32 protein-coding genes and 1 tRNA gene (1 of these 33 cut by a window edge) are annotated in these 44,730 nt (G+C 46.9%); 20 read left to right on the plus strand and 13 right to left on the minus strand.

The annotated features are described in order from the left end of the window. Both JT717_RS24820 and JT717_RS24825 read right to left on the minus strand, forming a co-directional pair. On the minus strand, positions 1-599 hold the beginning of the coding sequence (locus tag JT717_RS24820; protein WP_205513759.1) for a flavin monoamine oxidase family protein. It extends 670 nt beyond the left edge of the window; only the first 599 of its 1,269 coding nucleotides appear in the window; its start codon is at positions 597-599; its stop codon lies off the left edge, out of view. A 156-nt stretch (positions 600-755) separates the two neighbouring features. After that, positions 756-2,012, minus strand: a complete 1,257-nt coding sequence (locus tag JT717_RS24825) for an alkaline phosphatase family protein (RefSeq protein WP_205513761.1) — start codon at positions 2,010-2,012, stop codon at positions 756-758. 332 nt (positions 2,013-2,344) lie between these two features. Here JT717_RS24825 and JT717_RS24830 point away from each other — a divergent pair, with 332 nt between their 5' ends. From JT717_RS24830 to JT717_RS24855, 6 genes are all read left to right on the plus strand, one after another. Next, a complete protein-coding gene (locus JT717_RS24830) occupies positions 2,345-4,933 on the plus strand; it encodes a rhamnogalacturonan lyase family protein (RefSeq protein ID WP_205513762.1) in 2,589 nt (862 codons plus the stop codon). A gap of 133 nt (positions 4,934-5,066) precedes the next feature. Further along, the gene (locus tag JT717_RS24835; protein ID WP_205513764.1) at positions 5,067-5,582 is read left to right on the plus strand and encodes a YdeI/OmpD-associated family protein; all 516 of its coding nucleotides are present in this window, start codon (positions 5,067-5,069) and stop codon (positions 5,580-5,582) included. A 701-nt stretch (positions 5,583-6,283) separates the two neighbouring features. Continuing rightward, a complete protein-coding gene (locus JT717_RS24840; protein ID WP_205513766.1) occupies positions 6,284-7,252 on the plus strand; it encodes a hypothetical protein in 969 nt (322 codons plus the stop codon). Positions 7,253-7,537: 285 nt separating this feature from the next. Further along, positions 7,538-8,539: a PhoH family protein gene (locus JT717_RS24845; protein ID WP_205513768.1), complete on the plus strand. Its 1,002-nt coding sequence runs from the start codon at positions 7,538-7,540 to the stop codon at positions 8,537-8,539. Between the two features lie 330 nt (positions 8,540-8,869). Then, a complete protein-coding gene (locus JT717_RS24850; protein WP_205513771.1) occupies positions 8,870-9,274 on the plus strand; it encodes a hypothetical protein in 405 nt (134 codons plus the stop codon). A gap of 359 nt (positions 9,275-9,633) precedes the next feature. Next, positions 9,634-10,176, plus strand: a complete 543-nt coding sequence (locus JT717_RS24855) for an inorganic diphosphatase (protein ID WP_205513773.1) — start codon at positions 9,634-9,636, stop codon at positions 10,174-10,176. Between the two features lie 118 nt (positions 10,177-10,294). On the opposite strand, the gene JT717_RS24860 is transcribed toward JT717_RS24855, so the two are convergent. Beyond that, positions 10,295-11,065 (minus strand): C40 family peptidase, encoded by a 771-nt coding sequence (locus tag JT717_RS24860; protein ID WP_205513775.1) that lies wholly within the window; start codon positions 11,063-11,065, stop codon positions 10,295-10,297. A 204-nt stretch (positions 11,066-11,269) separates the two neighbouring features. Between JT717_RS24860 and JT717_RS24865 the strand changes: the two genes are divergently transcribed. Both JT717_RS24865 and JT717_RS24870 read left to right on the plus strand, forming a co-directional pair. Further along, positions 11,270-11,842, plus strand: a complete 573-nt coding sequence (locus tag JT717_RS24865) for an RNA polymerase sigma factor (RefSeq protein ID WP_205513777.1) — start codon at positions 11,270-11,272, stop codon at positions 11,840-11,842. 40 nt (positions 11,843-11,882) lie between these two features. Further along, positions 11,883-12,236 carry a hypothetical protein gene (locus JT717_RS24870; protein WP_205513779.1) on the plus strand — a complete coding sequence of 118 codons (354 nt, stop codon included), beginning with the start codon at positions 11,883-11,885 and terminating at the stop codon, positions 12,234-12,236. Positions 12,237-12,469: 233 nt separating this feature from the next. On the opposite strand, the gene JT717_RS24875 is transcribed toward JT717_RS24870, so the two are convergent. Beyond that, positions 12,470-12,958, minus strand: a complete 489-nt coding sequence (locus JT717_RS24875; RefSeq protein ID WP_240348408.1) for a nucleoside deaminase — start codon at positions 12,956-12,958, stop codon at positions 12,470-12,472. A 242-nt stretch (positions 12,959-13,200) separates the two neighbouring features. On the opposite strand from JT717_RS24875, the gene JT717_RS24880 reads away from it, so the two are divergent. After that, entirely contained in the window at positions 13,201-15,018 is a 1,818-nt protein-coding gene (locus JT717_RS24880) for a M61 family metallopeptidase (protein WP_240348409.1), read from the plus strand. 109 nt (positions 15,019-15,127) lie between these two features. Continuing rightward, entirely contained in the window at positions 15,128-15,817 is a 690-nt protein-coding gene (locus tag JT717_RS24885) for a hypothetical protein (RefSeq protein WP_205513780.1), read from the plus strand. 307 nt (positions 15,818-16,124) lie between these two features. Here JT717_RS24885 and JT717_RS24890 read toward each other — a convergent pair whose 3' ends face one another. Both JT717_RS24890 and JT717_RS24895 read right to left on the minus strand, forming a co-directional pair. After that, positions 16,125-16,853 carry a copper homeostasis protein CutC gene (locus JT717_RS24890; RefSeq protein WP_205513782.1) on the minus strand — a complete coding sequence of 243 codons (729 nt, stop codon included), beginning with the start codon at positions 16,851-16,853 and terminating at the stop codon, positions 16,125-16,127. A gap of 182 nt (positions 16,854-17,035) precedes the next feature. Further along, a complete protein-coding gene (locus tag JT717_RS24895; RefSeq protein ID WP_205513784.1) occupies positions 17,036-18,064 on the minus strand; it encodes a glycosylasparaginase in 1,029 nt (342 codons plus the stop codon). A gap of 104 nt (positions 18,065-18,168) precedes the next feature. On the opposite strand from JT717_RS24895, the gene JT717_RS24900 reads away from it, so the two are divergent. From JT717_RS24900 to nagB, 3 genes are all read left to right on the plus strand, one after another. After that, positions 18,169-20,067, plus strand: a complete 1,899-nt coding sequence (locus tag JT717_RS24900; protein ID WP_205513786.1) for a CocE/NonD family hydrolase — start codon at positions 18,169-18,171, stop codon at positions 20,065-20,067. Between the two features lie 300 nt (positions 20,068-20,367). Then, positions 20,368-21,945: a beta-N-acetylhexosaminidase gene (locus tag JT717_RS24905; protein ID WP_205513787.1), complete on the plus strand. Its 1,578-nt coding sequence runs from the start codon at positions 20,368-20,370 to the stop codon at positions 21,943-21,945. 145 nt (positions 21,946-22,090) lie between these two features. After that, positions 22,091-23,998 carry a glucosamine-6-phosphate deaminase gene (gene nagB / locus JT717_RS24910; protein WP_205513789.1) on the plus strand — a complete coding sequence of 636 codons (1,908 nt, stop codon included), beginning with the start codon at positions 22,091-22,093 and terminating at the stop codon, positions 23,996-23,998. A gap of 204 nt (positions 23,999-24,202) precedes the next feature. Here nagB and JT717_RS24915 read toward each other — a convergent pair whose 3' ends face one another. Beyond that, the gene (locus JT717_RS24915) at positions 24,203-24,508 is read right to left on the minus strand and encodes a hypothetical protein (RefSeq protein ID WP_205513790.1); all 306 of its coding nucleotides are present in this window, start codon (positions 24,506-24,508) and stop codon (positions 24,203-24,205) included. A 176-nt stretch (positions 24,509-24,684) separates the two neighbouring features. Here JT717_RS24915 and JT717_RS24920 point away from each other — a divergent pair, with 176 nt between their 5' ends. Beyond that, a complete protein-coding gene (locus tag JT717_RS24920) occupies positions 24,685-25,134 on the plus strand; it encodes a response regulator (protein WP_205513791.1) in 450 nt (149 codons plus the stop codon). 132 nt (positions 25,135-25,266) lie between these two features. On the opposite strand, the gene JT717_RS24925 is transcribed toward JT717_RS24920, so the two are convergent. Together JT717_RS24925 and JT717_RS24930 are read right to left on the minus strand one after the other, a co-directional pair. Continuing rightward, positions 25,267-26,562: a response regulator gene (locus JT717_RS24925; RefSeq protein WP_240348410.1), complete on the minus strand. Its 1,296-nt coding sequence runs from the start codon at positions 26,560-26,562 to the stop codon at positions 25,267-25,269. A 69-nt stretch (positions 26,563-26,631) separates the two neighbouring features. Continuing rightward, positions 26,632-33,069, minus strand: a complete 6,438-nt coding sequence (locus tag JT717_RS24930; protein ID WP_205513792.1) for a HAMP domain-containing protein — start codon at positions 33,067-33,069, stop codon at positions 26,632-26,634. A 910-nt stretch (positions 33,070-33,979) separates the two neighbouring features. On the opposite strand from JT717_RS24930, the gene JT717_RS24935 reads away from it, so the two are divergent. After that, positions 33,980-34,960 carry a helix-turn-helix transcriptional regulator gene (locus tag JT717_RS24935; RefSeq protein ID WP_205513793.1) on the plus strand — a complete coding sequence of 327 codons (981 nt, stop codon included), beginning with the start codon at positions 33,980-33,982 and terminating at the stop codon, positions 34,958-34,960. Positions 34,961-35,529: 569 nt separating this feature from the next. Here the strand turns inward: JT717_RS24935 and JT717_RS24940 are convergent. Together JT717_RS24940 and JT717_RS24945 are read right to left on the minus strand one after the other, a co-directional pair. Further along, the gene (locus JT717_RS24940; RefSeq protein ID WP_205513794.1) at positions 35,530-36,831 is read right to left on the minus strand and encodes a FecR family protein; all 1,302 of its coding nucleotides are present in this window, start codon (positions 36,829-36,831) and stop codon (positions 35,530-35,532) included. Between the two features lie 210 nt (positions 36,832-37,041). Next, a complete protein-coding gene (locus JT717_RS24945; RefSeq protein WP_205513796.1) occupies positions 37,042-37,635 on the minus strand; it encodes an RNA polymerase sigma factor in 594 nt (197 codons plus the stop codon). A 345-nt stretch (positions 37,636-37,980) separates the two neighbouring features. On the opposite strand from JT717_RS24945, the gene JT717_RS24950 reads away from it, so the two are divergent. From JT717_RS24950 to JT717_RS24965, 4 genes are all read left to right on the plus strand, one after another. Beyond that, positions 37,981-38,541: an RNA polymerase sigma-70 factor gene (locus JT717_RS24950; protein ID WP_205513798.1), complete on the plus strand. Its 561-nt coding sequence runs from the start codon at positions 37,981-37,983 to the stop codon at positions 38,539-38,541. A gap of 45 nt (positions 38,542-38,586) precedes the next feature. Beyond that, a complete protein-coding gene (locus JT717_RS24955; RefSeq protein WP_205513800.1) occupies positions 38,587-39,579 on the plus strand; it encodes a FecR family protein in 993 nt (330 codons plus the stop codon). Positions 39,580-39,646: 67 nt separating this feature from the next. After that, a complete protein-coding gene (locus JT717_RS24960) occupies positions 39,647-42,226 on the plus strand; it encodes a TonB-dependent receptor (RefSeq protein ID WP_205513802.1) in 2,580 nt (859 codons plus the stop codon). A 44-nt stretch (positions 42,227-42,270) separates the two neighbouring features. Continuing rightward, positions 42,271-43,275 (plus strand): DUF4249 domain-containing protein, encoded by a 1,005-nt coding sequence (locus JT717_RS24965; RefSeq protein WP_205513803.1) that lies wholly within the window; start codon positions 42,271-42,273, stop codon positions 43,273-43,275. Positions 43,276-43,718: 443 nt separating this feature from the next. On the opposite strand, the gene JT717_RS24970 is transcribed toward JT717_RS24965, so the two are convergent. Continuing rightward, the gene (locus tag JT717_RS24970) at positions 43,719-44,192 is read right to left on the minus strand and encodes a 23S rRNA (pseudouridine(1915)-N(3))-methyltransferase RlmH (RefSeq protein WP_205513804.1); all 474 of its coding nucleotides are present in this window, start codon (positions 44,190-44,192) and stop codon (positions 43,719-43,721) included. A 239-nt stretch (positions 44,193-44,431) separates the two neighbouring features. Between JT717_RS24970 and JT717_RS24975 the strand changes: the two genes are divergently transcribed. Continuing rightward, positions 44,432-44,508 (plus strand) — tRNA-Arg (locus JT717_RS24975). A 101-nt stretch (positions 44,509-44,609) separates the two neighbouring features. Here the strand turns inward: JT717_RS24975 and JT717_RS24980 are convergent. Then, positions 44,610-44,690: a hypothetical protein gene (locus tag JT717_RS24980; RefSeq protein WP_369411749.1), complete on the minus strand. Its 81-nt coding sequence runs from the start codon at positions 44,688-44,690 to the stop codon at positions 44,610-44,612. Positions 44,691-44,730: the final 40 nt, after the last annotated feature.

Genomic DNA, 44,730 nt, shown 5'->3' on the forward strand with positions numbered 1-44,730 from the left:
GTACAGGCAGTATGTATTACACAACCATTCGCTGTACTGCCATGTTGCAGGTAATCTACCACCTGCAGATAACCGCCGGGAATCCGGAACTGTTCCTCGTCTTCATGTTTCCATTCATCCCTTAAACCCAGCACGCTTACCTGGTGCATATCGGCCACATCAAAGCCTTCGGCAAATCGCTGTGCCGATTGGCGAAGCAACCCGTATTTTTCTTCGTGAAAATATTGCTGCAGGAAATCGGCCAGCGTCATATCTGATTGCAGGGCAGCCATGCGGTGGATCAGTTCATCCCAACCTTCTATAAATTCTTCCTGTACCTGCCATTTTCCATCCTTTACCCGGATCATTTTCCCCGTAACCGGCTGATAGCTTCCCCCGGCCTCTTTCAATAATTGCAGGGTCAGCGAAAGCCGGCCATGAATGAATTCGGCGCCCGCTTCAATGGGCTTCAGAAAACCCGGCGGTTGTATGGAATGGATCCTGCCGCCGAGGCGGTCGCTGGCTTCGAGCACCGTCACCGGATGTTGGGCCGCTGATAATTTGCGGGCAGCCATTAATCCGGCAACACCCGCGCCTATAATGAGGATAGATTCTCGCATAGTTCTGACATGTAAGACGGGTGATGCAAAAAGAGTGCGAAGGGAAAAATAGCCCTTACAAGTTACAGGGTACAGGGAGAACAACACCGGTTGCCAATGAGAAACCACCTGAATACTTCCGGTGCTTTCCCGCAACTGTAAACATAAACAGCCTTTTTACTTCAAGATCGGCTTCAATACCTTCAACGAACCATCGATCTTTTCAGTAATGTTCAAACCCAGAATTTTTGCGATGAGTGGATACACATGCACGTTTTCAAAGGCAGCTATCTGTTGTTGTTTCCTGAATGCAGGTCCCCATGCATAGAATGTAGCCTGCATTTCAGGAAGGGCGTTATCGAATCCATGTTTACCCGCGAGTTGATAGCGGCGCTTGCGGAAACTGAACGACTTTGGCGCCCGCGGCACCAGGATAATGTCGCCGATCCTTTGATACCAATCGTCTGAAGCACCGTAATGCCAGCGGGCGGGAACTTCTTTCGCCCGGTACACATCGTAATCAACTGCCTGCTGTTTCAAAGCCTGGTAAGCATCCGCTACATCATTGGTATCATATGCATAGAGGTGCACCAACACATCACCATCCGGCACCTTGAATTTACTGGTATCGATGGCTGCCGGCATGGGCAGCAGGTTTACCGTATCGGCGTTGATCATGCCATGGTCGCTCAGGAAAATATAATTCACCGGCAGCTTTAAGGAATCTGTCATACGTACCAGTTTCCCGATGCTTTCATCTACAAAATGTACGGCTTCTTCTGTCTGCGGGGCGTCAGTACCATACATATGCGCTTCATGATCTACCTGGGGCAGATAAAAGGTGATCAGGTGCGGCCGCTTATCTTCGGGCAGCAGCAACCATTCTTTGACTGCCTGAATACGGGTATCAATATCAATAGAATCATTATAGCGATAATAATAGGTTGGCCGAATGCCTTTAACGGCAGCTTCAGAACCTACCCAGTAAAAACTGGCTGTTATCATCTGCTGCTGTTCAGCCAATACCCAAAGTGGTGTACCGCCATACCAACTGCTATCCTCCACCGCTTTGCGGTTTCCGAGACGATAGAGCTCCTTTCTTTTTTTATCGTAAAAAGTGTTATCAACCAAACCGTGATGAGCCGGATATAAACCGGTCACGAGCGTATAGTGATTGGGAAAGGTCAATGAAGGATAAGAAGGGATCAACCCTTTGGCCGCTACCCCGCTGCTGCGCAATTGCTGCAGGTGTTTTGCCTGGAACTTGTCGGCAAAATCGTTGCGAAATCCATCAGCCGAGATCAGGATCACATAAGGCTTTTGCTGTTGCCGGGTACTATTGCTTCGGCCGGGCACTATATGCTGGCTTATATCAACCTGGGCCATCAAAAGCGCCGGAAAAAACAGGATCAACAGGGCAGTATATACTCTCATGTGTTTTTGTTTGTAGTGCAAAAGTAAGCCGGTTCAACCAAGCATGTATTATGCTATTTTAAATAATTACCACCGTGAAAGTTCACAAGGCACAGGTTCAAGGTTACAAGTTCAGGAAAGAAAGTCAGACCACTCTTATGGCCTCAGCCAGCAACCTGAACCGGCAACCCGGTTCCTGCTAACCGGCAACCGGTAAGTTCAGGATGGTTTTGCCGCTTCCTGAAACTAACTTCCTTATCTATCCGTACTTCCCGGTGTATACAACGATTGCCAGCAACCCAACCAGTTGGAAAAAGATCATCCCGATGATTTTCTAACTAAAAAACAGCCATATGAAGTCCGCATTTACTCCCTTAGCGAACAGGGGCATTGTATGCCCTTTTCGCACCAGCGTGGTTAAAAGAACCAACGCCACTTTATTTTTCCTGCTCTTGTGTTTTTCTCTTTCGCCGGGCCGGGCCACTGCCCAAAAGCAAATGGAAAGGTTGAACCGCGGCGTGGTAGCCGTTCGCACCAGCAGCAGCCAGGTATATATAGGCTGGCGCTTGTTTGGAAATGATCCGGCCGGTATAGGGTTCAACGTGTACCGCAATACTACCCTGCTGAATGCCAGCCCTATTACCAACTCAACCAATTACACCGACAACATTTCCACCAACAGCACTTATACAGTTCGCCCGGTGATCAATGGTGTAGAGCAGGCAGCGTCAGAGCCGGCCAGTGTATGGTCGCAAAATTACCTGAACATTCCCCTGCAGATCCCGGCTGGCGGCACTACGCCTTCCGGTGAATCGTACACCTACCATGTAAATGACTGCAGCGTGGGCGACCTGGATGGTGACGGCGATTATGAATTTGTTGTCAAATGGGATCCTTCCAATGCCAAGGACAATTCCCAATCGGGATATACCGGTAACGTATATCTCGATGCTTATCAAATGAACGGCACGCGCCTCTGGCGCATCAACCTGGGCCGGAACATACGCGCCGGCGCGCATTATACGCAATTCCTGGTCTATGATTTCGACGGCGATGGCAGGGCAGAGCTGGCCTGCAAAACAGCCGATGGCACGGTTGATGGCGTGGGCACGGTGATCGGCAGCGCCAGCGCCGACCACCGCAATAGCAGCGGTTATATTCTCACCGGTCCCGAATACCTCACTGTCTTTAACGGACAAACAGGCGCCGCCATGGCAACCACCAACTATTTACCGGCCCGCGGCACAGTATCCGGTTGGGGTGATAATTATGGAAACCGGATCGACCGTTTTATTGCGGCTGTAGCCTACGTGGATGGTCAGCGCCCCAGTATGGTCTTTGGCCGCGGTTATTACACGCGTTTGGTGCGGGTAGCCTGGGACTGGCGCAATGGTTCGCTCACCCATCGCTGGACCTTTGACAGCAATACATCAGGCAACAGCGCGTATGCGGGTCAGGGTAACCACCAGATGACCGTGGGCGATGCCGATGGCGATGGCCGTGACGAAGTGTTCAATGGCTCCAGTGCTGTTAATGATAATGGCAGTGGCATGTGGGTAAACGGATTGGGCCATGGCGATGCCCTGCACATGAGCGATATGAACCCCGACCGGCCGGGCCAGGAGATCTGGCAGCCTTATGAATCACCGGGCAGCAATGGCCAGATAGGTGCGGCCCTGATCGATGCCAGAACGGGCGCCCGCATTTTTACTGTTGCTGAAGCATCTACCGATGTAGGCCGTGGTTTGGCAGCAGACATTGATCCCCGTTACAAAGGTTATGAAATGTGGGCATCGCGCGGTAACCTGTATACCTGTACGGGCACCAGCATCACCACTTCCAAACCGTCTATAAACTTTGCTGTTTGGTGGGATGCCGACCTGCAACGGGAACTGCTTGATAATATCACCATCAGCAAATGGAATTACAGCAGCAGCAGCGCCAGCACCCTCTTAACAGCCAGTGGCTGCGCATCGAACAATGGCACCAAGGCCACACCTGCCCTCTCGGGTGATCTGCTGGGCGATTGGCGGGAAGAAGTGGTGCTGAGAACAAGCGACAATAGCGCCCTGCGTATCTTCACAACGACCTCGGTGGCCACGAACAGGATCTATACCCTCATGCACGATCCGCAATACCGCGTTGCCATTGCCTGGCAGAATGCGGCCTATAACCAGCCACCGCACCCTGGTTTTTACCTGGGCGGCGATATGGCTGCGCCTCCGGTACCCAATATCTATTTCCCGGGCGGCAGCAGTGGCACAACAGTTACCATCCAGGAAAACACGAACGGCTTTTGCAGTGTAGATGGCACCATCGATAACAACAATGCCGGATTTACCGGCACCGGCTTTTGCAACAGCAACAATGCTGCAGGAAGCGGTATTAACTGGCGGATAATAGCGCCTGCGGCTGGTAGTTATACCATCAGCTGGCGTTATGCGAATGGCAGCGGCAGCGATCGGCCTGCGAGTCTCCTGCTCAATGGCAGCACCGTAACTTCGTCGATCAGTTTCCCGGCTACTACCGACTGGACGAACTGGTCTACCGCCTCATCCGTTGTAAACCTCAATAGCGGCAATACCGATATCCGGCTGCAAGCCAACGGCAGTGGCGGTTTGGCCAATATCGATAACATCAGCATTACAGGGCCTGCGGCTGTTAGCGGTGTTAGTTGTGCAGCAGTGGTTACTGCTACTAGTGAACTTAGCACTACCGCGGCAGGCAACATCAGCATTGCGCCCAATCCCAGCAGCAATGTATTTGTGATAAAAGCCCCCGGCGATTTCAAATACCTGGTGTATGATCAGTTGGGAAGGCTGGTAGAAAAAGGGAATGGACAATTCAAGACCCAGATCGGGCAGCGGTTGCAACTGGGAACTTATACTGTACAAATTGAACAGCGCAATAAACGTCAGACGTTAAAGATCATTAAACGATAGGATCAAGACGCATCTTCAATTAGCAATTCAAAACCGTGTCACGGTATGAAACCGTGGCACGGTTAACCCGTTACTGGAGCCTGGATCATGCGCCCCTTTTTAGGGGCAAGGGGAAAAATTATATATTAGCATCATGGTTTCGTTTACCACCAAACTTCTCCAATTTGAACAGCAGGGTGAAAAGACCGGCTGGACCTACCTTGAAATTCCGGCTGATCTGGCACAGAAGATAAAGCCCGGAAATAAGAAGATCTTCCGCGTAAAAGGTAAACTGGACAATTTTCCCATTCAAGCAGTGGCACTAATGCCGATGGGCGCCGGCAATTTTATTCTGCCTGTGAATGCCGTTATGCGAAAAGGCATTGGAAAACGTAAAGGCGCGATGGTAAAAGTACAGTTACAGGAAGATAAAGCCGAAGTGCCGATAAACGCAGAATTACTAGAATGTTTGCAGGAAGATCCCGATGCCCAGGCACATTTCAATAAGTTACCGAAAAGCCATCAGCTTTATTTCAGCAAATGGATCGATAGCGCCAAAACCGAAGCTACCAGGACCAACCGGCTTAGCCGCACGCTGATCGCCCTGGGTAAAGGATGGGATTACGGGCAAATGATCAGGGCGGGTAAGCAGAACAAAGAGAACTGGTAGGCGCTTTTTAATAGAAAGCCCCTTCCGTTTTGGGTATTAAAAATGAACGGAATAGCCGTCTATACAGTGCAAAATGTTGTAACATATTTCAATTTTGATATACTGCCGTTTTAAATTCTGCGTTATATCTTTACTGTGGAATAAGTATTATTCCGCGAGCTTTGTATGTAATCTATTAATAATAACAGTATCTTTTAATAATAAAAAACCATTTTACCTGTTTTTAAATTAGTTAATTTACTAATTTGCCGCAGCTTACTAATACCCTATGATGAATAAAAATCTACTTTCTGTACAATGTACAATAGCCAGGCCCTGTGTAGCGGTTCTACTGCAACAAGGTGTTAATTACAGGCACCATTCATCATTCAATTTTAGTGGCTCATTCAGCGTAACAGGCGCCGCATAAATATCGGCTAGGCCGGTTATTGCGGTAACTTATATAAACCAAACTGTTAACAGAAGCTCTTTATAACCGACATTAATCATTAACTAAAAAGATAATATTCATTCGATAGCCCTAAAAAAACTGTAACAACTTTACAAGTGAAAAATGGTCCATGATAAGTGCAACCAAGGGTTTCCGGAATATCCGGGATGCCCCGCCGGATAAAACCAGCGCCCCTAAACGAATTGAAATGTGAACTTTTAAAACAATATGGTTTCAATTATTTTTATCAATCAATTTTAAAAACCGTTCTATGATAAGTAAGTGTTCCCTAACCACACTTCTGCTCATCATCTCCGCAGTCAGCTTTGGCCAAAGCAAGGTTGAAGGAGTATGGAAAACCCAGGACCAAAAGGATAGCCTGTTAGTAAGCGCAAGCGGACAAAGTAATCCAGCTGTTTTTGTTTATTTTCCCAGCAAAGCCAAGTTCTTACCATTTACCCTTAATGGCAGTGAACTGGTACACTATGAGCCAGATGCTTCGAAAATGTCATTGAGCTTATCGGCTGATGGAAATACCATTACCGATGCCAATGGTGGTGCCAAAAAAGTTTATTCCAAAGTTTCTTCACAGTCACCTGTAAACAGCAAGACTGTAGCCGCCGGTGCAGATGATTTCTTTGATTTCAGCACCAGCAATTACTATGCAGGTATCAACTTCTATCTTTCTTCACACCCCGGCCTGCCATTTATGCCCAATCCTGCTTTCATAACCAAGAAAAAAGTAAAGGAAGTAAAGATTGAAAAATTCTTTGCACGCGTAAGCGGCAGCGGCGCCGTATCTGTTCAGAAAGAATATGACCTGGTATATAACTTTAATTCCAGCGGACAGATCACCACTGTACAGGTAGTACCTTTCGGTGGCGGTCAGGAAACGGATACCTGGACTTACTCTTACAATGGCGACAAGCTGCAAAAGATCAGCACGCCCGGCAGAGTATTGCAATTCGATAACGATAACTGGGAAGTAGATGCCCGTCAACAGAAAAAAGTGCCGTTCATTTTCCCGATGTGGTCTTATAACGGCGACTCAAAACCACGCACTGCTACCCTGCCCTATATGACCGGAGCTCCTCTTAATGAATATTTTTACACTGGCAGCCAGCTGACCAAGATCTGCTCAAAAGACGTAAGTGAGCCGAATATCCTGGAGCATTGCACAGAGTATACCTACAAAGATGGAATTCCGGTAAAAATAGTAGAAACAAAGCGAAGCAAATAAGTGCTAACCACTTACTATCATAATGAAAAAAGTCCCGGTAAACCGGGACTTTTTTCATATAGGCCATTGTTGTTCCCGGTTATTGAACGCTATTTTCTCCAGCATATGAGCATGCAAAATCACGGGCAATTATTTAACGAAAAAGCCACAACAATTTCGATTTTCCACATGTTGTGTATAAGTAACTTTACGAAAATGCAGTTCTAAATAATTATATTTGGAATAGATGCCATAAGAAGATATCAGGACGGTATCCTGTATTTGTGAAACTTAAATTGAAGCGACTTGACAGAAACTATCATTAGCCTTGAAACTGTAAACCCTATAGAGTTTTTCGGTGTCAACAACGGAAAACTGGATATTCTCAAAAAGAAATTCCCGCTTTTAAAAATTCTTTCACGAGGAACGCAAATAAAATTGAGCGGTTCGCCGGAGCAGGTGGAAAGCGCCAAGGAAAAAATTGAATTGATCGTTCAATACCTGGAGCGCAATGGCCACATGAGCGAGAACTATTTTGAGCAGATCCTGGGCGGCGACGATGCCGAAACAGTTGACAATTTTATCGACCGCAATCCCAACGACATCCTTGTTTTTGGTCCCAACGGCAAAACAGTAAGGGCCCGCACCATTAACCAGAAAAGGTTGGTGCAGGTAGCCGAAAAGAATGATATCGTGTTTGCGATCGGCCCCGCCGGTACTGGTAAAACCTATACCGCTGTAGCCCTGGCTGTAAGGGCCCTGAAGAACAAAATGGTCAAAAAGATCATTCTTACCCGTCCCGCCGTGGAAGCAGGCGAAAGCCTGGGTTTTCTGCCTGGTGACCTGAAAGAAAAGATCGACCCGTATCTGCGCCCCTTATATGATGCGCTCGACGATATGATCCCCGCCGACAAACTGGGGTATTATATGAGCACCCGCGTTATTGAGATCGCTCCCCTCGCCTATATGCGCGGACGTACGCTGGATAATGCATTCATCATATTGGATGAAGCCCAGAACTCGACCGATCTTCAGTTAAAGATGTTCCTCACCCGTATCGGCGCGAATGCCAAAGCCATTATTACCGGTGATTTAACGCAGATCGACCTGCCGAAAAATCAACGCAGTGGCCTGGAAAAAGCCGCGCGGATCCTGAAAAATATTGATGGTATCGCCCATATTGAGCTGGATGAAGAAGACGTTGTACGTCACCGGCTGGTAAAAGCCATTATCAAGGCCTACGACCGCGATAATCGCGAGAATCCGCAGGACCAGCATCCGCAGCAACACTGGCGCGATCGCAAATAATTCCCGAGGTAAGAAGGATGAGGTATGAGGTTTACGAACTTCATACCCCATCCTTTATATTAGACCCTCCTTACATCCTGCTTCCAACCTTGCTGAATCGCATTTTTTGAACTCACAAACACTGATCTTATCAAATAGTTCTTACACCCTACTTCCTACCACCTCGCATAATGGGGATCTCTGTTATTCAATTTTACACTAAACGCCGTACTTCCCACTTCCTATCTCCTGCTTCTTTCCCTTTGCAGCCAGTTTCAAACAGGTTTCCACTAACACAAAGGGATCAAAAAAGCTGCTACATATGCCCCTTTGTGTTTATTTTTGTTGATTATGAAGAAATTAATTGCCAGTTTTTGCATGTTGGCTGCTTTATCCTGTAATTCGGGCGGCGAAGAGGAATTCAAAAAAGCCGAGAATGCGCAGGAGGCCGGCACCCAGTTCATCCGTGCTTCATTGGATGGAGATTACGATAAAGCGGCATTTTACCTCCTGAAGGATTCTACCAATCTCTTGCTGTTCGAAAAACAACAGGCTAATTATAAACAATTGAGCAGCAAAGAAAAAAGCCAGTACAAAAGCGCCGCCATCAGGCCGGTGGCAATTACCTCGGAAAACGATTCCACTGTCCAATACAACTATTACCATACTTCCAATCCGGCTGATACCACTACCCTGCGGATCGTTCGCCGCCAGGATAGCTGGCTGGTTGATCTGAAATCGGTCATAAAAATGTAGGCGACCCTGGAACAATATTTACTAGCGGGGTTTAGGACCGGAATCGGGCAGATATTCCAGGTTTTTATGTCAGAAATACATTTGTACGGAGCAACCGGCAGCCTTTGCCTTCAGAAGCCTGAGTAAATATTGCCGGATGTTTTATAATTGGTTTACTTTGCGCCCGGACCGCTTAAGGTAAGCTGCCCAGAGTTGGAGCTGGTTTACCACCTTCTCAACGTTTGCTTAAGAAAAACATTATTATCCTGCGAGATGGCGATATAATGTACTTCATGCCGTATAGAGCCGAAAGGATACTACATGCGTTTTGCCATATGAAACAGAACTTATTATAGATTTGCTTAAATTTTAAACACAATATGATAACTGTTTCCCATCCCTGGCATGGCGTGCCTCCTGGTGATCAGGCTCCACGGATTGTAAATGCAGTCATTGAGATTCCGCAGGGTTCCAGGGCTAAATATGAAATCGATAAAGACAGCGGCTTGTTAAAGCTCGACCGTATCATCTATTCTTCTTTCTATTATCCGTGTAATTATGGGTTTATTCCGCAAACCTATGGCGACGATAAAGATCCACTTGATATACTGGTGATCACTTCTCAGCCCGTACAGGCCTTGTGTTTAATGGAAGCCAAAGTAATTGGCGTAATGCAAATGATCGATGGCGGCGATGCCGACGATAAGATCATTGCAGTAGCTGCTAATGACCCCAGCGTAAAACACTATAACAATATTGAGGAAATACCACCGCATTTCTTTGATGAATTACGCCACTTCTTCCAGGAGTATAAAACACTTGAAAATAAAACGGTACAGGTAAACGAGTTCGGCGATAAAGCCAAAGCACTCGCGATCATTGAAGACGCGGTGAAACTGTACAAAGAAAACTTCAGAAAATAATTAGCTAATGTGCTGATTAGCTGATTTGCTAATTGAATGCAAATAGCTGTTGCATAGCAACAGCTATTTGCATTTGTATTCATTAGCACATCAGCACATTAGCTAATTAGCACATTGCTCAAAAGTAGCGTTTAATGATGCGCAGTTGATGGGTTCTTACGCCGGTCTCTACATTAACGATACCCGCATTATCAATTTTATCGATCCGCACATTCCCTGAAGCATGAATGATCTCATGATCGTTGAGCAAAATGCCAACATGTGTAATGCGGCCTTCTGCATTGTCAAAAAATGCCAGGTCGCCACAACGCGCTTCCTGCAGAAAACCTACCACTTCGCCCTGTGTGGCCTGTAAGTACGCATCGCGCAGCAGCGGCATGTTAAAGAACCGGAATACCATTTGCGTGAAGCCGCTGCAGTCGACGCCAAATACAGATCGTCCGCCCCACAAATAGGGCGTATTCAAAAATAATTCAGCCCTTTCGCGGATCTTCTCCGGCGCCGGTTTGGCGCCATTCGCATCCCAGGTCGCAGCGTCGAGGTAATCGAGCTGTAAGACGCCCGACAGCCGCTGCAGCTCATGCGCATTCAGCACCGGTATTCCCAATGGAATATGCGCTGTTTTATGGTTAATAGAGATGGTATTAATCCATGCAGAAGTATAATATTGCGCATCATTGTTCTTCGACCAGCTATCAATAAGCGCGAGCTGGCTCCGCTGACACCAGCCTTCATACCCATCGTACAGGCACTGCACTTTGATAAAATCTTTTGCTTCTTCCAGGATAAGGGCGGCTTCTGCGAGCAACAACTGGCTGATCATTTCACTTTTATGCGCCGCCTCGGCCCGTAAAGGCGCTACCGGCACTTTGCATACTGCGTATGACATAGCTCTCTTTAATTTGGGGGCAAAATACTAAAAAGCGGCCATGGAGAACCGGCAAACTGCAAGAGCCCCTGGCAGCTGTAAACGGCAAACATCCAGGCGGCCACTCAATAAAGTAGCATTTCCATCGTTTAAAACAATCGCATTTATTTTGTGAAATTTTGAACGGCATGCATCTTAGTAATAAGAAAAACGCATTTTCGCATAGTGAAACCAGACCCTAATTCACATATCAGCGATCAGCAATTGCTCAACTCCTTTTATACCAGTCGCGACAACCACTGGCTGGGGATCTTACTGCAACGGTATACGCTCTTATTACTAGGCGTGTGCATGAAATACCTGAAAAATGAGGAAGAAGCAAAAGATTGTGTTCAGCAGGTATTTTTAAAAGCCATTACCGAACTGCATAAATACAAAGTAGAATACTTTAAAAGCTGGCTGTACATGGTGGCCAAGAACCATTGCCTCATGAAGCTGCGCGACAAACAGGCCCGCAGCCCGGCCGAGATCAGGGACGAAATGGCTATTCCCCAGGAAGAGGAGAGCGGACTGGCGCCCCACCTCGAAAAAGACCGCCAGTTGGAGCTGATGAATGATTGCCTGCAGGAACTGAACAAAGAACAAAAACAGTGCGTAACTTTGTTTTATCTTGATAAACGGTCGTACAATGAAATTGCCGATATTACGGGCTTTACGCTCATGCAGGTCAAAAGCTATATCCAGAACGGCAAAAGGAATTTAAAGATCCTGATGGAGCGAAAACTAAACCATTCCTGAAATGGCCGGTCTAAATGATAATACATTGACGACATGAACAATGAATAACGATCTACTGAACATATTATCCAATAGCAATAAAGATATTGATAACCAGAAGTTGATGGACTACCTGAGCGGCAAGCTGTCGGACCAGGAGAAACATGAGGTGGAAATGTGGATGGTTGACAATGACTTTGAAAATGAGGCCGTAGAAGGTTTGCAGCAAATGGCCGGCAATAAAAAGCTGGAAGGATATGTTGATCAGCTGAATAAAGAATTACATCAGTATATCCGGCAAAAGAAAGAACGCCGCGAAAAAAGACGGATCAACAATAACTTCTGGGTATATGTCTCCATTGCCTTTGTGCTTATCATCATCATTTTAGCTTACATGGTCATTAGCAGATTATAGTTGGCAGTTTACAGTTGGCAGTTTACAGTTGGCAGTTTCGCAGTTGGCAATTCGCAGTTGGCAATTCGCAGTTGGCAGTTCGCAGCTCTCAAACCTAAACGTTTCGGCCAGTCAACTCCTTTGTCAACTACTTTATCGACTCCTTTATCGACTCCCATCAACGCTCGATCAACTCTCCATCAACTCATCAACTCCATCAAATCTGTCAACTAATCAACCCTACACCCTATCAACTAATAAACGATCTTATCCGGCTTCTCATTCCATTCTTGAAACACTTTACCTGCATGGTCGCGCCCAAGATTTACCATTTCGATTATCCGGTCGTGTAATGGCGAGGTAAGTTCTTTGTAAATAAGCGAATCATCGAAACCGACGGCGGCCGCATCGTGCCGGGTAGCACCATAATACACTACTTTTGGACGAGCCCAGTATATAGCGCCCATACACATGGGACAGGGTTCGCAGGAAGTATATATTTCGCAATCGGTGAGTTGAAAGCTTTGCAAATTTTTGCAGGCGTCACGAATAGCCACCACTTCTGCATGGGCCGTAGGATCATTGGAGCTGGCCACGCTATTACAACCTTTACCCACGATCCTATCACCTTTTACAATAATACATCCGAAGGGCCCGCCTACCCCATTGTTCATACCTTGCCGCGCAAGATCTACAGCCGCCTGCATAAATTGTAGTTCACGATCGGTCATAGAAAGCTTCATTTATATCAAATTTAATCAAAAAGGCGGAAGACAGAAGGCTACATTCACCATTGACCCATTTGACTGCTTTGACTAATTTGACTGATTTGACTGCTCCGACTCTTTTGACCATTGACCATTCACCATTTGCCATTGACCCATTTGACTGCTCTGACTCCTTTGACCATTCACCATTCGCCATTGACCCATTTGACTGCTTTGCCCCCTTTGACCATTGCCCCATTTTCCCCTACCTTGTGATTATGACAAAAAGAATCTTCCTGTCCCTCACCCTGCTATGGTTTTCGCATAGCTATGCCCAAAAGATCAATTATGTAGTTTCTTTTCCCAATATTGTACATCATGAAGCACAGATCAGCCTCACTGCTACGGGACTGCCAGCAGGCAAAGCCCAGTTCCGCATGAGCCGTTCTTCGCCCGGCCGTTACGCCACCCATGAGTTTGGCAAAAATGTATACGATGTAAAGGCATTTGATCAGCAGGGTAAAACCATAACGATCAACCGGGTCGACGGTGATGTTTATGAAGTGCCCAGACAAAGCGGTTTTGTAAGAGTCGATTATACATTGTATGCAGCCCATCCGGATGGCACTTATTCAGGCATCGATCAAAGCAGCATTCATTTGAACATGCCTTCCGCTTTCCTTTGGATCAAAGGATATGACAAAGCCCCCATCTCCATTCGCTTCAAGCTGCCTGCTGATAAAAATTGGACGATCGCCACCCAGTTGAAACCGACCGGCAACCCGCTTGAATTTACAGCGCCCGGTTTACAATACTTCATGGATTGCCCCACCAAGATCGGCAACCTGCGCTGGAATGAATGGACCCTTAAAAATCCGAATGGCCACCAATTTACATTCCGCCTGGCGCTGGAAGCGACTGCAACAGATTCCCTGGCCGCTGCATTTGCCGTCAAGATAAAACGGATAACGGAAGAAGAACAGGCCATCTTTGGCGAGGTGCCGGCATTTGATTTTGGCACCTATACTTTTATCACCAGTATCAATCCATATGTGGAAGACGACGGTATGGAGCACCGCAATTCGACCATGATCAGCATTCCCAATCAGTTCGATGGCAGCAATAACCTGCTGGGCGTTTTTGCCCATGAGTTCTTCCATTGCTGGAACGTAGAACGCATTCGTCCGAAGACCCTGGAACCTTTCAATTTTGAAAAAAGCAATATGAGCCATGAGCTGTGGTGTGCAGAGGGATTCACCCAATACTATGGCGAACTCTCGCTTTGCCGCGCAGGCTTGAAGCCCATAGAAGCATTGATGTTCTCACTGGCCGGTTTGATAAATGCTAAGGAGAATGCAGCCGGCGCCAAACGCTTTTCCCCGGTAGACATGAGCCGCCATGCCGTGTTTGTGGATGCAGGAGTTTCAGTTGACAGAGCCAATTACAGCAATATGTACAGCTCTTATTATCCCTATGGCGGCGCTATCGCCCTGGCGCTCGACCTGCTGTTGCGCACAAAATACCAGCTCTCTTTAGATGATTATATGACGGCCTTATGGAAACGATTCGGGAAACCGGAGATCCCCTATACGGTTGCGGCACTGGAAACTGCGCTGGCAGAACTAACCCATGACAAAAATTTTGCTGCTGACTTCTTTACAAAATACATCAACGGTCACGAGTCTTTCGACTATGCGCCGCTGCTGGAGAAAGCAGGTATATCGCTGAAAAAACAATTTGCGGGTAAAGCCTGGATCGGCCAGGTGCAATTTAAAGAAGGTTCGGCCATCATCAGCAGCAATACAGTGACAGGTAGCCCGCTCTATAATGCCGGACTGGATTTTGATGATGAGATCGTGCAACTGGATGGCAAACCGGTTACCAGCACCGCCGGGATCAGTGAAATACTGAACAACCATAAACCGGGTGATGTAATTGCTATAGTGTATAAACACCGCAGTGAGATGAAAGAAGCACAGATGACGCTTGCGGAAAACCCGGCCTTTGTCCTCATGACCTTTGAGCAAAGCGGTTTACCGGTAACGAAAGAAACGCTCGAATTCAGGAAGCGCTGGCTGGGAACCAGGACCAGGTAAGGATTCAACAATATTTATCAGCCCCGGCTAGCCAGGCCGGGGCTTTTCTTTTCCACACAATTGTTCAATTTTGATAATGTATTTACCTTTCGATCCCAAAACACTGCATATGAAAAAGATCGTCTGCATGGTGGGTACCTGTTATACCCTCTTTTCCTGTAAACCACCTATTTACAGTTATGTTCCACCTACCATGAACACAACGGCCTATAGCAGGGCAGGCGAAGGACAGCTTGGGGTTTTGTTCGGTTCGCCCGGCATCGCCGCAAAAGGCGGGTTGGCCTTGACAAAAAACATCAGTGTAAATGCATGGGCCGGCACGCTGCCCTCGGGCGAAAACGACGATTATGGCAGCCGGGAAGCCGAATTCTCGCTCGGCATCCAAACCAATCCCAACCGGAACAATGGCGTTACAAGCTTTTACCTGGGCATGAGCAGCGGCAGTAATGAAAAGAATAAAATGGGGCTGGAGGGAGATTTTACCCGGAGCTTCCTGCAAATTCAACGCTCGGCTATTGATAAACGGTTAGGCAGCTTTCGCCTCGACGGCGTGTTCGGCTTGCGCATCAATTACTTCTCGTATAAAGGCTTCAAAGGAGATGAACCCTTCAATGATCACCGTTGGTATTATGAGCCTTATTTTGGATTGAATGTCGGGGGTAAAAATGTACGCTTTGAACTCCTGCAGGGCTTTGCCTTTAAGAACACGGGTGAATGGAACCAGGGCGTACGGATCTTTCCACTCTTCGGGCATATCGGCATGTTAGTGAAAATCCGGAAAAATCAATCGATAAACTAATAGGCAGTTCACAGTTCATAGTTCTCAGTTAGCAGTTGGCAGTTCGCAAACTTAAGCGCATCGTCCAACTGCTACATCAAGTCTATCAACCCGTCCACTAACCTTTAATGACTCTATACACCTTATCAACTCGTCAAATACCTTATCAATTCTATCAACCCGTCCAATAACCTTTAATGAGTCTATACACCTTATCAACTCGTCAAATACCTTATCAATTCTATCAACCCGTCCACTAACCTTTAATGACTCTATAACCTTATCAACTCGCCAACGACTTATCAACTCTATACACCTTATCAACCCGTCAACTCGCCCCGGCCTTATTCAAAACCTCCAGGATCTTCTTCAATTCCTCTTCATTGGCAATATACCATGGACCTGCATCGAGAATGGCGGGATTGCGGAAGGTGACGGGGTCGGGCGCAGTAATTCTTGCAGAGGTATGAAATTCAGTAGCGCCTGTTCCTTCGATCAGCGATTGAATATTGGCAGAGCGTACACCGGCACCGGGCATAATGATGATGCGGCCGGCAGCCTGTTGCACCAGTTGCCCTAGCAGAGCCATACCTTCGGGAGCAGTCGATCTTTGTCCACTCGTTAAAACACGCTCACATCCGCACTCAATAATTTGCTCGAGCGCGTGCATAGGATCTGGTGTGGCATCGAAGACACGGTGACAGGTTACGCCCATCGGGTAAGCCCATTCTACGATCCGCTTTAAACGTTCGGTATCTATCTCGCCATTTAGTTTGTGCACCCCTGTTGAAATACCATCGCAGCCCAACTGTTTACACAAGAGAATATCCTGTTTTATGATCGCAAACTCTTCCTCATCATAAAAAAAGTTACCACCCCGGGGCCTGATGATGGGGTATAGAGCAATGCTGATCTTTTCGCGGGTTTGTTTAATGGTTCCATAAGAAGGCGTAGTGCCGCCATCAGCCGGGTTCTCGCAGAGTTCTACCCGTTTTGCACCGGCGCGTTCCGCAATGACTGAAGATTGTAGATTAAAGGCACATACTTCTAATAACATAGAATTACTTTAAATGAACGAGTTTATGGTTTGTTGTTCCTTAAACCCGGCTAGTCCTTACTTTTTTATCCGCGCGACATTAAACTTGTATTTAATAGCGAGTTTTAAGCGCGGCAGCGTAACTGGTAACCGGTAACTGGTAACTGGTAACCGGCAACTGGTAACCGGTAACCGGTAACCGATCAGTATATACTCTTTGCCTGAACTAATTTCTCTTCTTTCCCGGTTTTGACAGCATACGTAAACCCTTTCTGCAAAGCATAGCCGCCGTATTGTCCTTTTTTATTAAGGGCAATAAAACCGATCTGCACAGTTTTTGCTTTGGCAGGATTGCGCCTGATAATGCGTTCAACCGCTTTTTTACAGGCGGCTTCCGGCGCCAGGCCCTGCCGCATCAATTCTACTACCAGGTGAGAACCTACAATGCGGATCACTTCTTCGCCTACCCCGGTTGCCGTGGCAGCGCCTATTTCATTATCAACATATAAACCGGCGCCAATTACCGGTGAATCCCCTACCCGGCCCCGCATTTTGAAGGCCATACCACTGGTGGTGCAGGCGCCGCTGCAATTGCCATTGGCATCCATGGCAATCATTCCAATGGTATCATGATTATTCGGGCCACCGGGCATCTCGCCGCCGGGCGCTGGTTTATGCAGCTTGTTCTCTATATTAATGATGGGTTCGTATTTCGAGGTCTTTAACCATTCCTTCCAGGCTTTTTCACTTTCCGGCGTCAGGAGGTTCTCCTTTTGAAAACCATTGGCCAGCGCAAATTGCAGGGCGCCATCACCCGTCAGGATCACATGCGGTGTTTTTTCCATAACCAGGCGGGCAACCGAAATCGGGTGCTTGACATGCTCGAGGCACATGACGGAGCCACAGTTATAGAATTCATCCATGATGCAGGCATCGAGGGTAACCCGGCCATCGCGGTCGGGCAAACCACCATAACCCACCGATTGATTATTGGGATCTGCTTCAGGGATCTTTACACCCGCCTCAACGGCATCCAATGCACGCCCGCCCTTACCCAGGATAGTCCAGGCTTCGGCATTGGCCGCCTTGCCAAAATCCCAGGTAGATAAAACAATAGGTTCGTTTTTAATGGTAGGATAGCTGCCTGCTGACTGGGCCATCATTTTTTTTCCGGCGAACAGTCCCAATGATCCAAGGAATGATGTCTGTAAAAATTTCCTGCGCGTTGACATGGTCTTTTAAGTTAATAAGTTTTCAGGTTGACGGGTTAACTGGTTAAGTGGTTAACTTGTTAACTTTTCACCTTACATTTAAGCATCTAAATTAAGCGCTAAACATGAGAAAATTATTTCTTTTAATTTTTGCTTTACATTTACTGGTTTCTGTCAATGCTCAGCACGAGCAGGATTCAGCCTGGATCCGCGACAACTATACAAAGAAAGAAGTGTACATTCCCATGCGGGATGGCACAAAGCTGTTCACCTCTATTTATATTCCGAAAGACGCCAGCGAAAAACATCCAATATTAATAACCCGTACACCGTATTCATGTCGTCCGTATGGAGAGAATAATTTTAACGCGGGCCTCTGGGAACGCTATACCCGTTATTATGCCCGGGAAAATTATATCATTGTAACCCAGGACGTGCGCGGCCGCTGGATGAGCGAAGGAACCTTTGTTGATGTACGCCCATTCAACCCTAACAAAAAAACAGCCCAGGATATTGATGAAGCAAGCGATAGTTATGATACCATCGACTGGCTGATAAAAAACATTGAGAACAATAATGGCAATGTAGGGGTAATGGGTGGATCATACCCCGGTTTTTATTCCACCATGGCCGCTATGAGCGGTCATCCGGCATTAAAAGCAGCAAGCCCCCAGGCGCCGGTTACAGACTGGTTTATAGGTGATGATTTTCATCACAACGGTGCGTTCTTTTTAATGGACGCATTCGCTTTCTATAGCGGTGGCTTTGGTTACCCTCGCCCGGTACCTTACAAAGTGGCTCCGCGCAATGCTATCCGTATTCCGGCTAATGATAATTATGAATCTTATTTACGCATCGGCGCTTTACAAAATTTCAGAAAACTAACCGGCGACAGCCTGCAGTTCTGGAAAGACCTGTATGCGCATCCCAATTATGACGAGTGGTGGCAAGCCCGTAATATCAGGAACTTCGTAAATCATATACCTGCTTCTGTTGCCACGCTCGTTGTTGGCGGCACTAATGATGCAGAAGATTGTTTTGGCGCCTGGAGAACCTATCAGGCCATTGAACAAAAAGCAAAAAACAATAACAGACTGGTGATGGGTCCGTGGTGGCATGGCCAATGGATTACATCAGATGGAACACATCTGGGCAACGTGCAATTTGGCTCCAATACCAGTATATGGTACCAGAATAATATCGAGATCCCCTTCTTTAATTATTACCTGAAAGGAAAAGGCGAAATGCCGAAAATCGCAGAAGCCACCGTATTCTTCACCGGCTCCAATGAATGGAAACATTGTGAAACATGGCCGCTGGCCGCTAAAAAAGACGAGCCCATTTACCTGCAACCGGGCGGCAAGCTGTCCTGGCAAAAACTAACCGCGAAAAACAGTTTCAGTGAATACATCAGCGATCCGGCACATCCGGTTCCTTATACAGAAGATGTGCATTTTACGCGTACCCGCGATTATATGACCGATGATCAGCGCTTTGCCAGCCGCCGCCCGGATGTACTGACTTTTGAAACGGAGGTCTTGAATGATGATCTTACGCTGGCAGGTACGGTAGTAGCCGATCTGCTGACCAGCATTTCCACAACAGATGCTGATTTTGTTGTTAAAGTAATCGATGTGTTCCCTGATGACTTCAAATATCCGGGTGCTACGGTAAACCAAAGCCGCGATGCAGGCGGCGCCTATCCTATGGGAGGATACCAGATGCTGGTACGCGGCGAGATCATGCGCGGCCGCTTCCGCAAAAGTTTCACCACACCGGAAGCGTTCAAACCCAACAAAATTGAACGGGTAAAATTTGAATTGCCTGATGTTGCGCATACTTTTAAAAAAGGACACCGTCTTATGATCCAGGTGCAAAGCAGCTGGTTTCCGCTCGCTGACCGCAATCCACAAAAGTTTGTAAACATTTACGAATGCAGTGACAGCGATTTTCAGAAAGCCACTATCCGCATCCATCATGATGGAACCAATAGCAGCGCTATCATTCTTCCGGTGTTAAAATAAGCTGCTTTCATTAAAAGCTGATAAAGAATTACCCGTTAAGCGTGCCATGGTTAAAAACCGTGTCACGCTTTTTAATTTATAAGCATGTCCTTATCAGCTTTATCAACCTTATCAACTGTATCAACTTTCAACTTTTCAACGTAAATTGCGCTCTCTCTGTTGTTGGCTGATGCACAGCCATTACATTCTCAACACTTAAGACCAGGCTGAACACCAGCAGGTGTACTTCATTTATTTTCATTACAAAACACCCGGTTTTGACACTAGTAAGTGCCAAAGGGTATTAATCATTTATGCATTATGAAAAAAGTTTGGTTCATTGCCTCTTTATTCCTGAGTATGAGTATGTATGCCCAGGTAAACATCATCCCCCAGCCTGTTGAACTGAAGATGCCGGAGACCGCCGGCCAGTTTGTGATCACCGCTAAAACGCCGATCATCCTGGAAGGATCAGGGCTTGAAAATTCAGCCAGTTTTTTGAATGATTACCTCAAACAGATCTATGGCTTTACCCTGCCCATTACCAAAAAAGCAGGTAAAACACCTGGCATCCGCCTGAATTTCGACCGGCTCGATCATCCTGTTCCCGGTGCTTATAATATGGAAATTAATGCCAAAGGCGTATACATCGGCGGCGATAATGCAACCGGCACTTTCTATGGCGTACAAACACTGCTGCAATTATTACCAACGGAAAAAGCAAATTCCTTACCTGTAGCATATGTCACTATAAAAGATCATCCCCGCTTTCAATACCGCGGCCTTCACCTGGATGTTAGCCGCCACTTTGCTCCATTGAGTTTTGTAAAACGTTACATCGATTATATCGCGCTGCATAAAATGAATTATTTCCACTGGCATTTAACAGATGACCAGGGCTGGCGCATCGAGATCAAAAAATATCCCAATCTTACTAAGGTGGGCGCCTGGCGCAATGGCACCATCATTGGCCGTTATCCGGGTACAGGCAACGATAGCCTGCGTTATGGTGGATTCTATACACAGAAAGAAGTGAAGGAAATAGTAGATTATGCCACCAAACGCTATATCACGGTCATTCCTGAAATAGAAATGCCCGGTCACGCATCTGCAGCACTTACCGCCTACCCCCACCTGGGCTGCACCGGCGGCCCGTACCAGGTACAACAAACCTGGGGCGTTTTCAACGATGTATTTTGTGCAGGTAATGATACGGTCTTTACCTTTTTACAAAATGTGCTCGATGAGGTAATGCCTTTATTCCCCGCCAAATATGTACATATCGGTGGTGATGAATGTCCGAAGGACAGCTGGAAGAAATGTCCTAAATGCCAGAAGAGAATGGCCGATAACAAACTGAAAGATGAACATGAACTGCAGAGCTATTTCGTGCAGCGCATGGAAAAATATATCAACAGCAAGGGCAAGACCATGATCGGCTGGGATGAGATCCTGGAAGGCGGTCTCGCGCCTAATGCGGTGGTAATGAGCTGGCGCGGCGAAGAAGGTGGTATTCAGGCAGCCAAACAAAAACACGATGTGATCATGACGCCCGGTAACTTCGTTTACCTCGATCATTCGCAAACCAAACAGGAAGATTCTGTAACCATTGGTGGTTATACTCCGGTAAAGGAAACTTACAGCTATGAGCCATTGCCTAAAGAATTAAGTGCCGATGAAAGCAAATATATCCTGGGTGCACAGGGCAATGTATGGACCGAATACATGAAGAATACAAAGAAAGTGGAGTATATGATATTTCCGCGCTTGAGTGCATTGAGTGAAGTTTTATGGAGCCCGGCAGAAAAACGCAATTGGGAAGATTTCGAAAAACGCCTGCAGGTGCAAACCAAACGATACGTTTTATGGGGAGCGAATTACAATAAAGCTTTTGAGTAAACTTGTTAAGTGTGCAACATCTCCAAAGTGTGGCACACTTAGCTAAAAACAATCGTTTGCTTATTTTCTACCCGAAAACAACCGCATTTCCCTACGAATATTGGAAATAACTTTAATTTAGCGCAACTATAAAAACCGATTATTTATGAGCATGGTTGATTCGTTTGAGAAGATACCAGTACGTATTTATCCCGATCTAAAAGAAGGTTCAAAATTCGCCGCCAGGGAAATAGCCGATCTCATCCGCAACAAACAAGCGGCCGGCCTGCCCTGTGTATTAGGCCTTGCAACCGGTTCAACACCGCGTTCCATGTATGCCGAACTGGTAAGAATGCACAAGGAAGAAGGATTGTCCTTTAAAAATGTGATCTCTTTTAACCTGGATGAATATTATCCCATTGAGAACGATGCGCTGCAAAGTTATAATCGCTTTATGCATACGCATCTGTTCGATCATATTGATATCGATCCAAAGAACATTCATATACCCAATGGTGAAGTTCCCAAGGAAAAGATCAAAGCGCATTGCCTGGAATACGAGCGCATGATCGAAGATGCCGGTGGCATCGACCTGCAGGTACTGGGCATTGGCAACAATGGACATATCGGTTTTAATGAACCCGGTTCCAGCATCGGCTCCCGCACCCGGCTGGTTACATTGGACACTTCTACCCGCATTGCCAATTCACATGAATTCGCCAATATTTCAGAAGTGCCCCGCCTCGCCATTACCATGGGCATCAGTTCTATTCTCAAAGCCAAGCGCATTTTATTAATGGCCTGGGGACCGGCGAAAGCTGCCGTTGTTCAAAAAGCCGTGGAAGATAATGTTACAGAACAAATACCGGCCTCTTTATTACAACAGCATAATGAAAGTTTATTCATTTTAGATGAAGCCGCAGCTGCAGAGCTCACCCGCTATAAATCACCCTGGCTTACCGGCGATCTTGAGTGGACACCCAAGATGATCCGCAAAGCGGTGGTGAATATGGCCCTGAAAGTGAATAAACCTTTATTGAGCTTAACCAATATCGATTACCGTGACAATGGTCTGGGCGATCTGCTGGTGGAAAAAGGCGATGCCTATGAGATCAACCTGCAGGTCTATTATATGCTGCGTGACAGCATTACCGGCTGGCCGGGCGGCAAACCCGACCTGCATTTGCCCAACCATCCTGAACGTACAAAACCCTATCCGAAGCGTTGTGTGATCTTCAGCCCCCACCCCGATGATGATATCATTTCCATGGGTGGCACTTTCCAGCGCCTGCACGATCAGGGACATGATGTACATGTTGCCTACCAAACATCGGGTAATATTGCAGTAACCGATGAGTTCGTTACCCGCTTCATGGATTTTGCGGTAGGTTTTGAAGATATGTTCGGGGTCGACAGCAAAAAATCAAAAGCCATACTGGAACAGGCCCGGCAATACCTGCGGTTCAAGAAGTCGAACCAGATAGATACCCCCGAGATCAGGTCGGTAAAAGGACTGATCCGCCGTTGCGAAGCCAAAGCAACCTGCCGTTATGTAGGTATAAAAGACGAGAACATCCACTTCCAGAACCTGCCTTTCTATGAAACAGGCACCATTGAAAAGAAACCAATGGGTGAAGAAGATGTAATACTTACTATAGAATTATTACGTTCTATAAAACCGCACCAGATCTATTGCGCCGGCGATCTGGCCGATCCGCATGGCACCCATAAGGTTTGTCTCGATATCGTATTTGAATCATTACGCCGCATAAAAGCAGCCGGTGATGAATGGGTGAAAGATTGCTGGGTTTGGTTGTACAAAGGCGCCTGGCAGGAATGGGACCTGAGTGAAATTGAAATGGCCATTCCTATGAGCCCCGACCAGGTAATGAAAAAGCGTTTTGGCATTTTCATTCACCAGTCGCAAAAAGATATGGTCCCCTTCCAGGGAAGCGACAGCCGCGAGTTCTGGCAAAGGGCTGAAGACAGGAACGCCAATACCGCCAACCTGTATGCCCAGTTAGGACTTACAAAATATGCCGCCATGGAAGCATTTGTGCGCTGGCATTTTTAGAGTTACAAGTTTCAGGTTGCAGGGAAACCCCAACGCTGTAACACACAATGCAAAAGGCAATTTCTTGCGAAATTGCCTTTTGCATTTTCTCCCCCCTGTAACCTGTAACATGGAACCTGTAACTGTTACTTTAAAAGAATAGGGTATCACCCAAATGGATGACACCCTACTCAATATAACACCTTCCTCAACTCTCAGGAGGCATTAATTCATAAGATCAATGATGGTTTGTTTGTCGGGTAATTCGTTGAACACATAAACGGGGATCTCATCCATCCCGTTATTTACCCGCAGGCTTTTCAGGCGATCGATATAGCCCTTTTTCGGATCATTAACATACACGATAATAAGATCCGGAAGCCTGTTTTCAATGTGAAACAAGAGTTGTTGAAAATTCTCCACAAAATCTGCTTCAACAGGTTCAGGGAGATGTTGCAACAACTGTTTCATAGGCAGTACGTTCTCGCTATGGTCGTAAAACAATATAATATACCTGGATTCTACCTGCATACTGTACTGTTTTTATTATGCAATAACCTAAAAATTGTATTCCACCTTTGGGTTTTTGATTGTATTTTCGGTATTCCTTTTTTGTCGTATTTTATTGCTTTATGCATTGAAGAAGTGCTGATAAGGTTTAGAGGTTCCTGCCCAAAGATATAAAGGCAGGTTAAAAATAAAAATATATGAGTTTTTATAATCAGTATCCAACAAATGTACTAATCGCTGAGGATGACGACGAAGACTACCTGATCTTTTCACTGGCAATTGAAGAACTTTCATTTAAGGTGATCTTATCAAGGGCAGAGAACGGCGATATTCTCTTTAAACTGTTGGACGAAAATAATCCGGATATCGTCTTTCTTGACCTGTTAATGCCGTGCAAGGATGGAAGACAATGTCTGCGCGAGATCAGGGCTAACAAGAAATACGATTCCATTCCCATTATCGTATACTCTTCGTTAAGTGATCTGCAAAATATTGAGTTTTGTTACCGCGAGGGATCGAATTTGTATGCGATCAAACCGCATACGTTAACGGAATTAAAAGCTATTCTTGAGAAGATATTCAGCATCGACTGGAAAAAAGTACTGTACTTTCCACCCCGCTCCATGTTCGTGCTTAACCCACAATAAACGGTTTGTAGTTTGTAGTTTGTGGTTTGTAGTTTATTGTTGATTCGACATCCGGGAAGCCTGCCATTATTCGGCGGCCAGCCTTTAAAGAACCACAAACTACAAACCACAAACCATAAACTAAACTCTTCCTTATTTTTTCCCTAACATCAATAATGTAGGATCATCCTCCTGTGTGTTACCACTACTTTCAACGTTCGGCTGATGTACGGGCAATGAAATGATAAAGGTAGATCCTTTGTTCACCTTGCTTTGCACCGAAATAAATCCGTTGTGCTTTTCAACGATCTTTTTACAAAGGGTCAGTCCAATACCCGTGCCTTCAAACTCACTATGTACATGCAGGCGCCTGAACATATCGAAGATCTGTTCGGCATATACCTGGTCGAAGCCGATGCCATTGTCCTGTACATAGATGCGGCAGTATTTTACGGGTTCCTTGTTGGAGGTGGTGGCAGTGATAATTTCTGACCGGATATCGATCACCGGATGTTCATCTTTTTTGCTATACTTCAACGCATTGCTCAGCAGGTTCTCAAAAAGCGGGCGCATAAGCCCGGGGTTCACATCGATCGAAGGCAGTTCCTGGATTTGGATACTGGCCTTTTTTTCCTGGATGGTTGCATCCAGTTCATCCATCGCCTCCTGCAGAATAAGATTGAGATTGTAATGAACAAATGTATCTTTTTCATTATTTATCCGCGAGAAGGCCAGGATATCGCTGATCAGCGTTTGCATGCGCACAGCGGCGTTCTGAATCCGGTTAATATAATTTACTGCCGGGTTATCGAGCACCGACTGGTACTTTACAAACAGGAGATCGCTAAATGTGCGGATCTTACGCAATGGTTCCTGCAGGTCGTGGGAGGCCATGAACGCAAAACGGTCGAGGTCGCGGTTGGCCGATTCCAGCAGGGCAATATTTTCGAGCAGCTGCCGGTTCAGCTCTTTCACCCGCTCTTCGGAGGCTTTTCGTTCAGTCACTTCCATTTCGAGGTTCCGGTTGATTATGGTAAGCCGCTTTTCCTGCTCTATGAGCCGGTGGTTTTTCCGGTACAGATCAACGAGCACGCTCACTTTTGCCCGCAAGAGGTCTGAATTGATGGGTTTATAAATATAGTCTATCGCCCCCATCCGGTACCCCTTGTAGATATTCTCTTCACCATAGTTATTGGCGGTAATAAATATGATGGGAATATGTTTCAGTTTTTCGCGTTCATAGATAAGCGCTGCCGTTTCAAATCCGTTCAGGTTGGGCATTTTCACATCCATCAAGATAAGCGCAAAGTCAATTTCACTCAACAAGATCTTCAATGCCTGGCTACCTGAGCTGGCCTTAACAAGAGCATATCCATCGGGAGCCAGAATGGCTTCCATAGACATCAAATTATCTTCGCGGTCATCAACTAACAGAATTTTTGGACGCATAAAAGGTCAATGTGCTAATTTGCTAATGTGTTAATCTGCTAATGAAAATACAAAAAGCACGCTTACTACTTATTTATAGAACCATACTCTCATTAATGAAAGTAATTGATCGATCTTTAAGGGTTTGGTAATATAATCCGACGCACCTGCTTCTATACATTTCTGTCTGTCGCCTTTCATCGCTTTAGCCGTAACAGCTATGATCGGCAAGGTACTGTTCTTATGCTCCCGCCGTATTTTTTGGGTGGTCTCATAACCGTCCATTTCAGGCATCATGATATCCATCAGCACCATATCAATTTTCGGATTGTCTTCCCTGATGATATTTATGGCCTCCTTACCACTCTCGGCCGTGATCACATTGATATTATAACGCTCAAATACCGTTGTTAGTGCGAAGAGGTTCCTCACATCATCGTCTACCACCAGAATATTTTTGCCGGTAAGAATATCTTCTTTCTTCCGGATATTCTCAATGATCTTCCGCTTGTCGGCCTGCAGGTCTTTGTGGTTGATGTGCAGGTGCAGGATGGTCTCTTCGAGCAGGTGTTCCAGTGAATTTACCCCTTTCAGCAGAATTTTACTGGATACATTGTTCAGCTGCTGCAATTCTTTTTTATTGAACTCCTTGGCTGAATACATAATTATCGGCGTAAGCCTGGGTTTATTTTCAGCCACCTGCTTAACCACCTCATTTCCCGGCAGGTCGGGCAGGGAGTAATCGAGGATGATGCAATCGAAATCTTTGCTATTGATATCATGCATGGCTTTTTCACCGGTTTCGGCCAGCGTTACCTGCATATTATCGGAGCTCAGCAATTTAACGATCTGCGAGGCATCTACCTCATTATCCTCTACAACAAGGATCTGCTTCACCTCTTTTTTGTTGAAGGCTATAATGTCATCGAAGAGGTCATTGAGCGATTCATTGTCCAATGGTTTTAACCGGAAACTGCGGGCACCGCGTTTTAATGCCAGTGCCCGGTTCTCTTCACCCGAGATCAAATGAATGGGTATATGCCGGTAACTAAGGTCATTACGCAGGAGCTCCATCACTTTCCAGCCGCTGGTATCGGGCAGCTTCACATCGAGGGTGATGGCAATCGGCGTAAAGCGGTTGATAAAGTCGAACACTTCGATGTAGTTGGTGGCTACAATGGCTTTTAACCCGTACTGATGCGCCTTTTCTATAATGATCTTGCCAAAGCGGATATCGTCTTCCACGATCAGGATCGCTTTTTCATTTGGCTGCACATTGTTGCGGTCGTCGCCGGTATCGTTGATCATTTCGCTTACGATATGCAGGCCGCTTGCATCTGCGCCTTCGCCGGTAACACGGATCGAATTGAGCAGGGTATCGATTTCCCCGCTATCGGTTCCTAACTGGTACTGGTACTCTGAAAGGTTGGCCGGCGCTTCGCGGGTCACCACGCCCGACACATTTTCGATGGGCAGGAAGAGGGTGAATGTACTTCCCTGACCCGGTGTACTATCCAGCTCAATGGTACCGCCTAACAGTTCGGTTAAACCGCGGCTGATGGATAATCCCAGGCCCGTTCCACCATATTTACGGCTGGTGCTTCCTTCTGCCTGCTGGAAGGCCTCAAAGATGATGCTTTGTTTTTCCAGCGGGATACCGATACCGGTATCGTTGATGGCAAAAGCTACCACGCGCTGGGCCGTATCGAGTGATGTATTGCCGGGTTTCCAGTTGCGGTTGGCTTCATAGATCTTCAGCTTCACCTCCCCTTTCTCAGTAAACTTGAAGGAGTTCGACAACAGGTTCTTCAGGATCTGGTTCAACCGTTGTATATCGGTTTCCATGGTTTCCGGCAGGCGGGTATCTGTTTCTATGGTAAAGCGCAGATGACGTGCTTCTGCAATAGGCTTGAAGGTTGTTTCCACAAATGAAGTGATCTCGAAGAAACGTACCGGCGCAATATTGGCGGTAATGAACCCTGATTCGATCTTCGACAGATCGAGGATATCATTGATCAGTTGTATGAGGTCATCACCGCAGGAGTGAATGGTTTTCGCATAACGGATCTGCTTCTCCGTTAAATTGCCTTCGGCATTCTCATACAGCTGCTGCGCCAGGATGAGCAAACTGTTCAATGGCGTACGCAGCTCGTGCGACATATTCGCCAGGAACTCTGATTTATACTTCGAGGTAAGTGTTAACTGTTCTGCTTTTTCTTCCAGCGAGCGGCGGGCTTCTTCCACTTCCTTGTTCTTGGCTTCCACTTCGTTCTTCTGTTTAACCAGCAGCAGCGCTTTATCCTGCAGCTCATCGTTGGTCCTGCGCAGCTCTTCCTGTTGTACTTTCAGCTCACTGGCCAGTGATTGCGACTGGGCCAGCAGTTCTTCGGTACGGGTATTCGCTTCGATGGTGTTCAACACGATACCGATACTTTCCGTTAACTGGCTCAGGAAGTCGAGGTGGGTTTGGCTGAAAGTATCCAGCGAGGCCAGCTCAATAACCGCTTTCACGTTGTTCTCGAACAATACCGGCAGGATGATCACGTTGGCTGGTTTGGCTTTACCTAATGCAGAACTGATGCGGATGTAATTGGCCGGTACATTGGAGAGGATGATCCTTTCTTTTTCAAAGGCCACCTGCCCTACCAGCCCTTCGCCAATGGAGAATTCGGTCTGGAAGTTCTTGTCTGATTTATAACCATAAGCGGCAAAGAGGCTCAGTTTTACGTGCTGGCTGTCTTCTTCCTGTTTCAGGATATAGAAGGCGCCGAAATGCGCACTTACTACCCGCGCCAGCTCTGATAATATTTTCTGCGTTACTGTTTTCAGGTCGCGCTGGCCCTGCAACATCTGACCGAATTTGGCCAGGTTCGATTTCAGCCAGTCCTGCTCCTGGTTACGTAATGTTGTTTCGCGCAGGTTGGTGATCATCTGGTTGATGGTATCTTTCAGGGCTTCCACCTCGCCTTTCGCTTCCACGCGAATGGTTCGGGTAAGGTCACCTTTCGTTACCGCCGACGCCACTTCAGAGATTGACCGCACCTGGGTGGTAAGGTTCTGCGCCAGCTGGTTCACGTTCTCGGTAAGGTTCTTCCAGATACCGCTCGCACCAGGCACACTGGCCTGACCGCCCAAACGCCCTTCAACACCCACCTCGCGGGCCACCGTAGTTACCTGGTCGGCAAAGGTGGCCAGCGTATCGATCATTTCGTTGATGGTATCGATCAGCTGCGCTACCTCACCACGCGATACAATGGTCAGTTTCTGTTTCAGGTTACCGGTTGCCACGGCGGTCACCACCTTGGCGATACCACGCACCTGGTTGGTAAGGTTACTGGCCATCATGTTCACACTATCGGTAAGGTCTTTCCAGGTTCCGGCCACACCACGTACTTCGGCCTGGCCACCCAGTTTACCTTCGGTACCTACCTCGCGCGCCACACGCGTTACTTCCGATGCGAAACCACGCAGCTGGTCCACCATCGTATTGATGGTATTCTTCAGATCGAGGATCTCGCCTTTTACGTCGATGGCCACGGTCTTCGAAAGGTCGCCGCTGGCCACCGCCTTGGTCACTTCAGCAATGTTACGCACCTGGTCGGTAAGGTTACCGGTCATCTGGTTCACGGAGTCGGTAAGGTCTTTCCAGGTTCCGGCCACACCAGGCACAAAGGCCTGACCGCCCAGTTTACCATCGGTACCTACCTCCCGCGCCACACGCGTTACTTCAGATGCGAAGGCACGCAGCTGGTCCACCATCGTGTTCAGGGTTTCTTTCAGCTGCAGGATCTCACCGCGTACGTCCACCGTGATCTTCTTTGACATGTCACCGTTCGCCACCGCAATGGCCACCTCGGCAATATTACGCACCTGGGCGGTAAGATTACCGGCCATCTGGTTTACCGAGTCGGTAAGGTCTTTCCAAGTACCGGCCACACCCGGTACGTTCGCCTGTCCACCCAGTTTACCTTCCGTACCTACTTCACGCGCCACACGCGTTACTTCCGACGCGAAACCGCGCAGCTGGTCCACCATCGTATTGATGGTATTCTTCAGCTCCAGGATCTCGCCTTTTACATTCACATCGATCTTGCGGCTAAGGTCACCATTCGCCACCGCGGTGGTAACTTCAGCGATGTTACGCACCTGCGAGGTAAGGTTACTCGCCATTTTATTTACGCTATCCGTTAAGTCTTTCCAGGTTCCGGCCACACCCGGTACGTCGGCCTGACCGCCCAGCTTACCTTCCGATCCCACTTCACGCGCCACACGCGTTACCTCGGATGCGAAACCGTTCAGCTGGTCCACCATCGTATTGATGGTATTTTTGAGCTCCAGGATCTCACCGCGCACGTCCACGGTGATCTTACGGCTAAGGTCACCCTTCGCCACCGCCGTGGTCACCTCGGCAATATTACGTACCTGGCCGGTAAGGTTACTGGCCATCATATTCACCGAATCGGTAAGGTCTTTCCAGGTTCCGGCCACACCACGTACTTCGGCCTGGCCACCCAGTTTACCTTCCGAACCCACTTCGCGCGCCACACGCGTTACTTCCGAAGCGAAACCGCGCAGCTGGTCCACCATCGTATTGATGGTGTTCTTCAACTCGAGGATCTCGCCTTTTACATCCACATCGATCTTCCGGCTAAGGTCACCGTTCGCCACCGCGGTGGTAACTTCAGCGATGTTACGCACCTGGCCGGTAAGGTTACTCGCCATTTTATTTACGCTATCCGTTAAGTCTTTCCAGGTTCCGCCAACACCAGGCACGTCGGCCTGTCCGCCCAGTTTACCTTCTGAACCCACCTCACGCGCCACGCGTGTTACTTCCGAACCAAAAGAGTTCAGCTGGTCCACCATCGTGTTGATGGTATTTTTAAGCTCCAGGATCTCACCTCGCACATCCACGGTGATCTTACGGCTAAGGTCACCCTTTGCCACGGCGGTGGTTACCTCCGCGATGTTACGTACCTGGCCGGTAAGGTTACTGGCCATCTGGTTCACCGAGTCGGTAAGGTCCTTCCAGGTTCCGGCTACCCCTTTTACCTGTGCCTGTCCGCCCAGTTTACCTTCGGTACCTACTTCCAGGGCCACACGGGTTACCTCAGAAGAGAACGAGTTCAGCTGGTCAACCATCGTATTGATGGTATTTTTAAGCTCTAAGATCTCACCCCTTACGTCTACCGTGATCTTGCGGCTCAGGTCACCCTTTGCCACCGCGGTAGTCACCTCGGCGATGTTCCGCACCTGGCCGGTAAGGTTACTGGCCATCTGGTTCACCGAGTCGGTAAGGTCTTTCCATACCCCACCTACCCCTTTTATTTTTGCCTGGCCGCCCAGCTTACCTTCCGAACCTACTTCACGCGCCACACGCGTTACCTCGGCCGAGAAAGAGTTCAGCTGGTCCACCATGGTATTGATCGTATTTTTCAACTCCAGGATCTCACCTTTTACGTCTACCGTGATCTTACGGCTCAGGTCACCCTTTGCCACCGCGGTAGTCACCTCGGCGATGTTCCGCACCTGGCCGGTAAGGTTACTGGCCATCTGGTTCACCGAGTCGGTAAGGTCTTTCCAGGTTCCGGCAACCCCTTTTACCTGCGCCTGCCCACCCAGTTTACCTTCGGTACCTACTTCCAGCGCCACCCGGGTTACCTCACTGGAGAAAGAGTTCAGCTGATCCACCATCGTATTGATGGTATTCTTCAGCTCCAGGATCTCCCCTTTTACGTCTACCGTGATCTTTTTCGACAGGTCGCCTTTTGCCACCGCCGTGGTCACCTCGGCGATGTTACGTACCTGCACCGTCAGGTTACTGGCCATCTGGTTCACGGAGTCGGTCAGGTCTTTCCATACCCCGCCTACCCCTTTTACTTTCGCCTGGCCGCCCAGTTTACCTTCCGAACCTACTTCGCGCGCCACGCGGGTCACCTCCATGGAGAAGAGGTTCAGCTGTTTCACCATGTCGTTCACCTCCTTGGCAATGGTGGCGAATTCTCCCTGCAATACGTGACCGCCTATTTCGAGCGGCATTTCTTTCGACAGGTTCCCTTTTGCCACCGAGCTGATCACATCGGCGATCTCGATGGTGGGATGCACGAGGTCGGAGATCAGGATATTCAGCGATTCAACGCCGGTTCGCCAGGCGCCGCGCGCGTTCGGCAGCTCGATACGCTGGTTCAGCTTACCCTGTTTACCAATGGTATTACCGGCGCGGGTAAACTCCATCATCATTTTCTCATTGAGCGAAATGATCTCATTGAGCGTATCGCAGATCTTACCGCTCAGCCCCACCTGGTCGATGGGCATCCGCACACTGAAATTGCCATTCTTCACCTGTGTAAGCACATGCAACAGCTCACGGGAGTCGAGTACACCGTTCAGCTGACGCTGGGTGCCCTCCGTTTCTTCTTCTACTATGAACTTAGCTTTCTTTTTAGCTGGAGTGATCTTTCCATTGGCAGGTACCGCCGCTGCTACATCTTGCCGGTTTGAGCGGGTAGTGCTGGGTTTTGAACGCGCCATAATCAGGTATTTTTAGTATTTACTTTTAAATTTAGGAACATGGTGATCAGAGAGCATGTACTGAGGCTGGTCGGCTAACATTCGATGTTTCAGGTCAGAAGACGAGCACGGTACAATTGTGCCGGATATTGTCTCAAACAGCGTTCCGTTTTTTTTGTAATATTTCATATGGCTATTGCTGCATTTTTTATCATAAACAGTTAGAAAAAAGATATATAAACGCCCCATTTAGGCCATGCAACCCCAAATTGGGCAAAGCATTACCCAAACGAACCTTGTGGAATGATATCGTAAGCGTGTAAACCCCCTCTATTTAATTCCGGGACCAGCCCCCGGCAAAGATTACATAAATACTCCATATGAATCGATTATACATGATTGAAATGCTCCTGCAGAGGCGGCACGAAGCGCTGCAATGACTTTTTTTTAAAAAAAATCAGGGCAATGGATAAAGGTGATGGACTGTCTTCTGAAATCGCCTTTGAGGGAAGATGAATACGGGAAAGGATCAAGCATTGTTTGGCGATAAACGTCAAAAGCGTCATCCTTTTTCACGGCCATCAGTTAAAAAAACGGCTGTTATATACTGTTATAATTTGCAAAATATTAAATCCGATTTCATAATTGATTGGGGGAAAATTCCCTTACCTTTAGCTGGTGCAGTCGCTTTCTCTTCGTGCATATATAGCATACCTACAACATCCCGCAATGGGGCCTGATGATAGCACTGCATAGCGGAATTATTACTAACGTATGGCGCCAGGTGTTTCACCTGACTGGTTATCATTTACAGGTCGCTGTTTTATTCAAAGAACATAACAGTTCAGCTGTTAACGCAGATGCTATTGTCGTAACTGCATAGCATCCGGATCAGTGTGTGAATAAATAGCCCATTAAATCATTGCTAGGTATGCAAATAAAACTGATTGCTGATAATTTAAAAGAACTGGCCTTTACTGATCAACTTCCGACCGCATTGAATGGCTATCTGGTTCCCGGCGCATCGGCTGTTGCCGCATCGGGGAACTTCGGACATGTATTGTTTCAGCAGATACAGAGTAATGGGGTATTCATTCGCCTGCAGCACTTTCTGTTGAACCGCGGCTGCACCTTCACGATGATGGAGTATGAGCCTTTAATAAAATTACGCTTTCACCTAGTTAATCATATCCAATATCATATTGAGGGACTGGGTAACCTGGTCTTCTATGAACAGGGGTATAACCTGTTGTATATTCCTTTTCAGAACAACCGGCTTTATTTTCAGAACGCGGGTGTATATTTTTCTGTGGATATTCATTTCCCGGTATATGTGCTGTCGCAAAAACTGCCACCTTTAGTTTTAATGAATGATTTTCAGAAAAAAGTTTTACACCAGCAACCGGCCATGCTAGTTCCGGTGAACCAGGTGGCCAACCGTTCCCTGCTCACGCATGTGCATCAACTGATACAATCCGGCAAACGGTCAACAGCCGCCCTGCACACGAGATCACTTACCCTATTGCATTTATGTCTCGAGAACATCTCTGAGCATCCGGTATGGGAACCGGTGAACCTTACGATGCAGGAAGCGCAGGCGATATTTATGGCAAGAACCAAAATGGAAGAAAATCTAAAACAGGAATGGACGATAAAGGAATTGACACAATTGACAGGCCTGAACGACTATAAACTAAAGACCGGGTTCCAGCAACTGTATCATAGCAGTCCGGCCGATTATTTGCGCGATATCCGCATGGAAAAGGCCTGGCAGCTCTTATCGGGCAAAAGATATTCGGTTTCGCAGGTAGCTGAAGAGGTAGGATATACGAACTTAAGTGCTTTCTCGAAGGCGTTCAAGAAGTATTATCATATAACGGCAAGGGCGCGAACGAAGGAAAATCCGGAATAGTTTATTGTTTGTGGTTTGTGAATACATATTGACGTAAAAAAAATATTTAATTTTCGCTTTTTTGGCAAAATGTTTTTAGCTATGAAATTTGGAGGGCTTATCAAGGACATTGTAACTTTATAGAAGCGTTTTTCAGGTGATGATAATTGTTATACGCGCGTATGATCCGGTTCCCATCCGTCACTAGCTATCTGCCGTATACTACCTGTTCAAACGATTGATTATACCAGTCAGCTTAATAACATTCATTTAAAGGTCTACATTTCATAAGATAAGGTTTATCATGGTGTTGTATGAATAGTGCTATACTGCGCCGGCAATGATCACATATTCGAATTACCGGAAATTGGTTAAGCCAATGCATGCTATTGTGAGGGTTTGCATGGCCAACTTAATCGCTCGCTCTTTCCGAACATCATATCCGGTTGTTCAATTGGTTCAAAACCGGCGCATTTTTTATGCGCACCAATCACCAGCTGCTGCCCATACCCGCTATTTGCGACTTACCAATTACTTGTGCGAAAGCTGCGCGGCTGCCCAGCCACCATTCACCACTTACCACTCATCTGCTATGGCAATACAATGATCTTGTTATTTTCAATTTTGAAGTGAACGCCGCCGTATTCGAGCGTTTTAAGCACCGTGGAGAGATTTACTTTGCGGGAAATAGCACCACCGAATCTATAATCAGGGGTTTTACCTTCATATCCTATTTCAACATTATACCAGCGCGAAAGGATGCGCATAATCGATCGGATGTCGGTATCTTTTAAGGAAATATACCCATTCTTCCAGGCAAAGGCAGCTTCCAGGTCGTCCACATCGATCACCTTCATTGCATTGCTGTTGCTGTTCCCCGCCTGCGGGATCAGCGCCTGTTGTCCCGGCATTAGCAAAGCAGTGTTTGCGGCCGTACCAGCATGAGGAACTGATACTTTTACCTTTCCATTCAACAAAGTTGTTTTAACCGCCTGCTCGTCGCCATAGGCCATAATATTGAACCGGGTTCCCAGCACTTCTACATTTGCCAGGTCTTTCCCTGCAGGATCTTCAACGGTTACAATAAAGGGGGTATTAGCTTTATCCGCGTCTGTAACGGCGGCCACTTCGAAATATACCTCACCGGTGATGGTGACACGCCTTTCACGCGCTAAAAAATGTGTAGGAAATGTAATGGACGAAGCGGCATTCAACCAAACTTTACTGCCATCAGGCAGTTCAAGACTGTATTGACCGCCGCGCGGTGTGCTTAATTTGTTGTAGGGGGTGAGGAGATTCCAGGCTGCCCAAAGCTGTTGATCGGCCCGTTCATGAAAGCCTGTACTTTCATATTTTAGGGCGCCGTCCTGCACCTTTATCACATTCCGGTTCGCATCGAGCGCCAGTTTTCCGGTATCTGCATTGCCTACATCGATCACCCGGCCGTTCGCCAGGGTGAGTATTGCTTTATTACCTCCCGGCGACATATTCAATGAGGCCGGTTCAAATGGTGTGGTTTCAGCCTGTGCCGGTTTTTCAGCCGGCCAGTATTGCCAGGTAACGGCTCCTGCGATCAGTAAGACCATAGCAGCTGCAGCATAGGCATACCAGCGGCGGTAAAAAGGAACCGGCTTTTTTGTGATTTCCACCTGCGCACTGATCTTCTGCCACCAGCCCTCCATATCGATCTGTTTCATGTCCTGCAGGTCGGCCAGTAATCGCTCGCTGTCATTTACGGACTCACTTGCCTGCGCAAACGAAGGATGGCTTGCTTTCCATGCCTCGAGGTATTGCAATTCCTCATCGGTTATTTCCTGCCGTAACTGCTTCAGCAGCAACGCGGCGAAATAATCCGCATCGTCCATGTCTGAAAAATTCATTGCTGTGTCCATAATGTAGCCTGATATAGAAACACCGTTTCCGGGAGCTTCCTTTATAGAATGTCGAAATAATTGCGGTGATTCACAGCGATGCGGTTCCAGGTTGCAGGTCCCGGGGCTTCGGTAGCAGCCGGCTGAATAATAAATGGGATGCAAATATTTTAAGGCCCCTGAAACGGGTAACCTGAAACTGCAACTATCTGCGGATCACCGATTCACCATTCAGGATTCACTATTCATAGCCAAAAAGCATAAGAGGGCAGACAGCATCCCCTTCTTTAACAGGTTGGTACGTATTAACTGGATCGCCTTGGCTCTTTGTACCCAAACGGTATTGATGGAAATGCCAAGCATTTCAGCGATATCATCGGCCGACCGGCGTTCATAGTAGATCAGCTTGAATATTTCTTTACAGCGGTTGGGCAGTTGTTCAATTTCATACTCCACTTCGCGCAGCACTTCTGCATGAACAATCAAACTCAATGCATGCTGATCGATCTTATCCTGGATCCTGTTCAGCTCTTTTTTCGAGGAATGTTGCCGTTGGGTATGGCGCAGGTAATTCAGGCAGGCATTACGGGTGGTAATGTATAAAAATGCTTTAATATTTGCAATACTATCGAAGGAATCGTAGCGGTTCAACAATTTCACAAAACTATCAGCCGCAATATCTTCTCCTTCCCCCTCGTTGTCAACCAATCGCTTTGCGAAGAAACAAAGGCTTGGGAAAAACATATCATACACGGTCTTGAACGCATGTGTATCCCCTCTTTTAAATTCCTGTAAAAGAGACCTATCCTGAAAATTATGTTTCATTCCTCAGTACTTGTCATCCCCTGTCCGCGCTACCAGGTGATGAAATTTATTTGCAGTTATTAATAATCCCCTTTATACATGTGTAACTAACGGAACGAATATCGATCATTAAAGCATAGGTCCAAAAAAAGTTTGGTAAAACTTGCATCTACTAACAGATAACCTGTATATATAAGTTCTTTTTTTATCACAACGGCGTTTGGGGCATGTTACCAGGATAATCTGCAATGAGTTTCATACGGTTATTGCACATTGACGGCTAACATGTATCTTGTGGCGCCATCCTTTTACCTTAACCATTGTATCTTTTTATTACATTTAATGAAATGATTCCCGTAAACGGTTATGCAGGCGCCTGAACAATTATACCGGAAATTCCAGGAAAGCTTTTATAAACATTACGAACCGCTGTGCAAGTATGCTTTTACCATTGTAAAAGAGCCGCATAGCTGTGAGGATATTGTTCAGGAAACCTTTTTGCGCGTTTGGGAGAAAAAGCAAAATCTCATTGGGTCTGAAGAGCTCACCTGGTACTTATATACGGCCGTTCGTAATAACTGCCTGAGCTTCCAGGAAAAAAAGCAAAAGACGGTATTGGGTGAGGTGAACGAGCAGGAAATTGTTGAAACACCAGCCGAACGCCCGCAGCCGCCCACGAAGGAAACCGACTTTGATACCCTCTTAAAAGATGCGCTCGACAGGCTGCCGCCCAAGTGCCGTGAGGTCTTCGTGTTGAGCCGGGTCAGCAACCTTACTTATAAACAGATCGGCGATTCCCTCGGCATTTCCGTAAAAACGGTTGAGAACCAAATGGGTAAAGCGCTTAAAATTTTGCGGTCCTACATCAGGCAAAAACAGGGCCTGATCATAATTGCCTGCATAATTTTCTGGTTTTTGACGTCATAAGTAGGGGTAACCCTCAATTTAATGTTATTACAACAGGACGATTGAATGAATCAAAAAGAACACATACTTAATCTGATCGCCAAAGAACTGCAAGGCCTAGCAACGCCACAGGAGGTGGAAGAATTACAGCAATGGCTGCAATCGGATGCTGCCTGCCGGCAGGAGTATGAGGATATGCAACGCATTTGGGAAAAAAGCGGGCCTTTACTGGCAAACCCAGGCTTTCGCGCCGACCTGGCCTGGCGGAAACTGGATGAAAAGATCGCCCGCCCGGCCGTTCGGGAAAAGATCCCTTTCCACGCAATCATCCCGCTCTTTGCGTCGCGTTCAAAATTAGCCGCTGCCATTTTGATCCTGGTTTGTATTTCTTTAGGTGGATACTGGTGGTACCGCCAGGCCCAATGGCAAACAGTGGCGGCTACCGACAAAAACGCCATTATCACCCTGCCCGACCATTCTGTTGTGACTGTACGTAAAGGAAGCTCCATAAAATATTTAAAAGTATTCGACAAAGAAGAACGCCGGGTAAAATTGAGCGGCGAGGCATTCTTCACCGTTCAACATAATGAGCATCAGCCGTTTTTAGTTACTACCGGCCATGCAGAAATTAAAGTGCTGGGCACTTCATTCCTGGTGAATGCCACCAGGCCTAGGGAAGAAGTGGTCGTTGTCAGCGGCAAAGTGGATGTAACCGATATTAAAAAGCATCAACAGGTGATGCTCACGAAAGGACAAAGAGCCATACTAACGAACGAACAGTTTTTCCAGGAGCCTGTTGCCGACTCCAATTATATTGCCTGGAAAACGGGTAAGCTCTCCTTTAACAATACCACGCTGCCAAAAGCCTTGCAGGATCTTGCAGACTATTATGGCATTGCCATTGAACTGGCGCCCGGTCTTTCGCCCGGGGCAGAAACCATTCATATCACCGTAGCATTTAATAATCAACCAATAGAACAGGTGCTGGAAGAGATCAGCCTGATCACCGGCCTGCAAACGAAAAAAGAAAACGATAAAATCGTATTTTATCGGAATTAAATTAGTTCTTTGTAGCTTTTGGACGTAAAAACACCGGTGAACTGCGGGCTATAGCTTGAGTTATAGCATGAAAAGACTGTTCTGTATATTGGTTGTGCTGCTTAGTAGTATTCAATTGACCCAGGCCCAACGGGTCGGTTTATTCACGCGTTCCTATACCCCATCTTTTCAGCAAGGTTCTGTTAAACAATTTCTCGAAGACATCAATACACATGGCCCTATTATCATTGAATATGCGGCTAATTCTTTAGACACCGGCAGGATCATCAACCTGCAAGGATCGCCCGCAACCATTAGTTCGGTACTGCAGCAGGTATTAGCGGGACAGAAGATCCACCTGCTCGAAAAAAACAATAAGCTTATTGTTACGCCCTCTCCCACCCCAATAGCCGAAGATCTTTTTGTCAGCTGGTATTCCGTTTATGGCATTATTCGCGAAACAATCAGTGGTGAGCCGCTGGCGGATGCTACGATCTGGCAACCAGCGCGGCAACGGGGCAGTTATTCGAATAATCACGGCTATTACACTTTATTACTTCCCGAAGGAAAAAATATCATTTACCTGTCTTATGCCGGCTACGACACCCGCAAAATGGAGATCGATCTCAAAGCGAATACGCGTATAGATGTTCACCTGACACCTAAAAGCGATATTAAGGAAGTAACAGTTACCTCGGCGCCCACCATGGCGGAAACCGAAGAGAACAAAGCAGCGAAAGAAGCCAGTTCCTATGATATCATCCTCGGTGAATCAGATGCATTGCGTTCCTTCTATCTCGATCCCGGGGTGAAAAATATTCCCGAGATCACCTATGGCATGCTGGTACGCGGTGGCAGTCCTGACCAGAACATCTTTTTGCTCGATGGAAACCCGATTTTCAACCCCACGCATTTACTGGGTACGCTTTCCATAGCGAATAAGACCTCGCTGAAGTCGATGTACCTGTATAAAAAGAATTTTCCGGCCAGGTATGGCGGCGGTTTATCGTCGGTCATTGATGTAATGACCAAAGACGGCAATATGCAACGCTGGCAGGGCGAAGCGAATGCCGGCTTACTGGCAGGTTCTTTTACCCTGGAAGGACCTATAAAAAAAGACCGTTCATCGATCATGGTCTCTTTTCGCCAAAGCTGGATCAACCCGATCCTGCGGATGCTTAGATCCGGCATCAGCGTTAACTTTTACGACCTGCATGTGAAGTACACCCAATGGGTAGGTAAAAGAGACAAGATCATGGTGAATGCTTATGCGGGGAACGATGAATTGCAATTACATCAAAACTATACGAATAACCAGCAACGCTGGGGTAATAAAGCGGCTACCCTCAACTGGAACCGGTTGCTCAGTGCCCGTGCGTTCATCAACTCTTCTGTTAATATAAGCAACTACGATAATATTGCCGGCTTCCGGTATAAATTGTACGACAGCACCGGTCACCTGGTGCAAAACCGGGTGTACAATACCTATTCTTCGATGCGGCAATATAATATCCGGACCGCACTGGAATTTTCCGCCAGCAATCACCTGCGGTTCAATATTGGCGGCAAGGCAGCCTACACGCGTATCAGGCCCTTCGATACCAATGTATCTGCCGAGTTTATGGACAGGCCCGGCGACTTCAATGCCTTCCCACCCCTTTCCTTCAGTGAAATGGTATTGTTTTATGAAAATGAATTCAGGCCTAATGAGCGATGGTTCTTCCGGCCCGGACTGCGCGTTTCGTTTTACCAGCACAAAGATTTTAAATATACCGCCTGGCAGCCTCGTTTCTTTGCCGTTTATAAATTCGATCAACGTCATCAGTTTGATCTCTCCTATAATCACATGACCCAATACCTGCACATGGTGACCAATCCATACATGGGCATTAACAGTGATGCCTGGGTGCCCAGTACAGGTGAGCTTAACCCCGAAGAAAGCGACATGATAAATCTTGGTTACAGTTACCGCAATCATAAAAAGCTGAGTTTGCATGCCGATGTATACTACAAGCAAATGCGGAATGTGACGAATTATGCCGAGGGCAAGAACCTGTTCCTGAATACGGCCGACTGGGGTCACAATGTACAACTGGGTAAGGGCTGGAGTTATGGACTGGAAACAAAAGCAGAGCGGATCAGCGACAAATGGTATTTACACCTGAGTTATACCTTATCGTGGAACTGGCGCCGCTTCGTGGGCATAAACAATGGTGCGAAATTTCCTTTTAAATACGACCGCCGCCACGAGATCAATGCAGCCGCTACTTTTAAGTATAATGAACACTGGAGCTTTTCAGCTTTCTGGATGTTTGCTACCGGCGATGTGTACAGCCTGCCCAATCAGGTATATCCTGATTTCGATGATGCGCAACAGATCAGGGATCCGCTGGCGCCCAAAGAATACCGGTTGATCTATAATTCTTCCCTCTCGAAAATGTACCGCACCCTGCCCTATCACCGGCTCGATGTATCAGCCAGCCAATATCATAAGCTGGGGAAAAATGTCCGCTCCCGCGTAACGGCGGGCGTTTATAACATATATGGTTCGCCGAGTCAGTACGTGTATGACCTCGAAGGAACCCTGGGCAAACGATCATTGGTGGTAACCACCAAATACCAGTATTTTAAAGTAACACCGTACATATCGTATACGGTGGCGTTTTGAATAATATGAAAAACAGCTTACCATATAATTACTTAACCTGCCTGATGATACCGGCGCTTTTGCTTTGCGCCTGTAAGAAGCATTTTTCGAGCGATCAGTTCGAAGACGGCAAGCTGGTCGTACTGGCAGAGATCACGGCGCTTGATTCGGTTAAGATACCTATTGGCAAAACCATCAAAGTTGAAAATGGCAGCCTGATCCGTTTTGAAAAAGTAAACGATGCCACGGTAACCCTTACTGAAACCAATACGATGAGCTGGATCCTGCAACCGAATTATTCCCTGCAATATGTGAACAACCCCACCTCGGTTTTCACCAACAAAAAAAGGTTCAAGGCCAATACGACTTATAAGATAGAGATCAATCACCCCACATTGGGACTGGTGCAGGCGTCGACGCATATTCCGCTATTTCCCCGCCTGCTCAGCGTAGATACTATCTCTACAAATTACCATGGAAAAGAGGTGCTGTCGGCCACTATCACCTGGAAGGATTCGTTGAATCATGAAGAATATTACGTTATTGAAGCAGTAAAAGAACAGGTAAGGAACAATCATTTTTTTTACTACCAGGGCAAGCGCTACAGTTATGATACACAGGCGGGCAGGGAATTGTATGAGACCGTAAAAAATACGCCCGGTGTTACGCTGTTAAGAGATACAGTTGGCTTGAATAAATTCACGCGTTTGTATTTACATACCGAAGATGATCAGTCGGACAATGCGCGTATTGATAAACTGACCAATCCATTCCGGCGCATCTTTTTTTCCGATGCCGTATGTAATGGCATACAGTATACGACCCGGGTTTTTATAGATAAACAATTCTTCGTTGACCCCAAGCAAAAAGGCAGGGTGCGGCTGCAATTGAAATCGGTAAGTAAGGAATTGTACAATTATTTGAAGTTATACGAGAAATACAAAACAGATTTTGGCTCGGTGCCTGCGAACCAGCTGGTGTCGCCTTCGGGCAATGTTGAAAATGGACTGGGCATTTTTGGCGGATCGGCGAAGCGGGAAAGGATCTATTATTTTGATGTGTTATTGTAAAAAGAAGAGTTTATGACGTATGGTTTATAGCTCGAAACAGGCCTCCAGGAGTTTGTGGCGTATGGTTAATAGTTTGAAATGGGTCGTTAATAGTTTTTAGCACATGGTTTATTGCTAGAAAAGGGCCACCAGGAGTTTGTGGCGTACAGTTTCGAGCTCGAAACGGGCCTCAGAGTTTATGGCGTATGGTTTATAGCTCGAAATAGGTCGTTAATAGTTTTTAGCGTACCGTTTCAAACTATTAATGGGGCGTTTAGCAGATGGTGTTTGGGGCTGCAACAAACCGAAACTAACTTGTAATGAACCGTTTCCCTTTGTTATTTCAGCAATCACGGGGCCCGATTAAAGAAGCATTGCTTTAAGCGGGGGAACCATGAACAGAAATAAGCCGGTTATGAAGATGGATGGTGAACGCAGTCTGTTGGGCTGGAAAGCATTGTCCTTTAACTATGATGATATTTCTCATTGCGAATGATGGTGCAGGCGCGGTATAATTGTTCGGCCAGGATCAAACGCACCAGTTGGTGCGGAAAGACCAGTTTTGAGAGGGACCATTTGGTATTCGCCCTTTTTACTATGGCCTCATCAACGCCGTAAACGCCACCGATGAGGAAAATGAGGGTTTTGACACTTTCATTGGCGCGGGCCTGTAAAAACTCAGCCAGTTCAGGGGAAGTAAAGGATTTGCCCCGTTCATCGAGCAGCACCAGGTAATCGTCTTTTTTGAGCCATTCGAGAATGGTTTCACCTTCTTTTTTCTTCAGGTCCATTTCACTGAGCATACCGGCATTTTTTGGCGTTGGAATGAGGTTCCATTCCACCGGAAAGTATCTTGATAAGCGGGCAGTAAATTCCTCTATGCCTTCTTTCACATAGGATTCATGGTTTTTACCGATTGACCAGCATTGAATTTTCATAATGGACCTTTAAAGCGTAAATGCATTTGGCATGCCAGTGCAAGGTAGGGAATATCAGGGAGTTGTGGAGAGGGGAAAGGAATTGTGGCAGAGGGGGCCAGCAAGCTGGCGCCTGTTAAAAAATGAATGAAAAAACAGGTAAATCAGCTGATTTATTTTGGAGTGAATAGCAAATATGTTTATTTTTGCCGCCCATTCAGGAAATTAACCCTTGTGGTTCAACTGAATAGGAACAAAATGGCCCTGTAGCTCAATTGAATAGAGCATTTGACTACGGATCAAAAGGTTTCAGGTTTGAATCCTGACAGGGTCACCAGACAGGACAAGACGGATTTTCTTCCTCTTGTCCTGTTTTTTTGTCCGCTGAAACCAGCGGCCAGACTGTGGATCAAGTCAAATTTTTGGGGGATGAGGTAGTTAAGCATAGATTTTCTGGAGTCTGAATAGGAAGAAATTAATGTCTCGAACTCCCCGTGCAGAAGATCTAAAGGCTTTAATTTTTGCATTGAAGGATTCGGCAGAAGCGTTGGTACTTCTG

This window comes from Longitalea arenae, assembly GCF_016924755.1.
Taxonomy (GTDB): domain Bacteria; phylum Bacteroidota; class Bacteroidia; order Chitinophagales; family Chitinophagaceae; genus Niastella; species Niastella arenae.

Coding starts and splice junctions, on each gene's coding strand:
- JT717_RS24825 (WP_205513761.1), bottom strand. CDS start 2,012: ATGAGAGTATATACTGCCCTGTTGATCCTGTTTTTTCCGGCGCTTTTG.
- JT717_RS24830 (WP_205513762.1), top strand. CDS start 2,345: ATGAAGTCCGCATTTACTCCCTTAGCGAACAGGGGCATTGTATGCCCT.
- JT717_RS24835 (WP_205513764.1), top strand. CDS start 5,067: ATGGTTTCGTTTACCACCAAACTTCTCCAATTTGAACAGCAGGGTGAA.
- JT717_RS24840 (WP_205513766.1), top strand. CDS start 6,284: ATGATAAGTAAGTGTTCCCTAACCACACTTCTGCTCATCATCTCCGCA.
- JT717_RS24850 (WP_205513771.1), top strand. CDS start 8,870: ATGAAGAAATTAATTGCCAGTTTTTGCATGTTGGCTGCTTTATCCTGT.
- JT717_RS24855 (WP_205513773.1), top strand. CDS start 9,634: ATGATAACTGTTTCCCATCCCTGGCATGGCGTGCCTCCTGGTGATCAG.
- JT717_RS24860 (WP_205513775.1), bottom strand. CDS start 11,065: ATGTCATACGCAGTATGCAAAGTGCCGGTAGCGCCTTTACGGGCCGAG.
- JT717_RS24870 (WP_205513779.1), top strand. CDS start 11,883: ATGAATAACGATCTACTGAACATATTATCCAATAGCAATAAAGATATT.
- JT717_RS24875 (WP_240348408.1), bottom strand. CDS start 12,958: ATGAAGCTTTCTATGACCGATCGTGAACTACAATTTATGCAGGCGGCT.
- JT717_RS24880 (WP_240348409.1), top strand. CDS start 13,201: ATGACAAAAAGAATCTTCCTGTCCCTCACCCTGCTATGGTTTTCGCAT.
- JT717_RS24885 (WP_205513780.1), top strand. CDS start 15,128: ATGAAAAAGATCGTCTGCATGGTGGGTACCTGTTATACCCTCTTTTCC.
- JT717_RS24890 (WP_205513782.1), bottom strand. CDS start 16,853: ATGTTATTAGAAGTATGTGCCTTTAATCTACAATCTTCAGTCATTGCG.
- JT717_RS24895 (WP_205513784.1), bottom strand. CDS start 18,064: ATGTCAACGCGCAGGAAATTTTTACAGACATCATTCCTTGGATCATTG.
- JT717_RS24900 (WP_205513786.1), top strand. CDS start 18,169: ATGAGAAAATTATTTCTTTTAATTTTTGCTTTACATTTACTGGTTTCT.
- JT717_RS24905 (WP_205513787.1), top strand. CDS start 20,368: ATGAAAAAAGTTTGGTTCATTGCCTCTTTATTCCTGAGTATGAGTATG.
- nagB (WP_205513789.1), top strand. CDS start 22,091: ATGAGCATGGTTGATTCGTTTGAGAAGATACCAGTACGTATTTATCCC.
- JT717_RS24915 (WP_205513790.1), bottom strand. CDS start 24,508: ATGCAGGTAGAATCCAGGTATATTATATTGTTTTACGACCATAGCGAG.
- JT717_RS24920 (WP_205513791.1), top strand. CDS start 24,685: ATGAGTTTTTATAATCAGTATCCAACAAATGTACTAATCGCTGAGGAT.
- JT717_RS24925 (WP_240348410.1), bottom strand. CDS start 26,562: ATGCGTCCAAAAATTCTGTTAGTTGATGACCGCGAAGATAATTTGATG.
- JT717_RS24930 (WP_205513792.1), bottom strand. CDS start 33,069: ATGGCGCGTTCAAAACCCAGCACTACCCGCTCAAACCGGCAAGATGTA.
- JT717_RS24935 (WP_205513793.1), top strand. CDS start 33,980: ATGCAAATAAAACTGATTGCTGATAATTTAAAAGAACTGGCCTTTACT.
- JT717_RS24940 (WP_205513794.1), bottom strand. CDS start 36,831: ATGGACACAGCAATGAATTTTTCAGACATGGACGATGCGGATTATTTC.
- JT717_RS24945 (WP_205513796.1), bottom strand. CDS start 37,635: ATGAAACATAATTTTCAGGATAGGTCTCTTTTACAGGAATTTAAAAGA.
- JT717_RS24950 (WP_205513798.1), top strand. CDS start 37,981: ATGCAGGCGCCTGAACAATTATACCGGAAATTCCAGGAAAGCTTTTAT.
- JT717_RS24955 (WP_205513800.1), top strand. CDS start 38,587: ATGAATCAAAAAGAACACATACTTAATCTGATCGCCAAAGAACTGCAA.
- JT717_RS24960 (WP_205513802.1), top strand. CDS start 39,647: ATGAAAAGACTGTTCTGTATATTGGTTGTGCTGCTTAGTAGTATTCAA.
- JT717_RS24965 (WP_205513803.1), top strand. CDS start 42,271: ATGATACCGGCGCTTTTGCTTTGCGCCTGTAAGAAGCATTTTTCGAGC.
- JT717_RS24970 (WP_205513804.1), bottom strand. CDS start 44,192: ATGAAAATTCAATGCTGGTCAATCGGTAAAAACCATGAATCCTATGTG.